This window comes from Streptomyces sp. NPDC048370, from assembly GCF_043200825.1.
GTDB lineage: Bacteria > Actinomycetota > Actinomycetes > Streptomycetales > Streptomycetaceae > Streptomyces.
In genome coordinates, this window is record NZ_JBICYI010000001.1 from 434,249 (window position 1) to 490,213 (window position 55,965).

Annotated in this window: 54 protein-coding genes and 1 pseudogene (2 of these 55 only partly in view); 27 read left to right on the forward strand and 28 right to left on the reverse strand. The window is 72.9% G+C overall.

Features of this window, described 5'->3' with window-relative positions; genetic code table 11:
* The 3 genes from ACGFYP_RS01850 to ACGFYP_RS01860 form a co-directional block, all read left to right on the forward strand.
* Positions 1–437, forward strand: partial view of a hypothetical protein gene (locus tag ACGFYP_RS01850; protein WP_393485307.1) — the 3' portion only. The gene continues 118 nt to the left of window position 1, outside the view; 437 of the gene's 555 nt are visible here — the last part of the coding sequence; its start codon lies off the left edge, out of view; its stop codon occupies positions 435–437.
* Between the two features lie 20 nt (positions 438–457).
* Positions 458–1,222 (forward strand): hypothetical protein, encoded by a 765-nt coding sequence (locus ACGFYP_RS01855; RefSeq protein WP_393485308.1) that lies wholly within the window; start codon positions 458–460, stop codon positions 1,220–1,222.
* 193 nt (positions 1,223–1,415) lie between these two features.
* Complete coding sequence (locus ACGFYP_RS01860) at positions 1,416–1,976, forward strand: hypothetical protein (protein WP_393485309.1); 561 nt, start codon at positions 1,416–1,418, stop codon at positions 1,974–1,976.
* A gap of 143 nt (positions 1,977–2,119) precedes the next feature.
* Here ACGFYP_RS01860 and ACGFYP_RS01865 read toward each other — a convergent pair whose 3' ends face one another.
* Positions 2,120–2,605 (reverse strand): hypothetical protein, encoded by a 486-nt coding sequence (locus ACGFYP_RS01865; RefSeq protein WP_361965322.1) that lies wholly within the window; start codon positions 2,603–2,605, stop codon positions 2,120–2,122.
* Between the two features lie 392 nt (positions 2,606–2,997).
* On the opposite strand from ACGFYP_RS01865, the gene ACGFYP_RS01870 reads away from it, so the two are divergent.
* On the forward strand, positions 2,998–3,657 hold the full coding sequence (locus tag ACGFYP_RS01870) for a class F sortase (protein WP_393485310.1): 660 nt from the start codon (positions 2,998–3,000) through the stop codon (positions 3,655–3,657).
* A 76-nt stretch (positions 3,658–3,733) separates the two neighbouring features.
* On the opposite strand, the gene ACGFYP_RS01875 is transcribed toward ACGFYP_RS01870, so the two are convergent.
* The gene (locus tag ACGFYP_RS01875) at positions 3,734–4,615 is read right to left on the reverse strand and encodes a polysaccharide deacetylase family protein (protein WP_393485311.1); all 882 of its coding nucleotides are present in this window, start codon (positions 4,613–4,615) and stop codon (positions 3,734–3,736) included.
* Positions 4,616–4,708: 93 nt separating this feature from the next.
* The gene (locus ACGFYP_RS01880) at positions 4,709–5,905 is read right to left on the reverse strand and encodes a CapA family protein (protein WP_393485312.1); all 1,197 of its coding nucleotides are present in this window, start codon (positions 5,903–5,905) and stop codon (positions 4,709–4,711) included.
* A 261-nt stretch (positions 5,906–6,166) separates the two neighbouring features.
* Here ACGFYP_RS01880 and ACGFYP_RS01885 point away from each other — a divergent pair, with 261 nt between their 5' ends.
* The 3 genes from ACGFYP_RS01885 to ACGFYP_RS01895 all read left to right on the forward strand — a co-directional run bounded on the left by ACGFYP_RS01885 (position 6,167) and on the right by ACGFYP_RS01895 (position 7,867).
* Positions 6,167–6,742: a sigma-70 family RNA polymerase sigma factor gene (locus ACGFYP_RS01885; RefSeq protein ID WP_361965314.1), complete on the forward strand. Its 576-nt coding sequence runs from the start codon at positions 6,167–6,169 to the stop codon at positions 6,740–6,742.
* Between the two features lie 4 nt (positions 6,743–6,746).
* Entirely contained in the window at positions 6,747–7,160 is a 414-nt protein-coding gene (locus ACGFYP_RS01890; RefSeq protein ID WP_393485313.1) for a PaaI family thioesterase, read from the forward strand.
* Between the two features lie 206 nt (positions 7,161–7,366).
* Positions 7,367–7,867, forward strand: a complete 501-nt coding sequence (locus ACGFYP_RS01895; protein WP_393485314.1) for a hypothetical protein — start codon at positions 7,367–7,369, stop codon at positions 7,865–7,867.
* Between the two features lie 7 nt (positions 7,868–7,874).
* Here ACGFYP_RS01895 and ACGFYP_RS01900 read toward each other — a convergent pair whose 3' ends face one another.
* The 8 genes from ACGFYP_RS01900 to ACGFYP_RS01935 form a co-directional block, all read right to left on the reverse strand.
* A complete protein-coding gene (locus ACGFYP_RS01900) occupies positions 7,875–9,083 on the reverse strand; it encodes a histidine kinase (protein WP_361965308.1) in 1,209 nt (402 codons plus the stop codon).
* On the reverse strand, positions 9,080–10,918 hold the full coding sequence (locus tag ACGFYP_RS01905) for a cation acetate symporter (RefSeq protein WP_393485315.1): 1,839 nt from the start codon (positions 10,916–10,918) through the stop codon (positions 9,080–9,082). Before ACGFYP_RS01905 ends, ACGFYP_RS01900 begins: the two co-directional genes overlap by 4 nt.
* Positions 10,919–10,933: 15 nt before the next feature.
* Complete coding sequence (locus ACGFYP_RS01910; RefSeq protein WP_393485316.1) at positions 10,934–11,335, reverse strand: hypothetical protein; 402 nt, start codon at positions 11,333–11,335, stop codon at positions 10,934–10,936.
* An 83-nt stretch (positions 11,336–11,418) separates the two neighbouring features.
* The gene (locus tag ACGFYP_RS01915) at positions 11,419–12,189 is read right to left on the reverse strand and encodes a LytR/AlgR family response regulator transcription factor (protein ID WP_393485317.1); all 771 of its coding nucleotides are present in this window, start codon (positions 12,187–12,189) and stop codon (positions 11,419–11,421) included.
* 32 nt (positions 12,190–12,221) lie between these two features.
* Positions 12,222–13,094: an Fpg/Nei family DNA glycosylase gene (locus ACGFYP_RS01920; RefSeq protein WP_393485318.1), complete on the reverse strand. Its 873-nt coding sequence runs from the start codon at positions 13,092–13,094 to the stop codon at positions 12,222–12,224.
* A gap of 37 nt (positions 13,095–13,131) precedes the next feature.
* Positions 13,132–14,499 carry a wax ester/triacylglycerol synthase family O-acyltransferase gene (locus ACGFYP_RS01925; protein ID WP_393485319.1) on the reverse strand — a complete coding sequence of 456 codons (1,368 nt, stop codon included), beginning with the start codon at positions 14,497–14,499 and terminating at the stop codon, positions 13,132–13,134.
* A 76-nt stretch (positions 14,500–14,575) separates the two neighbouring features.
* A complete protein-coding gene (locus ACGFYP_RS01930; protein WP_393485320.1) occupies positions 14,576–16,681 on the reverse strand; it encodes a SpoIIE family protein phosphatase in 2,106 nt (701 codons plus the stop codon).
* Between the two features lie 105 nt (positions 16,682–16,786).
* On the reverse strand, positions 16,787–17,896 hold the full coding sequence (locus ACGFYP_RS01935; RefSeq protein WP_393485321.1) for a DUF6777 domain-containing protein: 1,110 nt from the start codon (positions 17,894–17,896) through the stop codon (positions 16,787–16,789).
* Between the two features lie 200 nt (positions 17,897–18,096).
* Between ACGFYP_RS01935 and ACGFYP_RS01940 the strand changes: the two genes are divergently transcribed.
* From ACGFYP_RS01940 to ACGFYP_RS01955, 4 genes are all read left to right on the forward strand, one after another.
* On the forward strand, positions 18,097–18,993 hold the full coding sequence (locus ACGFYP_RS01940) for a YndJ family protein (protein WP_393485322.1): 897 nt from the start codon (positions 18,097–18,099) through the stop codon (positions 18,991–18,993).
* Positions 18,981–19,526: a DUF1990 family protein gene (locus ACGFYP_RS01945; protein ID WP_393485323.1), complete on the forward strand. Its 546-nt coding sequence runs from the start codon at positions 18,981–18,983 to the stop codon at positions 19,524–19,526. The genes ACGFYP_RS01940 and ACGFYP_RS01945 overlap by 13 nt, the downstream gene beginning before the upstream one ends.
* A gap of 88 nt (positions 19,527–19,614) precedes the next feature.
* Positions 19,615–19,785: a hypothetical protein gene (locus tag ACGFYP_RS01950; RefSeq protein WP_361965334.1), complete on the forward strand. Its 171-nt coding sequence runs from the start codon at positions 19,615–19,617 to the stop codon at positions 19,783–19,785.
* A 33-nt stretch (positions 19,786–19,818) separates the two neighbouring features.
* Positions 19,819–21,291, forward strand: a complete 1,473-nt coding sequence (locus ACGFYP_RS01955; RefSeq protein WP_393485324.1) for a lipase maturation factor family protein — start codon at positions 19,819–19,821, stop codon at positions 21,289–21,291.
* 52 nt (positions 21,292–21,343) lie between these two features.
* On the opposite strand, the gene ACGFYP_RS01960 is transcribed toward ACGFYP_RS01955, so the two are convergent.
* The 3 genes from ACGFYP_RS01960 to ACGFYP_RS01970 form a co-directional block, all read right to left on the reverse strand.
* Positions 21,344–21,514, reverse strand: a complete 171-nt coding sequence (locus ACGFYP_RS01960) for a hypothetical protein (RefSeq protein ID WP_361965288.1) — start codon at positions 21,512–21,514, stop codon at positions 21,344–21,346.
* Positions 21,515–21,772: 258 nt separating this feature from the next.
* Positions 21,773–23,248, reverse strand: a complete 1,476-nt coding sequence (locus ACGFYP_RS01965; protein ID WP_393485325.1) for an SDR family NAD(P)-dependent oxidoreductase — start codon at positions 23,246–23,248, stop codon at positions 21,773–21,775.
* Between the two features lie 64 nt (positions 23,249–23,312).
* On the reverse strand, positions 23,313–24,056 hold the full coding sequence (locus ACGFYP_RS01970; RefSeq protein ID WP_393486005.1) for an IucA/IucC family C-terminal-domain containing protein: 744 nt from the start codon (positions 24,054–24,056) through the stop codon (positions 23,313–23,315).
* 289 nt (positions 24,057–24,345) lie between these two features.
* Between ACGFYP_RS01970 and ACGFYP_RS01975 the strand changes: the two genes are divergently transcribed.
* On the forward strand, positions 24,346–25,371 hold the full coding sequence (locus tag ACGFYP_RS01975; RefSeq protein ID WP_393485326.1) for a DMT family transporter: 1,026 nt from the start codon (positions 24,346–24,348) through the stop codon (positions 25,369–25,371).
* Here the strand turns inward: ACGFYP_RS01975 and ACGFYP_RS01980 are convergent.
* From ACGFYP_RS01980 to ACGFYP_RS02015, 8 genes are all read right to left on the reverse strand, one after another.
* On the reverse strand, positions 25,252–26,532 hold the full coding sequence (locus ACGFYP_RS01980; RefSeq protein ID WP_393485327.1) for a transglycosylase family protein: 1,281 nt from the start codon (positions 26,530–26,532) through the stop codon (positions 25,252–25,254). The genes ACGFYP_RS01975 and ACGFYP_RS01980 overlap by 120 nt on opposite strands.
* 384 nt (positions 26,533–26,916) lie before the next feature.
* Entirely contained in the window at positions 26,917–27,558 is a 642-nt protein-coding gene (locus ACGFYP_RS01985; RefSeq protein WP_393485328.1) for an aspartate/glutamate racemase family protein, read from the reverse strand.
* Positions 27,555–27,899 (reverse strand): GNAT family N-acetyltransferase, encoded by a 345-nt coding sequence (locus ACGFYP_RS01990; RefSeq protein ID WP_361965276.1) that lies wholly within the window; start codon positions 27,897–27,899, stop codon positions 27,555–27,557. The genes ACGFYP_RS01985 and ACGFYP_RS01990 overlap by 4 nt, the downstream gene beginning before the upstream one ends.
* 54 nt (positions 27,900–27,953) lie before the next feature.
* Complete coding sequence (gene panD, locus ACGFYP_RS01995) at positions 27,954–28,379, reverse strand: aspartate 1-decarboxylase (RefSeq protein ID WP_393485329.1); 426 nt, start codon at positions 28,377–28,379, stop codon at positions 27,954–27,956.
* Positions 28,380–28,521: 142 nt separating this feature from the next.
* Positions 28,522–30,072 (reverse strand): fused MFS/spermidine synthase, encoded by a 1,551-nt coding sequence (locus ACGFYP_RS02000; RefSeq protein WP_393485330.1) that lies wholly within the window; start codon positions 30,070–30,072, stop codon positions 28,522–28,524.
* Positions 30,073–30,172: 100 nt separating this feature from the next.
* On the reverse strand, positions 30,173–31,552 hold the full coding sequence (locus tag ACGFYP_RS02005; protein ID WP_393485331.1) for a tetratricopeptide repeat protein: 1,380 nt from the start codon (positions 31,550–31,552) through the stop codon (positions 30,173–30,175).
* Positions 31,553–32,489: 937 nt separating this feature from the next.
* The gene (locus ACGFYP_RS02010) at positions 32,490–33,497 is read right to left on the reverse strand and encodes a LacI family DNA-binding transcriptional regulator (protein ID WP_393485332.1); all 1,008 of its coding nucleotides are present in this window, start codon (positions 33,495–33,497) and stop codon (positions 32,490–32,492) included.
* A gap of 306 nt (positions 33,498–33,803) precedes the next feature.
* Positions 33,804–34,433, reverse strand: coding sequence for a phosphatase PAP2 family protein (locus ACGFYP_RS02015; RefSeq protein WP_393485334.1), 630 nt, complete (start codon positions 34,431–34,433; stop codon positions 33,804–33,806).
* A gap of 629 nt (positions 34,434–35,062) precedes the next feature.
* Here ACGFYP_RS02015 and ACGFYP_RS02020 point away from each other — a divergent pair.
* The 5 genes from ACGFYP_RS02020 to ACGFYP_RS02040 all read left to right on the forward strand — a co-directional run bounded on the left by ACGFYP_RS02020 (position 35,063) and on the right by ACGFYP_RS02040 (position 41,586).
* Positions 35,063–36,325 carry an MFS transporter gene (locus ACGFYP_RS02020; protein WP_393485337.1) on the forward strand — a complete coding sequence of 421 codons (1,263 nt, stop codon included), beginning with the start codon at positions 35,063–35,065 and terminating at the stop codon, positions 36,323–36,325.
* A gap of 193 nt (positions 36,326–36,518) precedes the next feature.
* Complete coding sequence (gene surE / locus ACGFYP_RS02025) at positions 36,519–37,433, forward strand: 5'/3'-nucleotidase SurE (RefSeq protein WP_393485339.1); 915 nt, start codon at positions 36,519–36,521, stop codon at positions 37,431–37,433.
* A gap of 157 nt (positions 37,434–37,590) precedes the next feature.
* On the forward strand, positions 37,591–39,198 hold the full coding sequence (locus tag ACGFYP_RS02030) for a carboxylesterase/lipase family protein (protein ID WP_393485342.1): 1,608 nt from the start codon (positions 37,591–37,593) through the stop codon (positions 39,196–39,198).
* Positions 39,199–39,421: 223 nt separating this feature from the next.
* A complete protein-coding gene (locus ACGFYP_RS02035; RefSeq protein ID WP_393485344.1) occupies positions 39,422–40,480 on the forward strand; it encodes a hypothetical protein in 1,059 nt (352 codons plus the stop codon).
* Positions 40,477–41,586, forward strand: a complete 1,110-nt coding sequence (locus ACGFYP_RS02040; RefSeq protein ID WP_393485346.1) for a hypothetical protein — start codon at positions 40,477–40,479, stop codon at positions 41,584–41,586. The genes ACGFYP_RS02035 and ACGFYP_RS02040 overlap by 4 nt, the downstream gene beginning before the upstream one ends.
* Positions 41,587–41,621: 35 nt before the next feature.
* On the opposite strand, the pseudogene ACGFYP_RS02045 reads toward ACGFYP_RS02040, so the two are convergent.
* Positions 41,622–42,002, reverse strand: a pseudogene (locus ACGFYP_RS02045) (alpha/beta hydrolase); the annotation flags it as partial.
* 83 nt (positions 42,003–42,085) lie between these two features.
* Positions 42,086–43,021: an RNA polymerase sigma factor SigJ gene (sigJ, locus tag ACGFYP_RS02050; RefSeq protein WP_393485348.1), complete on the reverse strand. Its 936-nt coding sequence runs from the start codon at positions 43,019–43,021 to the stop codon at positions 42,086–42,088.
* A gap of 120 nt (positions 43,022–43,141) precedes the next feature.
* On the opposite strand from sigJ, the gene ACGFYP_RS02055 reads away from it, so the two are divergent.
* The 6 genes from ACGFYP_RS02055 to ACGFYP_RS02080 all read left to right on the forward strand — a co-directional run bounded on the left by ACGFYP_RS02055 (position 43,142) and on the right by ACGFYP_RS02080 (position 48,180).
* Complete coding sequence (locus tag ACGFYP_RS02055) at positions 43,142–43,555, forward strand: hypothetical protein (protein WP_393485350.1); 414 nt, start codon at positions 43,142–43,144, stop codon at positions 43,553–43,555.
* A gap of 123 nt (positions 43,556–43,678) precedes the next feature.
* Positions 43,679–44,161, forward strand: a complete 483-nt coding sequence (locus ACGFYP_RS02060; RefSeq protein ID WP_393485352.1) for a hypothetical protein — start codon at positions 43,679–43,681, stop codon at positions 44,159–44,161.
* 31 nt (positions 44,162–44,192) lie between these two features.
* Positions 44,193–44,912 carry a GntR family transcriptional regulator gene (locus tag ACGFYP_RS02065; RefSeq protein WP_393486007.1) on the forward strand — a complete coding sequence of 240 codons (720 nt, stop codon included), beginning with the start codon at positions 44,193–44,195 and terminating at the stop codon, positions 44,910–44,912.
* Between the two features lie 137 nt (positions 44,913–45,049).
* Complete coding sequence (locus ACGFYP_RS02070) at positions 45,050–46,339, forward strand: amidohydrolase family protein (protein ID WP_393485354.1); 1,290 nt, start codon at positions 45,050–45,052, stop codon at positions 46,337–46,339.
* A gap of 206 nt (positions 46,340–46,545) precedes the next feature.
* The gene (locus ACGFYP_RS02075) at positions 46,546–47,871 is read left to right on the forward strand and encodes an amidohydrolase family protein (RefSeq protein WP_393485357.1); all 1,326 of its coding nucleotides are present in this window, start codon (positions 46,546–46,548) and stop codon (positions 47,869–47,871) included.
* 75 nt (positions 47,872–47,946) lie between these two features.
* On the forward strand, positions 47,947–48,180 hold the full coding sequence (locus ACGFYP_RS02080) for a hypothetical protein (RefSeq protein WP_393485359.1): 234 nt from the start codon (positions 47,947–47,949) through the stop codon (positions 48,178–48,180).
* A 10-nt stretch (positions 48,181–48,190) separates the two neighbouring features.
* On the opposite strand, the gene ACGFYP_RS02085 is transcribed toward ACGFYP_RS02080, so the two are convergent.
* Positions 48,191–48,763 (reverse strand): DoxX family membrane protein, encoded by a 573-nt coding sequence (locus ACGFYP_RS02085; protein WP_393485361.1) that lies wholly within the window; start codon positions 48,761–48,763, stop codon positions 48,191–48,193.
* 275 nt (positions 48,764–49,038) lie between these two features.
* Between ACGFYP_RS02085 and ACGFYP_RS02090 the strand changes: the two genes are divergently transcribed.
* From ACGFYP_RS02090 to ACGFYP_RS02100, 3 genes are all read left to right on the forward strand, one after another.
* Positions 49,039–50,364, forward strand: a complete 1,326-nt coding sequence (locus ACGFYP_RS02090; protein ID WP_393486009.1) for a dipeptidase — start codon at positions 49,039–49,041, stop codon at positions 50,362–50,364.
* Between the two features lie 18 nt (positions 50,365–50,382).
* Positions 50,383–51,012: an HdeD family acid-resistance protein gene (locus tag ACGFYP_RS02095; protein WP_393485363.1), complete on the forward strand. Its 630-nt coding sequence runs from the start codon at positions 50,383–50,385 to the stop codon at positions 51,010–51,012.
* 132 nt (positions 51,013–51,144) lie between these two features.
* Positions 51,145–51,567, forward strand: coding sequence for a DUF350 domain-containing protein (locus ACGFYP_RS02100; protein ID WP_361965231.1), 423 nt, complete (start codon positions 51,145–51,147; stop codon positions 51,565–51,567).
* A gap of 64 nt (positions 51,568–51,631) precedes the next feature.
* Here ACGFYP_RS02100 and ACGFYP_RS02105 read toward each other — a convergent pair whose 3' ends face one another.
* The 3 genes from ACGFYP_RS02105 to ACGFYP_RS02115 all read right to left on the reverse strand — a co-directional run bounded on the left by ACGFYP_RS02105 (position 51,632) and on the right by ACGFYP_RS02115 (position 54,819).
* A complete protein-coding gene (locus tag ACGFYP_RS02105; RefSeq protein WP_393485366.1) occupies positions 51,632–52,117 on the reverse strand; it encodes a hypothetical protein in 486 nt (161 codons plus the stop codon).
* Between the two features lie 54 nt (positions 52,118–52,171).
* Positions 52,172–53,704 carry a glycoside hydrolase family 71 protein gene (locus ACGFYP_RS02110; protein WP_393485368.1) on the reverse strand — a complete coding sequence of 511 codons (1,533 nt, stop codon included), beginning with the start codon at positions 53,702–53,704 and terminating at the stop codon, positions 52,172–52,174.
* 137 nt (positions 53,705–53,841) lie between these two features.
* Positions 53,842–54,819: an LCP family protein gene (locus tag ACGFYP_RS02115; protein ID WP_393485370.1), complete on the reverse strand. Its 978-nt coding sequence runs from the start codon at positions 54,817–54,819 to the stop codon at positions 53,842–53,844.
* A gap of 336 nt (positions 54,820–55,155) precedes the next feature.
* On the opposite strand from ACGFYP_RS02115, the gene ACGFYP_RS02120 reads away from it, so the two are divergent.
* Positions 55,156–55,965, forward strand: partial view of a sugar transferase gene (locus tag ACGFYP_RS02120; protein ID WP_393485372.1) — the 5' portion only. It continues 666 nt past the right edge of the window; only the first 810 of its 1,476 coding nucleotides appear in the window; it begins with the start codon at positions 55,156–55,158; its stop codon lies off the right edge, out of view.

Sequence of the window (55,965 nt, forward strand, 5' to 3'; positions counted from 1 at the left end):
GCGGCTCGAACACCTCGGTCGCGGTCATCGGGCCGGGCGCGTGCTCGCCCACCCCGGTGCCTCCCCGGCCGCCGCGTCCGGCGCCCACCCCGGAACCCGAGCCGCCGAAGCCCGCCCCACCGCCGCCTCCTCCCGTACGGGCGGACCCACCGCCCCCGCCCCGGCCGGCCCCACCCGGGCCGCGGCCGGCGCCGCCGGCGAAGCCCGTACCCGCGCCGCCCGCGCCCGAGGCGCCCACTCCCCCACCCCCGTCTCCACCGTCCCCTGCGCCGTCGTTGCGCGCCCGGCCACCGGCCGCCGGCCCCGTCGCCCTGCCCTCCTACCGCCGCACCGCTCGGCCGCAGCCCACGGACGGCACCTCGCCCGTGACGATGATGCTGCTGGTCACCGCCCCGGCAGTGCTCGCGACCGCGATCCTGCGCCCCCGTTCCCGCTGAGCCCCGCCGAAGGAATCACCATGTCCGAATGGCTCGTCCTGACCATCGCGATGGCCGCCGCCTGCGCGGTCGTCCTCACCATCGTCGTCATCAACAACCGCCGGGTACCGGACGACGACGACCCCACCGAGACGCCCGACGTCATGGAGTACATGACGATGATGATCGGCGTGATCTACGCGATCGTGCTCGGCCTCGCCATCGCCGGCGTCTGGGAGGCGCGTGGCGCCGCCGAGGAGACCGTGCGCCAGGAGGCCCAGGCACTGCACGAGATCTCGGCGCGCGTCGAGGTGTACCCGGCGGACGTACGGACCCGGATCCGCGCCGATGTCGACGCGTACGTCTCGTACGTGGTCGACGAGGAGTGGCGCCACATGTCCGAGCACGGCGAGCTCAGCGAGGAGGGCACCCGGCTCCTGGATCAGGTGCGCCGGTCGGTGACCGACTACCAGCCGGCCACCGACCACGAGGGGCAGGCGTACCAGCCGCTCGTGGACCAGGTGGCGGTGGTGGACGACGCACGGGGCGCACGCGGCCAGGGCGCGGGGGCGACGATGCCCGGGGTGGTGTGGTTCGGCCTGATCACCGGAGCCCTTGTGACGGTCGGGCTGATCTTCACCCTGCAGATCCGGCGTACGGGCAGGGAGCTGCTGCTCGCGGGTCTGTTCAGCGCGCTCATCGCCTTCCTGCTCTTCCTGATCTGGGACTTCGACGCGCCGTTCGGGCGCGGGATCTCGGCGACGGCGACACCGTTCACCGACCTCTTCCCGCACCTGACCAGCTAGGCCCCTCTCCGGCGCATGGCCTGGCGGCCGCGCGACGCGCGTGTGGGCCGCACGGGGGACAACCGTGCCCCATTCGCCCGTCTGGGATCGCGGTTGTGGTAGTGCGCTCCTAGCGTCTCGGGTATCGAGGTGCACGCCCTGTCCTTGTGCGGAAACCGCTTCCGCTGCTGCTCCTCGGGGACCGGAGGAATCCATGCGCGCGATACGTGCCGCATCCACTGCCCTGTTGGGGGCGGCCACCATCGCCCTGGCCGCCCCCGTCGCCGTCGCGGCGGACGGTGCCCCCGCACCGAACCCGCGGGCGGCCAAGGCAAAGGCACCGGGCGATTTCGTCGTGACGCCCTCGCTGGTGGCACCGGGCGGGCGGGTGACGCTCACCGCTCCCGGCTGCCGCAGCACGGCGACCGCCTCCGCGGGCGTCTTCGACACGGTCACGATCGCCCCCGGGTCCTCGGCCACCGCACTGGTGGACCTCGACGCCCGGCGGGGCGCCGTCTACACGGTCACGTTCAACTGCACGGGCGGGATCACCGACACCGTGAACCTGACCATCAGCGGCACCACCGCGACCCCGACGACCAGCTCCACCGTCCTCACCACCCCGCGCGGGGTGCAGGGCGGCCTCGGCGGCTCGGTCGAAGGGGTGGGTACCGCAACGCTGGCGGCCGGGGCCGGTCTGGTGGTCGCCGCGGCCGCGGGCACCGTCTTCGTCGTACGACGCAGGTCGCAGCTCGACCGCGGCCGTCGTCACTGACGGCGGGGACGGTGTCCCCGCCGAGGGCTCCGGCCCGAAGGCGTGCACCGGGCCCGCAGGCCCTCGCAACGCCCGTCGCCCCCGAATCCTGGTCAGGATTCGGGGGCGACGGGCGTTGCGGCCGGACCGGGAGGTTCGGCCGGTCAGACCTTGGCGCCTGCCATACGGCGCCGGCGGGCGATGAACAGACCGCCGCCGAGCGCGGCCGCGGCGACGAGCGAACCGCCGACGGCCATTTCCGTGGAGCTGGGAGCGAGCGAGCCACCGATACCACCGAGTGCACCCCTCGCCTCGAGGACGGTGAACTGGCGGGTGACCACGTTCGAGTTGTCGCTGCACTTGACGGCGAGGTTGTAGGTCCCGGGCGTGGCGTGGTTGTAGACCCGGCCGATCGCGCTGGAGATCCCGTTGGAGTTCACCGAGAGGTTGGTCGTCGGGAAGGCGTTGGACGTCACCTTGCCGCCGTGGCCGCAGCCCTTGACGGTGATGGTGATGGTCGAGCCCTGGTGCACGGCCGAGGGGTTGATCGTGACATCGCTGGGCCCGTTGGTGGCTACGGCGAGTGGGGCCGCGAGCCCGACCGCCGCGATCGCGGTGGCGGTCACCGCCAGAGTGCGTGCAGCACGCATGGTTGAACCTCCATTGGAAGGCGCCCCAAAGCGGTGCTCCGGGAAGTTCGACGAGTACGCCTTCCATGACGAACCCTCACAACTCGCAGCAATCCTCGCATTTCGGCACTGGTCCACCCCGGTGAGCCGACACGCCGAGGAAAAGCCCCTGAATCTGACGGAGCCGCAGGTCACCGACCGTCACACCGCTTATCTGACGATTACTCGGATGGGTCATCGTCCCCGTCACCCGGCTGCACCTCGGGTACCACAGAGCCCGGGCACCTCGTCCGTGCCCGGGCTCGTTGCACGGGTCCGTGCCGGCTCGCCCCCGCACCACCCGTTCGCCCCGCTCTGATCGCCGGTTCGCCCGGTCGCCCTTACCGTTCTGACGACGCCACGAAGGGAGAACCATGGGACCCAAGGACTTCAGCGTCCTTGAGCCGAGGAGACGCGCCCCCTGGGGCGTTCTCGCTCTCGTCATGCTGTCCGGCCTGGCGATGATGCGCAACGGGGTCGACGTGGAGCTCGGCCCGCCGCAGCCGGCGGCCGCCGCACGACCCGACACCCGCCCGATCGGGCCGCCGCCCACCGCGCCCGACGGCCTGGAGACCCTGCCGCACGCCCCGGCCTCACGGGTGAAGATCCCGGCGATCCGGGTATCGGCACCGATCATGGACGTCGGCCTCGACCCGGACGGCTGGATCTCCGCCCCGCCCCCTCAGGACCCCAACCTGGCCGGCTGGTACCAGAACGGCATCGCGCCCGGGCAGCGCGGCACGTCCGTCCTGGTGGGCCACGTCGACAACGCGGCGGGCCCCGCGGTCTTCTACGGCCTCGGCTCGCTGGAGAAGGGCCAGCACATCGAGGTCGAGCGGTACGACGGCCGGGTGGCCATCTTCGAGATCTACGGCGTCGAGGTGTACTCCAAGAACGATTTCCCCGGTGTCCAGGTCTACTCCGACACCGGGATGCCCGAACTGCGGGTCATCACCTGCGGCGGCGGCTACTCCCGGGCGCACGGCTACGACGGCAACGTCGTCGTCTACGCCCACATGGTCGGCTCGCGCTGACCTCCCGTCCCCTACGTCCTACGCGCGGAAGGCCCCCGGAGGAGTCCGGGGGCCTTCCGCACGCGCGGGGGTGGGCTCAACGCCGGGGGACGGTGATGCTGTAGCCGGCGTCGAGGAGTTCGGGCAGGTACCGCCCCAGCGCCGCGACGCTCTGCGAGCGGTTGCCGCCCGCGTCGTGCGAGAGCACGACCACCCCGGGCCCCGCCCCGTCGAGGACCCGGCGCACGATGCTGCCGGTGCCGGGTTCCTTCCAGTCGAGGGTGTCGACGGTCCAGGCCAGGGGCTCCATGCCGAGCTCGGCCCCGATCTCGAAGGAGTGCCGGTTCCAGGCCCCGAAGGGAGCGCGGTACCAGAGCGGCGCGGAGCCGAGGATGGACTCGACGAGGTCACTGGTGGAGCCGAGTTCGTCGCGGATCCGGGAGGGCCGCAGCTTGGGGATGAGCGGGTGCGACCAGGAGTGGTTGCCGACCACGTGCCCGTCCGCCGCCATCTCCCGTACCAGGTCCTGGTGGGCGGCCGCCATCTCGCCGCAGACGAAGAACATCGCCCGGCAGCCGTAGTGCCGCAGGGTGGCGAGGATCTCGGGCGTGTAGCGGGGGTCGGGTCCGTCGTCGAACGTCAGCACCATCGAGCGGCCGACACCGGACATCTGGAGGAACGGCCGCTGCCGGACGGGCGGGACCGCCCGGCGGAAGGCCGGGGGCGCGTACGCCGTCATCGGCTGGAGCCGGTACGTCGAGGGCCGCAGCCGGGCGCTCGCGGGCGGACCCGCGGCGGGGCCGGCGCCGGGGGCTCCGGGAGCGGGGCCTCCGGCGGCTTCGGGCGCGAGGGTCGGCGGGGCGCCCGGCGGGGCGCCGAAGCGGTCGGCGGCGAGGGCTCCGACCGTGACGGTGGCCCCGAGGGCGGCGGCGATGCGCAGGACCGTCCGGCGCCCGGTAGGCATCTGATCCTTTTTCATGACTAATGGCTCGCATGGCCGAAGGCCCGCACCCCTCATCCACACCGGTCGGGTGCCCGAAAACACCCGTTGAGCCGATATCCCCGCCGAGCCCTACTCCCCCATCACGAGCCCGTCCTTCGCCGCGCCCCGGCCGAGCACCACGTCGCGGATGGTGTCGCGTACGGCGGTGAGGGGTTCGCCCTCCTTGATGGCGGCGTTGAGGTCGACGACCCGGCCACGGGAGGTGTCGAACCACTGCGGGAGGAACTCCGCCTTGGCGACCTCCCACCGCGCGCCGGGCGTCGTGGGCGGGGTGAAGGTGAAGCGCCCCAGGCTGGACTGGTTGCCCCGGGGGTCGAAGGAGCCGGCGTGGTTGATCATGTCGCCGGCGATCTGGTCGCCCATGCCGTAGATCACCCAGGTGCCGTTGACCTTCTCGTACGCCTGCGGGACGTGCGCGTGGGTGCCGAGGATCAGGTCGATGTCCGGCCTGCCGTCGGTATGCGAGGCCGTGAGGGAGCGGCCGAGGGTGAGCTGGCGGTTGTCGGGGGCGGTCTGCCACTCGGTACCCCAGTGGATACTGACCACGACGACATCCGCGCCGGCCCGCCGGGCGGCCCGGGCGTCGGCGATGATCTTCCCCTCGTCGATCAGGTTGACGGCCCAGGGCTTCCCCTCGGGCAGTGGGTAGCCGTTCGTGTCGTAGGTGTAGGCGAGCTGGGCGACGGTCGCGTCGCCCGCCTTGAGCAGGGTGGGACGGGCCGCCTCCTCGGCAGTACGGGCCGAACCGGCGTGCCGGACGCCCGCCTTGTCGAGGGCGTCGAGGGTCCGGGTGAGGCCCGCGTCGCCGTCGTCGAGGGTGTGGTTGGAGGCGGTGGAGCAGGAGTCGTACCCGGTCGCCTTGAGGGCGGGGGCGATCTCGGGCGGGGACTTGAAGGCGGGGTAGCCGGTGTAGGGCCCGCCCTCCTGTCCGTACACGGTCTCCATGTGGCAGATCGCCAGGTCGGCCGCGGAGACGACACCCTTGACCCCGGAGAGCATCGGGCGGAAGTCGTATCCCTGGCCGTTCGCGTCGGCGGCGGCCTTGCGGATGATCGAGTCGTGCGGCAGGACGTCGCCCGAGGCGACGAGAGTGAAGCCGGTCCTGGCCGAGGCGCCCCCGGGGGCGGCCGACGGGGCGCCGGGGCTCACCGGGTCCTGGCGCGCGGATGGGGCGTCGGGCGTGCCGGCGCCTCCGGCACAACCGGTCGCCGCCGTGAGCAGGACGGCCGCGAAAGCCACCGCCCCCTGTCTCGAACGCTGGGTCATCTGCCGACTCCGCCTGATTCATAGGACGAACATCTGTCCTGATGAATTGACAGGGGATGAATGCCCTAGTCAAGAGTCAAAGCCGCACTGGCCTACAAACCCCGCCGAAACGGATGAAGCGCGTCCGCCTGACCGCTCATCGCACCATTCGCCGCTCGGTGCGACCGCTCGTCGCAGACAATCGCTCGCTCCCTGTCCCTTGTCGCCCGTATGCGTTCGTATACGCCCCGGGACGAAGAGCCGGCAGGAGAGGTGCGAAGCATGACGACGGCGACCGCGACGAGAACGGCGACCACGGACGAGCGGGCCCTCGCGGAGCTGCAGCGGGACCACGGTCCGGCGCTCCTCGGCTTCCTGCTCGGCCTGACCAACGGCGACCGGCAGCGAGCCGAGGACCTGGCCCAGGAGACGCTGGTACGGGCCTGGCTCCACCCGGAGGCCTTCGACGGGCCGTACGAGTCGATGCGCCCCTGGATCTTCACCGTGGCCCGCCGCCTCGCCATCGACGCCCGGCGCTCGCGGCTCGCCCGCCCGACCGAGATCGGCGACGGGATGCTCGCCGCCACCCCCGACCCGGCCGACGCCACCGAGTCCGCGGTCGCCGCCCTCGACGTCCGCGCCGCCGTCCGGGGCCTGAGCCCGGAGCACCGCGCGGTCCTGGTCCGGCTCTACTTCCACGGCCTGACCGTCAACGAGGCCGCGGCCGACCTCGGCATCCCCGCCGGGACCGTCAAGTCGCGCTCGCACTACGCGCTCCGCCAGCTCGGCCACCAGCTGCCCGGCTACCGGCCGCGGCACCGCACCGTTGCCCGCCCCCGCACCGTGGCCGCACAATGACCGGGTGACGCTGACTCCCGCCGCCGCGGACAAGGTACTCGCCGACAACTTCGCCCCCTGGGTGCTCGATCTGGGGCTCACGGTGGTCTCGGTCGACGGCCAGGAGGCGGTGCTCCGCCTACCCTGGTCGGACCGGCTCGCCCGCGAGGGCGGGGGGCTCTCCGGCCAGGCGCTGATGGCCGCCGCCGACACGGCGACGGTGATCGCGGTCACGGCCGCCCGTGGCGGCTACGTGCCGATGACGACGGTGCAGCAGTCCATCAGCTTCCAGCGCCCGGTGCTCGGCACGGACGTCCTGGTACGGGCGCGGCTGACCAAGACGGGCAAGCGGATGGCCTTCGCGGACATCACGATGACGGCCGAGGGCACGGAGGAGACGGCCGCGCACGCGACGGCGGTGTACGCGCTCCTCGGCTGAGGCTCCACGCGAACACCTCGCTCCCGTCGCCCCGACCGTCTCGGGCGCCCCCGCTCCCTTCCGCTGCCCCAGGGGCACCGATCCGACGGGGAAACGTATCCGAAACCACACCGGCGAGTTGAGTAAAGGGCGGCCCGCGCGCGTCTTCCTCGGTGGAGGCTCGTGTCGGGATCGCCGACCGACATGTCCGGGAGAAGGTGGGAGCGTTGCTGCCCGAGAGTACGAACGGCACCAGCGGGGGCGGACTCGCCGTCCCGATGGCCTGGCTGTGTGCCGAGTTCATAGCTGACGATCTACTGCGCGCGGGCTGCCTCGTCGAGCCGGGGACGCTGGAGTACCGGGCCGGCCGGCAGACGCTCGCGCTCACCATCCATCTCTGCGAGGGCTCGGACGCCCACGGCGGGGCACGGACCGCGGGCCGCCTCGACGAGTGGCTCTCCCGGACCTCCTACGACCACCCGTGGCCGGAGTGGGTACGGGCACGGCTCGCCGAGCGGGCCCGCGCGGGCGAGGACGGGCCGGACCTCGCCATGGCCCGGGAGACCTGGCGGCTCCTGGAGGCGACCAGCCTCTGGGCGGCCGACCTGGGCGGCCTGCCGCCCGCCGGTTTCGGTTTCGGTTTCGCGGTGGACGAGAGCGACCACGTGTGGATGCCCGCCTGGCAGTTGGGGCTACCGCTCGGCCATCTGGCCCTGCATCTCTACTGATCGGGCGCTAGGGAGCCGTCGGGTGCACTCCTGGGCGGTACTTGGGGATCCGTACCGTCACCTTCATCCCCGCGTCGATCCCGGTCTCGATGACGAGGCCGTGCTCGGGGCCGTACACCTGCCGCAGCCGCTCGTCGACGTTGGACAGACCGATGCCGGAGCCGGTGGGCCGCTCCCCGAGCAGGACCGCGCGCAGCACCTCCGGGTCCATGCCCACACCGTCGTCCTCGATCACGACGACGGCCTCGGCGCCCGCGTCGCGGGCGGAGATGGTGACCCGGCAGGCGTGCACGCTGTCCTCTAGGCCGTGCTTGACGGCGTTCTCCACCAGCGGCTGGAGGCAGAGGAAGGGCAGGGTCACCGGCAGCACCTCGGGCGCGATCTGGAGCGTGACCTTGAGGCGTTCGCCGAAGCGGGCCCCGGCGAGCGCCAAGTACTGCTCGATGGCGCGCAGTTCGTCGGCGAGCTGGGCGAACTCACCGTGCCGGCGGAAGGAGTAGCGGGTGAAGTCGGCGAACTCCAGGAGGAGTTCCCGCGCCCGTTCGGGGTCGGTGCGGACGAACGAGGCGATCGCGGCGAGGGAGTTGAAGATGAAGTGCGGGGAGATCTGGGCGCGCAGCGCCCGGATCTCGGCCTCCACGATCCTGGTCCGCGAGCGGTCCAGCTCGGCCAGCTCGAGCTGGACGGAGACCCAGCGGGCGACCTCGGTCGCGGCCCGGACGAGGACGGCCGACTCCCGCGAACCGTAGGCGACGAGCGCGCCGAGCACCCCGTCCTCACCGGTCAGCGGGGCGATCACGACCCAGCGCAACGGGCAGGTGACGTCGGCGCAGTCGGTGTGCGCGGACAGGCTGCGACCGGAGTCGAGGATGGGCGTGACCCGCTCCATGACGTGGTCGCGGTGGTGGCTCTCGCCCGGCCCGTCCCAGGCGAGGACGGCGGACCGGTCGGTCAGACAGAGCGCCTCCGTGCCGAGGAGCGAGCGGAGCCGCCGTACCGCCTTGCGCGCGGTGTCCTCGGTGAGTCCGGCGCGCAGCGGCGGGGCGGCGAGCGAGGCGGTGTGCAGGGTGTGGAAGGTGGCACGCTCGACGGGCGTGCCGAGGTCGAGGTCGGCCGCCTTGTCCCCGCGGCGCGTGGCGAGCCGCCCGAGGACGAAGCCGAGCGCGAGGAGCACGGCCCCGACGGCGGCGGATGCGGCGAGCTCGATCCCGGTCACCCCTCGCCCCCCTTCGCCTCGACGCGCCCCGGCTCGTCCCGCGCCGACTCGACGCGCCCCGTCTCCGTACGACCCGGCTCGGTGCGTACCGGTCCCGGACGGCCCGGCTCGGTGCGTACCGGTCCGGGGCGGCCCGTGAACTCCTCCGGGAGGTGAAGGCGGGCGAGGAGCGCCGGGGTGCCGGCCGGGATGTGCCGAGGGGTGGCGAGCGACACAACGATCATCGTGAGGAAGCCCAGCGGCACCGACCAGACCGCAGGCCAGGCCATCAGCGTGTGCGGCCAGCCCTCCCCCGGCAGCCCCGCGCGGGTCGCCATCACGGCCGTGAGCGCGGAGCCGCCGCCGAGCAGCAGCCCGGCCATCGCCCCCGGCGGGGTGAGCCGGCGCCACCAGATGCCGAGGACGAGCAGCGGGCAGAAGGAGGAGGCGGAGACCGCGAACGCGAGGCCGACGGCGTCGGCGACCGGCACCTTCGAGGCGAAGACCCCGGCGGTCAGCGGTACGGCCGTGGCCAGCAGGCTCGCGAGCCGGAAGTGCCGTACGCCGCGGGAGGGCAGCACGTCCTGGGTGAGGACACCGGCGACCGCCATCGTCAGCCCGGAGGCGGTGGAGAGGAAGGCGGCGAAGGCCCCGCCGGCCAGGAGCGCGCCCAGCAGATCGCCGAGCACCCCGCCGAGCATCCGCTCGGGCAGGACAAGGACGGCGGCGTCGGCGGCTCCGGTGAGCGCGAGCTCGGGGGCGTAGATCCGGCCGAGCGCCCCGTAGATCGGCGGCAGCAGGTAGAAGGCGCCGACGAGCCCGAGGACGACCAGGGTCGTGCGGCGCGCTGCGCGGCCGTGGGGGCTGGTGTAGAAGCGGACGGCCACGTGCGGCAGGCCCATGGTGCCGAGGAAGGTGGCGAGGATAAGACCGTACGTGGCGTAGAGCTGGTGCCCGTCGCGCCCGCCGGCCAACGGCTGGGACCAGCCGAGGGGGTCGGCGCCCGTGGAGGCCCGGGCGGGGACGGGCGCGCCCTCGGGGAAGGCGAGCGAGGTGCCGCCCTCGACCCGGTGGGAGCCCTCGTCCAGGGTGACGGTCCTCCCCTCGTACGGCAGGGAGTCGACGCGGCCGGAGACGGTGAGCGTGAGCGGGGCGTCGAGTTCGATCCGTACGGTGTCGGCGACCTTGACGACCGTGTGCTCGCGGAAGACGGCGGGGGCGTCGAAACGGACGCGGGGCGCGTCGTCGCCGAACCAGGCGGCGGTCAGGAAGAGGGCGGGCACGAGCAGGGCGGTGAGTTTCAGCCAGTACTGGAAGGCCTGCACGAAGGTGATGCTGCGCATGCCGCCGGCCGCGACGATGCCGGTGACGACCAGGGCGACGAGGAGTCCGCCGACCCAGTCGGGCGCCCCGGTGAGGATCTCCAGGGTGAGGCCCGCGCCCTGGAGTTGCGGCAGCAGGTAGAGCCAGCCGATGCCGACGACGAAGAGGCTGGCGAGCCGGCGGACGGTCGCGGATTCGAGCCGGGCCTCGGCGAAGTCGGAGAGGGTGTACGCCCCCGAGCGGCGCAGTGGGGCGGCGACGAGGACGAGCAGGACGAGATAGCCGGCGGTGTACCCGACGGGGTACCAGAGCATGTCCGGGCCCTGGACGAGGACGAGGCCCGCGATGCCGAGGAAGGAGGCGGCGGAGAGGTACTCGCCGCTGATGGCGGCGGCGTTGAGGCCGGGCCGCACGGTGCGGGAGGCGACGTAGAAGTCGGAGGTCGTCCGGGATATCCGCAGGCCGAGCGCGCCGATGAGCACGGTCGCCAGGACGACGGCGGTGACGGCGGTCACCGCGTAGGTGTGGTTCACGTCCGACCCCCGCGCTCAGCGGCCCTCGACGAGACGGGTGAAGTCGCGTTCGTTGCGCTCGGCTCGGCGGACGTACCAGTGGGCGACGGCCCAGATGACCGGGTACACGCCGACGCCGAGCGCGATCCAGACGACGGCCTCGGGCGCGGGGAGCGCGAGCAGCAGCGGCAGCGGCCCGACGAACAGGGCGAGCGCGCCGAGCGCGGTGAGGGCGGCCCGCAGCTGGCTCCGCATCAGGGAGCGGACGTAGGTGTGGCCGAGGGTGGTCTGCTCGCTGATCTCGGAGCGGGCGGGGGGATGGCCGGGGAATCGCCGCGCGGGCAGGCCGCCGGCACGGAGCGCCGAGGCGCGCGTGACGGTCTCGCGCCGGGGCCGGCGCGGCGTGGGTTCCTCGGACGTCGGTGTCCGCTCCGGCATCGGGCGACCTCGCAGGGGTGGGAGAGTGTCCGGAGTCTACGCAGCGGTGTTCACGCACGGTAGGGGCTCCGGCGACCTCCTCCTCACCTGCCCGCGCGGCGCATCAGGAGGTCTCTCAGCTGGCGTGCGTGGCGGCGGCTCACGGCGAGCTCGGTGGTGCCGAGGCGGACGGAGGTGGCGCCGCCGTCGAGCCGGAGTTCGTCGATGCGGGCGAGGGCGACGAGATGGCTGCGGTGGATGCGGACGAAGCCGCGGGCGGCCCAGCGCTCCTCCAGGGTGGAGAGCGGGATGCGGACGAGATGGCTGCCCTCGTCGGTGTGCAGGCGCGCGTAGTCGCCCTGGGCCTCGACGTAGGCGATGTCGTCGACGGCGACGAAGCGCGTGATCCCGCCGAGTTCGACCGGTATGTGCTCGGGCGTCGCGACGGGGCCCGCGGGGGCGGGGGTCACGGGTGCGGCGGTGGCGTGCACCAGTTCGCGGACCCGGCGGACGGCCTCGGCGAGCCGTTCGCGGCGCACCGGCTTCAGGACGTAGTCCACGGCCTTGAGGTCGAAGGCCTGCACGGCGAAGCCCTCGTGCGCGGTGACGAAGACGATCAGCGGCGGCCGGGCGAAGCCCGCGAGCAGCCGGGCGAGGTCGAGCCCGGTGAGCCCGGCCATGTGGATGTCGAGGAAGACGACGTCGATGGCCTCGTCCCCGTCGGGCCCCGCCTCCAGGGCGCGGCCGATCCTGCGCAGGGCCTCGGTGGCGTCGGTGGCACCCTCGGCGCTGCGGATCCGGGGATCGGCACGGAGGAGGTAGAGCAGTTCCCCGAGGGCCGGTGCCTCGTCGTCGACGGCCAGTACGCGCAGCATGCGGCGGAGTCTAAGGGAGGGCCCGGAGGGGGCTACTTCAGGAACTTGGACGTGCGGCGGTCGGCGAGTGGCTTGCCGCCGGTCTGGCAGGTGGGGCAGTACTGGAGGGAGGAGTCGTGGAACGACACCTCCCGGACGGTGTCCCCGCAGACCGGGCAGGGTTCGCCGGTGCGGCCGTGGACGCGCAGGCCGCTCTTCTTCTCGGCCTTGAGCCTGCCCGCCGCGAGGCCGTGGGAGCGTTCGACCGCCTCGCCGAGGGTGGTGCGCATGGCCTCGTAGAGGAGCGTGGTCTCGGCCTCCGTCAGGTTCTGGGTCGGTTTGAAGGGGGACGTCTTCGCCGCGTGGAGGATCTCGTCGCTGTACGCGTTGCCGATGCCCGCGATCAGGCTCTGGTCGCGCAGGGCGCCCTTGATCTGCCGCCGCTCGCCGGCGAGCAGGGCGCGGAAGGCGGCCAGGTCGAAGTCGTCGGCGAGCGGGTCGGGGCCGAGGCGGGCGACGCCGGGCACGTCCCGCGGGTCGTGGACCAGGTGGACGGCGAGGCGCTTGGTGGTGCCGGCCTCGGTGAGGTCGAAGCCGTCGCCGCCGGTGAGCGCGGTCCGCAGGGCCAGCGGCCCCTTGCCGGGGCGCGGCGGCCCCGAGGGCAGCGGGTCCTTCCACTGGAGCCAGCCCGCGCGGGCCAGATGGACCAGGAGGTGGAGGCGGCCCGCCGGTCCTTCGGTGGCGATGTCGAGGAACTTGCCGTGCCGGGCGACATCGGTGACGGTGGCGCCCTCGACGGCGCTCAGGGGCGGGTCGTACGTCTTGAGCACGCTGATCGCGACGGGCAGCGCGCGGGCGATCTCCTTGCCCACGAGATGCTCGTCGAGGAACTCGCGGAGCGCTTCCACCTCGGGCAGTTCGGGCATGGCACCACCCTGCCGCAGCCGTCGTCCGGGCGCGCGCTCAACCGGCCCCGTCGAGGAGGTCGAGTTCGTCGGCGAGGGCGGCGGCCAGCGCGTCGAGGTCGGGGACGGCCTTGCCGTCGGCGACCAGGCCGACGTGGACCTGGCCGCCGTACGGGGACATGGCGACGGCGAGGGACTGGCCCCGGGCGAGCGGGGCCATCGGGAAGAGGGTGCGCAGCGGGGCCCCGCCGAGGGAGAGGGCCGAGCGGGGCAGCGGAACGTTGGTGACCAGGACGTCGAAGAGGAGCCGGGCGGCGCCCCCGGCCAGCGGGGCACCGAAGCGGTGGGCGAGCGGGGGAAGTTGGTCGGCGAGGACGGCGACGGCTCCGGCGCCCCGCAGCGGCCCGTCCGCCTTGTTGCGGTCCATGTCCCGGCGGACGGCGGCGAGCCGGGCGGTGGGGTCGGGCTCGGTGACGGGGAGCGCGAGGAGGTAGGCGGAGAGGCTGTTGCCGGTACCGGCCGGGGCGCCGGGCCGCCGACGTGAGACGGGGACGAGGGCGCGCGGGTCGACGCCGGGGAGCGGTGCGCCGCGCCCGTCGAGCCAGCGGCGCAGGGCCCCTGCGACGACGGCGAGCAGGACGTCGTTGGCGGTGCCGCCCGCGTCGCGGCGGACCCGGTGGACGCGGTCGAGGTCGAGCACGGCCGTGGCGACCCGGCGGGTCCCGCTGGAGTCGGCGGCGAGGGCGGCCGTCGTGGGCCCGTCGAGCCGGCCGGCCCGGGCGACGGAGGCGCCGACCACGGAGGCCCCGACCTCGACGGCCCGGCCGAGGTCGCCGATCCGCTCGCGGGCGGCGCCCATGATCCGGCCGGGGCCGGGGAGCCAGGAGCGCGGCGGTACGGAGCGGGTTCTGCGGCCGCCCGCCGTGCGGCCCGCCCGGCGGGTGACGGCGGCGATCTCGTCGAAGATCCCGGCGCCGATGGCGACGGCCCGCATGCCGTCGGCGAGTGCGTGGTGGAGCTTGACGAGGACGGCGAACGAGCCGTCGGGCGCGCCGGTGAGCAGGTACATCTCCCAGGGCGGCAGCCCGCGTTCGACCGGCCGCTCCATGAGTTCGCCGGCCAGGCGGGCGGTCTCGGCGCCGAAGTCGGCGCCGGGGAGCGCGATCTCCCGCACGTGCCGTCGTACGTCGAACTGCTTGTCCGTGCTCCAGGCGGCGCCGCCCACGGGCAGCAGGACGTCACGGACCCGCATCCGCAGCCGGGGGATCGCGGCGGCGCGGCTTCCGAGGAGCTCCAGGACGGCGGACGGGTCGCCGCCGTCGGGGAGCGGGCCGAAGTGGGCGAGGGCGCCCAGATGCATGGGGTGGTCGGTGGACTCGAGGTGCCAGAAGGCCAGGTCGAGAGGTGCCAGAAGCTCGCTGCTCAAAGGGTCCCCATCAACGGGTGTGGAGCGGGAATCGGGTGGCCGGAAACCGCAGTCAATCGCGTACAATCGGTTACGGTCAAGTACGGTCTGTATACGCGGGGTTAACAATGAACTCGCACCAGACACACTTGCCGCTGCCGCGCGATTCGACGCCCCAGACGTCCGAGAGCCGGTCCACGAGCATCAGGCCCCGGCCCGAGACGCCCGCCTCCCCCGCCTCACGGCGCCGCGGCAGCGCGCTGGAACGGTCCTCCACCTCCACCCGCAGCCGCCGTTCCGGGCCCGCCAGCATCCGCAGGGTCACGATCGCCCCGGCGTCGGTGTGCATCAGCGCGTTGGTGATCAGCTCGTCGGCGACCAGCTCGATCTCGTCGGAGCGCTCCCCCGCGCCCCAGGCCCGTACGGCGGCGCGGATCATGTGCCGCGCGGAGCTGAGCGCCTCCGGGTCGCTCTGTGCCACGTGCTGCTGGAGCCGGCCGCCGGACTGCGGGAAGTACTCGCCCTGCCGCCGCAGCAGCAGGATGGCCACGTCGTCCTCGCCGCCGCGCTCGTCCACGACGTCGCAGAGGTGGTCGGCGAGCTGCTGGAGGTCGCGCGGGCCGCGCCGTACCAGCGAGGAGAGCCACCGCAGCCCCTCGTCGAGGTCCGAGCCCGGCTTCTCCACCAGCCCGTCGGTGTACAGCAGGAGGGTCTGTCCCGGGGACAGCTCCAGCGTGGTCGTGGGGTAGTCGAGGCGGTCGAACTCGGCCGAGAGGCCCAGCGGCAGGCCTCCCTCCACCGGCAGGCGGCGGCAGCTGCCGTCGGTGTCCTGGAGCAGCGGGTCGACGTGCCCGGCGCGGACCACGTGCAGGGCGCCCGTCGTCAGGTCGGCCTCGACGTAGGTGCAGGTGGCGAAGCGCTCGGTGTCGAGTTCATGGAGGAACACGGAGGCCCGGGCCATGACCGTGGCGGGGCTGTGCCCCTCGGCGGCGTAGGCGCGCAGCACGATCCGCAGCTGTCCCATCACCGCCGCCGCGTGGGTGTCGTGGCCCTGTACGTCCCCGATGACGGCGCCGACCCGTCCGCCGGGCAGCGGGATGATGTCGTACCAGTCGCCGCCGATGTCCCGGCCGAGGCGTGCCGAGCGGTACCGGACGGCTATCTGGGCGCCGGGCACGTCGGGGATGCGGCGCGGCAGCATCGCCTGCTGGAGCCCCTCGGCGAGGTCGTGCTCCTGCTCGTAGAGCATGGCGCGCTTGAGGCTCTGCGCGATGCTGCTCCCGAGCGCGACCAGCAGATTGCGCTCGTCGGCGCTGAAGCCGGTCCTGTCGCTGTAGAGCAGGCCGAGCGCGCCGATCGGCCGGGCCTGGGCGATCAGCGGGAGGTAGGCCGCGGAGGTGATGCCGAGGCCGCTGATGTGGGGCCACAGGATCGGGTACGACTCGGCGAAGTCCTTCGGCGACTCGATGAACCGGGGCGTGAGGGTCCGGATCACCTCACCCATCGGGTACGGCTCGTCCACCCGGGTGAATCGCGTGCCGGGGACGAACGCCCCGTCGGGCCCCTCGGCGACGAGGTGGATCCTGCCCGACTCCAGGAGCCCCATGACCAGGCTGGTGGCGCCGAAGTACTCCAGGCCGTGCGAGTCGTTGAGGAGGTCGATGACGTCCTGGACGGTCCGGGCGTGGGCGAGGGCGGCCGTGGTGCTCTCCACGACGCTGGTGCGTTTGCGCCGCCCCTCGTCCAGGCCGAGCCTGGCTGCCTGCTCGGTCACCTCCTCCGAGGCGTCCCTGATGATGCCGATGATGCGGAAGGGGCGGCCGGTGTCGTCGCGCTCGATCCGGCCCTGGGTGTGCGTCCAGCGCGGTGTGCCGTCCCGCAGTCGGACGCGGAAGTACGCGCCGTAGTGGTCGCTGCCGTCCTTCAGCGCGTGGCTGACGAGCGTGTCGAGCCGCCGGCCCTCGTCGGGCGTGACGCGGGTGCCGAGGGTCGTGGGGTCGCCGTCGTACTCCTCGGGGTCCATGTCGAAGACCCGGAGGGCGCCCTCGTCCATGACCATCACTCCGGTGAGCAGGTCCCAGTCGAAGCTGCCCATCCGGAACGCCCGGCCGTAGTCCCGGAGGAAGCAGCACGTCAGGCCCCCTGGACCCGATCCGCAGCGGCAGGGCTCCGCCACCTGGCCTCCCCCGCTTCCCGCGCTCATGGGGCCACGCTAGGCGCAGCCCCGACGGAGCGCACGGCGGAGATCATCGCCCGGAGACCTGCCTCTCGTTCGGATCGTGCCGGGCTCGCGGGCCGAGGAAGGGCCTCAGCCCTCGAAGGTCTCCGGCTGCTCGGGAGCGGTGTCGCTGGGGAAGAGGTCCTCGAAGTCGGGCACGTCCGACTCGGGTGCCGGCTCGGGTGCCGACTCGGGTGCCGGTTCGATCTCCGGCTGGGGTTCGACCGGGGGTTCCGGGGAGGGCGGGGAGGGCGGCTCGCTCCAGGCCGGGGGCGGCGGCGAGCTGTCGCTCTCCGGGGGCGTGGGTGCGGTGGAGTCGCCCGACGGGGGCGAGCTGTCGGGGACCGAGGGGGACGGTACGGGGGTCGGCGTACCGGTGAGGTCGCACGCGGCCGGGTCGCAGGGCGGGATCACGGAGGGACGGGTGTCCCGCTCGCCGTCGGTGCCGGTCTTCCGCTCGATCCAGGTGTTGTCGACGACGTTCACGATGACCAGGCTGGTGACGACCGTGGTCGTCGGCCTGATGACCACGACGCGGTCGGGGTGGTAGCCGCCCCAGGGCTTTCCCTTGTGGGCGGCTCCCTGGACGGTGACCGGTGAGCGCAGCGGGTTCCCGCAGGCGCAGCGGACGCGGGGCGCGCCGTACTGGTCGACGAGGACGGCCGTCCCCGTCTGGAGGACGGACTGGAACGTGGTGGCGCCGCCGTCGCGGTAGCCGTGGCCGGTCGCCCGGGTGTCGGCGCGCAGGACGACGGGGGTGAGGCCGCGCAGCCAGCCGGCGAGGGAGGTCTCGGGGACGCCGGCCGCCTCGGCGAAGGCGCGGGCCTTGGCCCGGTCTCCGGCGAAGAAGGCGACCTGTTGCTCGACGTCGCAGCTGGCGACGGAGCGGGTGCCGCCGTAGAGGCCGGGGGTGGAGCCGGTGACCTCGCGGACGGTCCCCGCGGTGGCGCCGGGCGCGGGGGTCTCGGGCGGGGTGGAGGCGGGCGGGGCGGTCGCCTTGGCGGTGGAGGCGGTGAACGGGTCGGGCCCCTGCGAGGCGACCGGCTGGAGGACGACTTCCTTGGCGGCGGGCGCGGTGGTGGCCCGGTCCGCGCCGTAGTCGCCGCCCCCTTCACCCGACGAGCAGCCCGCCAGCAGCAGCACCGAGGTCAGCGCAACGGCGGCGAGCGCGGTGACGTGGGGCCGTGGTGACCGGGGCATGGGTGAGCGCACGTGGTTCTCCCGCCTCTTCTCCGCCCCGAGTTCCACCCCGAGGCATTCCTTCATGTCTGTCGCACCGCACGAGCCCCCGCAAGCGGGGCGGGGCCGACCGGGCGAGAAAGAGACTTGAACACGTTCAAGGAAGGCCCTACTCTCGGAACCAGCCAGTTTGAACGCGTTCAATCAGAGGGTGGGTGGACATGTCCGCGCTCGTCGCAGCCATCGTGATGCTGGGGATGTTCGTCGTCGTCCCGCTCGGTCTGAGCCTGATCGACGGCCCCCGGCCGCGCGCCCTGCACACGCTCCACCGGCTCTGGCCGCTGTTCGCCCTGCCAGGCGCCGTCAGCCTCTGGCTCCCCCGCTCCCCCACCGCCGCCGCGCTCGCCGCCGTCTACGCGCTCGCCACCCTCGCGCTGGCGCTCTGCGCCCCGGCGCGCCTCGCGGCGCGGCTCCGCCACCGCCCCGCCGAGGGAACCGGACCCCCGGTCCACCCCCTCGCCCCCTCCGAGATCGCCGTGCTCACCGCACTCGCGACCCCGTCGGTGGCCGGCCTCGCCCTCGTCGCCGAACGCGCGGGACACCAGCTCCTCGGCTTCGACCTCGGCATCCTCGCCCTGACCGTCCCGCACTTCCACTTCGCGGGCTTCGCCGCCGCCCTGGTGGCCGGTCTGGTCTGCTGTACGTCCGACGGACCGGGCACCCGCTTCGCCGCGCTCAGCGTCCCGCTCGGCACCCTGCTCGTCCTGCTCGGCTACTTCGTCGACGACTGGGCCGAGCTCGCCGGAGCGGTCGTCCTCACCGCCGGGATGTGGGCCGTCGCCCTGGCGACCTGGCGTGACCTGCGGCCCGACGTGTCGCGGGACCGCGTCACCCGCGCCCTCCTCGCCGTCTCGGCCGTCGTCCTGGTGGCGACCATGCTGCTCGCGCTCAGCTGGGCGCTCGGCGAGGCCACGGGCCTGCCTCACCCGAACCTGACCTGGATGACCGCGACCCACGGTCTCGGCAACGCCCTCGGCTTCGCGCTCTGCTCGCTCCTCGCCCTGCGCCGTCTGCGGGCGACCGCCCCCTCGAAGGAGACCGCACCATGGCCCGTCTGATCCGCGACCTCGCCACCCCCGCCGCCCCCGCGCCGCTGAACTACCGCGAGGTCGGCGCCACCGCCCGCGACCTCCTCCCGGCCGGCTACCACCACCTCCACCACACCGTCCGGGTCGGCCGGGGCCGGGAGACCTTCGAGACCGCGGGGGCGGCCGTCACGACCTGGCGGATGCACCGCTCCTCGGGCGCCCAGCTCCGCAGCCGGGCCGTCCGCGCCGAACCCGGCGCCTTCGTCGAGGTCTCGATGGGCCTCGGCCCCGTCCGCTTCGCCGCGCCCTGCGAGGTGATCTGGACGGCGTACGAGAAGGACCGCACCGGCTTCGCGTACGGCACCCGCGCCGGGCATCCGGAGCGCGGCGAGGAGTCCTTCGTCGTCGACCTCCACCCCGACGGCTCGGTCTGGTTCACGGTCACCGCCTTCAGCCGCCCCGCCCGCTGGTACACGCGACTCGCCGGGCCGCTCGTCCCCGTCCTCCAGCGCGCCTACGCACGCCACCTGGGCCGTACGCTGCGACGCGTCGTCGCGGGATGACGTCCGGGGCGCGTCCGGGACCGCACCCCGGACGACGCCCGGGGTTACGCTCCTTCTGTAGGCAAACGTTCCGACCCAGGAGGCGGCCGTGAGCCAGTCCCAGTACGACATGTACAGCACTCCCTCGCAGGCCGAGGGAGAGCGGCTCGAAGAGGACATGGACGCGCTGCAGCGGGACCATCGGCACCCCGCCACCGAGCGCACCACCCCCTCCCAGGCCGAGGGCCAGCGCGCCCTGGACGAGGACGACAAGGGCTGACGCCCGGTCCGGACGGCGCCGGCACTCGAAGCGATGGAGTGGTTCACCGCACCGGACTACTGGCTGAGCCGGATCGTCTTCCAGCGGGGTCTCGCCGGGCTCTACCTCGTGGCCTTCCTCTCGGCCGCTCTCCAGTTCCGGGCCCTGATCGGCGAGCGCGGCATGCTCCCCGTACCGGAGTATCTGCGCCGGGTGGAGCCGCGCCGGGCCCCCAGCCTCTTCCACTGGCACTACTCGGACCGGCTGTTCGCGACGGTCTCCTGGAGCGGCGCCGCACTGGCGCTCGCCCTGGTGGCGGGCGCGGGGGACGCGGTGCCGCTCGCGGTCTCGATGGTGTGGTGGGCGGTGCTCTGGGCGCTGTACCTGTCGATCGTGAACGTCGGGCAGACCTGGTACGGATTCGGCTGGGAGTCGCTGCTCCTGGAGGCCGGTTTCCTCGCGGTCTTCCTCGGCAACGACGACACCGCGCCGCCCGTCCTCGTCCTGTGGCTGCTGCGCTGGCTGCTCTTCCGGGTCGAGTTCGGTGCCGGGCTCATCAAGATCCGCGGTGACCGCTGCTGGCGGAACCTGACCTGCCTCTACTTCCACCACGAGACCCAGCCGATGCCCGGCCCGCTCAGCTGGTTCTTCCACCGTCTGCCGCGCCCGCTGCACCGGGTCGAGGTGGCGGCCAACCACGTCGTCCAACTCCTGGTCCCGGTGCTCCTGTTCACTCCGCAGCCGGTGGCGACGGTGGCCGCGGGTCTGATGGTCGCGACCCAGCTCTGGCTGGTGCTCTCGGGGAACTTCGCCTGGCTGAACTGGCTGACGATCGTCCTCGCGCTCTCCGCCATGGACGGCTCGCTCGTCGTCGGCGAGCACCCGCAGCCCGACCCGCCGCTCTGGTTCGTGGTCGTGGTCGTCGCCGTGACGGCCCTGGTCCTGTTCCGCAGCTACCGACCGGTCCGCAACCTGCTCTCGCGGCGCCAGGCGATGAACCGCTCGTACGACCCGTTCCACCTGGTCAACACGTACGGCGCGTTCGGCACGGTCGGCCGGATCCGGGACGAGATCGTGGTCGAGGGCACCGACGACCCGGTCCCGCACGCGGACTCGGTGTGGAAGGAGTACGGCTTCAAGGGCAAGCCCGGCGATCCGCGCCGGCTTCCGCGCCAGTTCGCCCCGTACCATCTGCGGCTGGACTGGCTGATGTGGTTCGCGGCGCTCTCCCCCGCGTACGCGCGCGACTGGTTCGGGCCGTTCGTCGAGCGGCTGCTCGAAGGCGACCGGGACACCCTGCGGCTGCTGCGCCACAACCCCTTCCCCGACGCGCCCCCGGCCCTCGTCCGGGCCCGCCTCTACCGCTACCGGTACACGACCTGGCGCGAGCTGCGGGAGACGGGGGCGTGGTGGCATCGGACGCTGGTACGGGAGTACCTGCCGCCGGTCGGCCTGGGTGCCCCTGGGCGGACGGCCTCCGGACATACCCGTGCCCCCGGGCGCGGGGGCGGCCGGGGGCACGGGTGAAGCGGTACGACTCGTACCTGGGAAGACCTGAGGTCGGTCGATACCCGGAAGGTCAGTCGATACCCGGCAGGATGTGGGGCTCCGCGAGGTCGTCCTCGTAGCCCGCCAGCCGGATCGGAGCCGCATGGGCCCACACGTCCAGGCTTCCCAGCTCGCCGGAGCGGTGGGGCCGCTCCGGACGTTCGGCCGGTCGCTGTTCCTGCTTCGTCAGTTCTGGTGTCACCGCGCACTCCCTTGTGTCGCGTACCTATGAGACATGGCCGTTCGGTCGCGGTGGCGCCGTTCTTCGGGCGGGACCGCGGCCTTGGTGGCAGGCCAGTCCCCAGGCCGTCCGTGAGGGTTTGGTGAAACCCTGGTGGCCGACCGTGGACATCAGACTAACCAAATGAGCGCGCCAGCGCTCTATGGGGCTCGGAAGTGTGACGCGATCGAGTGAATTTCGGACACGCGAGCGGTTTTGACCGGGCGATCCGCGGGGCGACTACCAGTTGCCGGGCTTGTAGTCCTTGAGGAAGCAGCCGTACAGGTCCTCGCCCGCCTCGCCGCGCACGACGGGGTCGTAGACGCGGGCCGCGCCGTCGACCAGGTCGAGCGGGGCGTGGAAGCCCTCCTCCGCCAGGCGCAGCTTGTCGAAGTGGGGACGCTCGTCGGTGATCCAGCCGGTGTCGACCGAGGTCATCAGGATGCCGTCGGCCTGGAACATCTCCTGGGCGCTGGTCCGCGTCACCATGTTCATCGCCGCCTTCGCGGCGTTGGTGTTCGGGTGTCCCGCGCCCTTGTAGCCCCGGCCGAAGACGCCCTCCATCGCCGAGACGTTGACGATGTAGGCCCGCCCGCTGGACGCCTTCTTCGCGGCGTCGGCCATCACCGGCCGCAGCGCGCTGATCAGGATGAACGGCGAGGTGTAGTTGCACAGCTGGGTCTCGAGCAGCTCCACCGGGGAGATCTGGTCGATCGTCTGCACCCAGGTGTTGCTCTCGACGACGTCGGGGACGAGCCCGCCCGCGTCGATGGCGCTGCCGTCACGGTGGCGCTCGACGCTGGCGTTGCCCGCGACCAGGGCGAGGTCGGCGACCTTCTGCGCGTCCAGGCCGCTCACGCCGACGGGCAGCGCCGCCAGACCGTCGACCGCGCCGGAGTTGAAGGCACCGATGACGTGGTGCGCGGGGAGCTCGCCCGCGGGCAGCGGCGCACTCTCGCCCTCGACGAGGGCGGCGTACGCGGAGGGCAGCCGGCGCACGGTCTGCGTCGCGTTGTTGATGAGGATGTCCAGCGGGCCGCGCTCGGCGACCTGCTCGGCCAGGGCGACCGCCTGCGCGGGGTCGCGCAGGTCGATGCCGACGACCTCGAGACGGTGCATCCAGTCCGCCGAGTCCTCCATCGCCTTGAAGCGGCGGATGGCGTCCTTGGGGAAGCGGGTGGTGATCGTGGTGTGGGCACCGTCGCGCAGCAGCCGCAGCGCGATGTACATACCGATCTTGGCCCGGCCGCCGGTGAGCAGCGCACGCTTGCCGGTGAGGTCGGCGCGGACGTCGCGCCGGAAGCGGTTCTCGGCGGCGCACGGCTGGCAGAGCTGGTGGTAGAAGTAGTCGACCTCGACGTACCGCGTCTTGCAGATGTAGCAGGACCGGGGGCGCTGGAGTATCCCGGCGATCCGGCCGGCCTCGGTGACCGACGAGGGCAGGAGGCCCTCGGTCTCGTCGTCGATGCGCTGCGCGGAGCCGGTGGCGGTCGACTCGGTGACCGCCTTGTCGTTCGCCGTCTTCGCGGCCCGGCGCTCCTGGCGGCGGCGCTGCTTCACCGTGCGGTAGACACCGGCGGTGGCGCGTCGGACGAGGATCGCGTCGGGGTGGTCGACGTCGAGCTTGTCGAGTTCGTCGAGCACGCTCAGGCAGACGGCCAGGCGATCGGGGTCGATACCCGGCCCGTACCCCTGGGTTTCTTCGGTCACCGTCATGGCCTCTGCCGTCCTCGATCGCTGGTCGTCGTCCGGCCGTTCCGGTCGCCCCAAAAGGAGAAGTTTACGGAGCGGGACGTCGTGTCTCCAAACCCGTGGGCCGTGCGCTCGCGGGCGGGTGGTCGAAGACACAGTCACCGCACAGTCCGCCGCTCGGGCAGCGGTAGTAGAGGCAGCAGCTGGTACGGCGGAGGGCGGGGCCCTCCACGGTGCGGGCGAGGTCGGGGTGGGCGAAGAGCCCTGAGACCAGTTCGGCGGCGCGGGCGGCGACCTCGGGCCGGTCCTGCGCCCGGGCCCAGCGGGTGAGCTCGCGCAGCGCTCCGGCGAGGGCCGAGCCGGCGTTCCCCCACAGCAGCCGGGGTGAGATCCGCCCGTCGCGGCGGAAGGCCTCGTGCAGCGGGACGAGGTGGGCGACCTGGACGGCCTCGCGGAGGTCGTCCACGGTGGCGGGGCGGGTCGCCGAGCCCGCCCACCACAGGTCGTCGGGCGAGCTCAGTGCGCCGTCCCAGTACAGGTCGGCCGGGTCGAGATCGGGGAACCGGCCGAAGAGCGCGGCCGGGCCGAGCGCGATCGACCAGAGCCGGGCCGCGAGTCCGAGGTGCGCGATCGAGGCGGCGACCCGCCGCTCGGGCGCACCGAGGCGGTCCCCGACCCGGTCGACGCGGGCGGTGAGGGGCGCGAGACCGCCGCGCCCGCTCTCCACCGCGTAGAGGTGTGCGAGCGGCAGGTGTGCGCCGATCGTCTCCGACGGCGCGGCCGTCCGCAGGGCGAAGAACCCGCCCACGGAACCGCTCTTCACGAGATCCACGAGATCCATCGCCTCCTCTTCCTTCTGGATGATCACCGTAACGCTCCGCACACCGGGCCAATGTGGCCCGGACAGGGCGGCGACTGGCTCGGGATCGAACGTACGTCGGGGCCCGATCATGGCCGCCCGCTTCGACCCGGATACCGGAAAAGTTCGCATTACACCCCTCCTGACCTGCGCGGCCGTACATCCTGAGGCGTACGGCACGGTCCCGTACTGCGGCGGCAGTACGTCCGAAGGCGACCCAGGTACGACGACGTGAACGGCCGGAAGAGAGATCGTTGTAGGTATGAGCCCCCTCCTGCTGTCCGTGCTCCTGTCACTGGTCTCGGCGGTCGCCTACGCGGCCGCGGCGATCGTGCAGGAGCGGGTCGCGGCCTCCGCCGCCGGACTCACGTACGCACCGATGCACAGCCCGGCCTGGTGGGGGTCCGTGCTGCTCAACGGTCTCGGGGCGGCGCTGCACGTGGCCGCGCTCGCCTACGGCCCGCTCAGCCTGGTCCAGCCGCTGGGTGCGCTCACCATCGTCTTCGCGCTGCCCATGGCGGCCCTCTTCGTCGGCCGCAAGGCCGGCCGCACGGCCTGGCGCGGCGCGCTGATGGCCACGGTGGGCCTCGCCGGGCTGCTCAGCCTGACGGGCGGCGCCGACACGCAGTCCCTGGCGGACGCGGAGCGCTGGCTGCTCGCAGCGGGAACGTTCGGTCTGGTGGCGGTGCTCTTCGTGGCCTCGCACCTGGTGGGCCGCCCGGTGCTGCGCAGCATCGGCCTGGCGGCAGCGGCGGGCGTCGCCTTCGGGATCGCCTCGGTCTTCACCAAGACCGTGGCGGTGGAGTGGACGGCGAGTGCCCCGCTCGCCCAGTGGCCGAGCCTGCTGGTCCTCTCGGCCCTCGCCGTGACCGGGCTCCTGCTCTCCCAGGCCTCCTACCGGGGCGCGGGCCTCGCGGCCCCGCTGGCGACGGTCACGGTCGTCAACCCGGTGGTGGCCGCGACGGTCGGTCTCACCCTGTTCGGCGAGACCTTCCGCTACGGCGCGGCCGGCACCGTCGCGGCGCTGATCTGCGGCGCGGTGGCGGCCCTCGGCATCGTCCAGCTCACGGTGGAGCGGCTGACGGGCCCGTCGGACGCGCTGTCGGTGTCAGATACGGCGGTGCCCGATGCGTCGGCCCTCGATACGTCCGTGCCCGATGCGTCGGTGTCAGATCGAGACGCCTCGCGCACGCAGGTAGGCGAGGGGGTCGATGTCGGAGCCGTATCCGGGCCCCGTGCGCACCTCGAAGTGCAGGTGCGGCCCCGAGCTGTTGCCGGTCGATCCTGAACGGGCGATGCGCTGCCCGCCGTTGACCCGCTGTCCCTCACGCACGGTGAGCGCGGAGAGGTGCGCGTACTGGCTGTAGCGCCCGTCGTCGTGCCGGATGACGACCTCGTAGCCGTACGCCCCACCCCACCCGGCGGAGACGACCTTGCCGGGGGCGACGGCCTTGACGGACGTACCGGTGGGCACCGGGAAGTCGACGCCCGTGTGGTAGCCGCTGGACCAGGAGGAGCCGGAGACGCGGTAGCGGGTGCCGATCGAGGCGGAGACGGGGGCGGAGAAGCTGTCGGAGCGGGCCTCGGGCTTGGCGGCGGGCTTGGTGACGGGCTTGGTGACGGGCTTCGTCCTGGTGGCCGGGGCCTTGGTGGCGGGGGCTTTCGGAGCCGGAGCCTTGGTCGCGGGGGCCTTCGTGACCGGGGCCTTGGTGACCGGGGGTTTCGTGGCCGGAGCCTTCGTGGCCGGGGGCTTCGTCTTGGGGGTGGTCGTGCTCGGAGGAGTGGTGGTCGCCGAGGGCTTCTTCGGGGCGGCGATCCGGAGGGTCAGCTTCTGGCCCGGGCGGATCAGGTCGGGGTCGTCACCGACGACGGTGCGGTTCGCCTCGTACAGCCGCTGCCAGCCGCCCTTCACCCGCTCCTCGCGGGCGATGCGGGAGAGCGAGTCGCCCGGGGTGACCGTGTACATCTCGCGGACCTGCGGCACGGTGGTCGGTGTCGCCTGGCCGGCCGGGGTCTGGGTGGGGGCGGACCGCTGCCGGGGCAGGGAGGCGGGCGCGACGCCCGTGTTGCCCTGCTGGGTGAGCCCGGCACGCTTCGAGCAGGTCGGCCAGGCTTCCGGGCCCTGACCCTTGAGGACCTTCTCCGCGACGGCGATCTGCTGGTCCTTGGAGGCGAGGTCGGCGCGCGGCGCGTAGTGCGTACCCCCGTACCGCTCCCAGGTGGACTGGCTGAACTGGAGCCCGCCGAAGTAGCCGTTGCCGGTGTTGATGCGCCAGTTGGAGGAGGACTCGCAGGCCGCGACCTTCTCCCAGACGTCGAGGGAGGCGGCTTGGGCCGCCCCGGCGCCGACGAGCGGAAGTGCGATACCGGCGCCGCCCGCCGTCACGGTGAGCGAGGCCCGGTTGATCCGGCTCGGCTGGTAGCGGCGGTGTCGTCCCCGTAAGGCCATGGCCCCCCCTTGAGCGCGTGCGCTGAACGCATCAGCAGTCGCCCAAGGTAGGGGAAGGTCACAGGCGGTGACAAGGGTTCAGGGTGCGTTCGGGGGCGCGTTCGGGGCTCGTTCAGCGCCCTGCGGGCCCGGGTTGGGGCTGGGGCTCGGGGTCCGGGAGCGGCGCGGGGGCCGGCGGCTCGGGCACCGGGTTGGGCGGCGGTACGGGAGGCGGTTCGGGCACCGGCGCCGGCGGGGCGGGCGGCGGTCCAGGCGCCGGGATCGGCCCGGGCGGTACGGGATCGGGGAACGGGTGGGTCATGGCGGGTCGGGCCTCTCGGTCGACGACGGTGCCGTACGGCTACAGGCTCTCCCGGAGCGTCTGCCCGCGCCCGCCGGGGCCATTCATCCGTGGCCGCGCACCGCGCTCGCGGCGGCCCCTAGCCCGAGGCGGGGGCTGGAGAGGACGGGCAGCGGGGTGGTGGCCCGTTCGGCGGCGTCCGCCATGGACGCCTGGGCCAGGACGACGACACCGCCCGCGGTGGGGTCGATGCCGTCCACGGCCGCGGCGACGGCGTCCAGATAGCCGTCGTGGTCGCATGCGAGGAAGCGGTCCCAGGCGCCGTCCACGACCAAGGTGGTGACGGTCGGGGCCCGCTCCCCCGACTCTTCCCGGAGCAGGTCGAGCGTGGGCGCGAGGGTGGACTCGACGGTCGCGACGACCACGATCCTCTCGGCGCGGACGGCCTCGGCCGCCATCGGCCGGTCGACCCGAACGACAGGCACGCGCAGCTCGGCGGCGTGGCGTTCGGCGACGGCGCCGATGGTCGAGCAGGTGCAGAGGACAGCGGTGGCGCCGTCCGCGACGACCTCGGCGAGGAGGTCACGGACGGCGTCGGCCACGGCTTCCGGGCCCTCGGCCCGTGCCCGTACGAGCAGGTCCTCGGCGACGACGTGCCGCAGGTCGAGACCGGGGTGGTGGCGGTCGCGGAGCCCGTCGAAGACGGGCACGTGGACCGCGGAGGTGTGCAGGAGACCGAGGCTCACCACAGCTCGGGGGTGGCCTTGAGCTGGAGCTTGGCCGCGCGGACGACGTCCTCGGGCGGGACGGGCGCCTCGTCGGGGTGCTTCTCGGCCCACTTGGCGGCGTAGGGGCAGAGGGGCACGACGGGGACGCCTTCGCGGGCGGCGATGGCGTAGAACTCCCGTACGAGGGACCCGGCGATGCCCTTTCCTTCGTTGCCCTCCTCGACGACCGTGTGCACGGCCACGAGGGCGTGGGGCTCGGCGTCGAGGGCGAAGTAGACGACGACACCGACGTAGCGGCCGTCCTCGAACGCCTCCAGACGCCCCTTCTCCCGGTCGTCGCGGATCTCAAGGTCGGCCATGCGGAACCTCTCCCTCGGTACGGTCGTCGGTCGGTCGGCCGGTGAGTCGGTCGGTCAGGCGCCCGCGGCCACGGCGTGCGGGGCACGCAGGGTGTCGGTCCCGGGCACGGGCGCGGAGGCGTCGTCCCCGAGTTCGACGATCCGGTTGTCCGCGTCCACATGCACCACGCGCGGCACGAGCGCCCGGGCCTCGGCGTCCTCGACCTGGGCGTAACTGATGAGAATCACCAGGTCCCCGGGGTGCACCAGATGCGCGGCGGCACCGTTGATCCCGATCACCCCGGAGCCCCGCTCCCCCTCGATGACGTACGTCTCGAGCCGGGCGCCGTTGTCGATGTCGACGATGTGCACCAGCTCCCCGGGCAGCAGATCGGCCGCCTCCATGAGGTCGGCGTCGACGGTCACGGATCCGACGTAGTGCAGATCGGCCTGGGTGACGGTGGCACGGTGGATCTTGGACTTCATGAGAGTGCGCAGCACTTTGGACTCCTGGAAGACGGCTCCCCGCCGGCTTTTTGCAGGTCAGGGGCGGCCTTCACTGTACATCGGGACGCCTTCGAATCGAAGACCTGTCTGCGTCCACCCGCGGCGCATGCCGGGTCGCAGGGTGTCGGAGGGGTGTCTATCGCTTGCCGCTGCGAGGGGTGTAGGGCTGGAGGAGCTGGTCGACGGGGGCGTAGTCGTCCGTGAGTCGTCGAGCGTCGCCGACCCAGGAGGTCAGGTCGTCGCCGGTGGCGATCTTCCAGCCGGTCTGCCGGGCGTCCAACCCTTCCTGGGTCGCGCGCAGGTCGACCGGTCGGTCGGAGGCGAGCACGATCAGATTGCCGCCCTTGGAGGTGGCGGTCGGGTCGAGGCCGATGTCGGCGGGTTTGCCGACGACGGCGACGTGCTCGAAGGTCGCGCTGAGGGTGGCCACTTCGGCACGTGCGAAGGCCAGAGCGCCGTGATCGATGAGGTTGGCGACGTACAGCCCGTCCTCGTCGAGGACCCGCCGTACCTCAGCCATCGCTTCCGCCGTGGTGAGGTGCCACGGCACGCTGACGCCCCCGAAGGCGTCGCCGACGACGAGGTCTCGGCTGGCGGCGTCCAGTCGCCGCAGTCCGAGCCTGCCGTCCTCGACCCGTACGTCGATGCCGCCTTGTGGTTTCAACCCCAGGTCGTCGCGGTCGATGCCCACGACCCCGCCGTCGATCTCGGACACCAGGCTGTGCGTTCCGGGCCGCGTAGCCGCGAGGTACCGGGGAAAGGTGAGCCCACCGCCGCCCACGTGGTGGGCGGAGAGCGGCTCACCTTCCGGGAAGGCGGAATCGACGACCGCCGCGATGGCGCGCACGTACTCGAACTCGAGGTGGGTCGGGTCCCCCATGTCGACATACGAGTGCAACACGCCGTCCAGCACGAGTGTCCGGCCGCCGCTCCGATCGGGGTCCGCGACGACCCGTGCGCAGTGGTACCTGGTCTCCGTGTCACAGCCACCGGGCGCGACCGTGGTGGCGAGGCCGCCGGCCACGACCGCGAGGGCCAGGGCAGGCGTGCCCTTCCAGCCGCGCGTACGCCACTCGACCAGCGCCGCGCCCACGACCAGGAGCGTTCCCAGGCCGATCAGGATGCCGCTGACCGGCAACCGCGCGACGAGGACGAAGCCGGTGAGGACCGTACCGACGATGGCGCCGAGGGTGCCGACGCCTGAGAGTCGACCGACGACCGTCCCGGTCTGAGCGAGGCTGGTCAGACGCAGCTTGGTCACGATCGGCGTCACGGCCGAGAGGAGCCCGCCGGGCACGAGGATGGTCAGCATCGCGGTCAACAGGAGCAGCGTCGGCGACCATTCCGCAGTGGTGCGCAGCGCGGCGGGGGTGAGCGCGACGACCACTCCCGACACCCCGAGCGAGGGGCCGATGAGCCTGCGCGGATCGATCTGGTCGGCGAAATGTCCACCCAGCCAGGAGCCGGCGGCGATGGCGGTGAGGGCGATACCGATCACCAAGGTGCTGGTCTCGAGGGTGAGGCCGAGGTAGGGAGCCAGGAGCCGCAGAGCGACGATCTCCACGACCAGGACCGCGGCGGACGTCCCGAACACGAGCACGGCAGCGGTACGGGGGCCCATGCCGTGGGAGGCGCGAGGGGTGCCGTCGGCGACGGGCTCGGAGGACAGTTCAGTCACGATCGACATCCTGGCACAGGGTTCAACTGCCGCTTCGGCCAGACCGGATGGAACGACCCCTTGGACGCCCTCGGAAGATCGTGCTCACCGTTCCCTTCCCCGACAGGGTTCATGCCGACCGCACGACGGCGGACTCCGCCGCGTCGCCCAGGGCGGCGGTGAGGCGGGACTGGCTCAGGCGGTTGTACGGGCTCTCCGGTCGCAGTCCGATGCGTTCGCTGATCAGGAGGCGGGCCAGGTCGTGCCGTCCGGCGCTCAACGACGATTCGAGGAGGGTCTTCTGGACGGCGTCACGCTGGGCGTGGCTGCCTCCGAACTCGTGGAGTCGTCGACGCAGGGGCCAGAGCAGGTCCACGACGGCGGCGTGGTCGCCGCGCGCGTGGGCGACCAGTGCCCGGCAGACGGGAAGGCCGATCTCCGCGGTCATCGCGTCGTTGGTCAGGATGCCCGCACGGGGTTGTTCCAGCCATCGCTGCCGGTCGGCGATGAGTCGCTCGGCCTCGGCCGGACGGTGGGCGCCGACGTAGGACATGACGGCGTGCACGTCGTTGAAGGCGTAGAACGGCGGGTCGGCCCGCGCCGCCCACGAGTCGGCGAGCGCCTCCCACCGCGGGGTCTGGTCGAGACCCGCCAGGTGGACGCGCCACAACAGGGCGGCCGCGTCCAGGAGTTCCATGGCGAGGCCGAGGGACGCCTCGTTGTGCAGGGTCTCGTCGTAGACGCGCAGCGCGGTGCTTGTGTCGCCCGCCTCCAGCGCGAACAGCGCGTAGTGCCACCAGTTGTGCACCGCGAGGAAGTTGCCGCCCGACCAGTCCCCGGTCCGCGTGTCGAAGTAGGCGATGCCGTCGGTGTACCGGCCCCGCATCTCGTACGTGTGCACGACGGCGTGGATGGCCCAGACGTCGCCGGGATGACGTTCGACCGCAGCCCTGCCGACCTCCTCGGCCCGGTCGTAGTGTCCCGACTCCTCAAGGCCGAAGGCGTACATGCCCATCAGCGGCCCGAGGTGGGGATCGTCCCGGCCCCAGGCGGACAGCGCGCCGCCGACCCGGTCGCGCAGGCGCACGGCGTCGCCGGTCAGGAAGTCGAGCTGGTGCCCCACGAAGAGAGCCAGCGCGTCCCGTGGGTACGCGAGGGTGAGCTGCTCCAGGACGCCGCCGGCGCGCAACAGGTCACCGGCGAGGAGGCTTTCGGCGGCTGCCGTGTGCAGGCGCTCGCGCGGCGGGAGCGCCGTACGGTCCAGACCCGAGGCGTACGCGGTGAACCGGCGCCGCGCGGCCGCGGCGTCGGCCGGCTCGGTGCCCAGTACTCCCAGGTAGGCCGCGAAGGCCTGTCCCACCGGCGAGGCCGGGTCGGCCGCGAGCAGGCCCTCGACGGCCGGGGTCACCTCGGGACGGAAGAACAGCAGGGATTCCACGGCCCGGTCCAGGTACGCCGCCCCCTCCACCGTCCCCTCGTACAGGACGTGGCCGTACCTGTCGGTCGCCATCCAGGATCACCTCACGCGAAGCCTCGGGAGAACACGGGCGCCGCCACATGCGGGGCACCCGGCCCCATGAAAGCCAGCTCCGGGCCGTCGCGCACAGTCCCCGAACAGGTGAAACCCGGGCACGGCGATGGGCTGTTGTGGACGACCCCGATGCCGCTCCGGACCTCGGCGTACGGGGAGAACCTGGTCGCCACGGTTCGGGTGACCATCGTGGCCGAACAGGCGCGTGGCACCGTGGAGACAGCCCCTCGTGACGGTGTGGCCGTCGCCCTGCGGGCCGACTCGGTGATGCTGACCGATCCGGTGATCCGTGGCCGGGACGAGGAGTTGCCCGTCGTCGACGGCCCGCGCGGCCAACCGGCCATGGATGGCTGCGAGATGAGCGGCGCCGCGTGGACCGCGGTGCTCGCCCGGGGCTCGGGTCGGTCGCGATACAGGACAGCCGGGGTCAGCAACCCGGCCGGTGCGGGCGTCGTCGTCACCTCGCCCAAGGAGTGTTCCGTCGCCTCCTCCGTCCTCGAACACCTCGGCACCACCGGCATCGTGGCGGACGAGCGACGTCAAGGACTTGGGCACGACGGCCGGCACCCGTCTCCGGCTCTGGGAGTGCGGCGGCACGGACAACCAGAAGTGGAGCACGCGCAGTTGACCCATCGGGGTGGAGGGCGCCGACCACATCTTCCTCGGCGCGCCGGACGTGACGCCGATCGTCACCGAGAGCGTCGACTTCCTCGCCCGCCGGCTGGGCGCCTGACACCGTCGCCGAACACCCCGCGTGGGGCGCCGTCATGACGGCGCCCCACGCTCCGTACACGAGTCCGGGCGGGCCGGCGACGCGGCCGGACTGCCGGATCAGGCGGAGTAGCGACTCAGGCGGAGTACCGGCTCAGGCGGGCCGCCGACCCAGGCGGAGTACCGGCTCAGGCGGGCCGCCGAGTCACGAGGACTGACGGTGCACCAGTACGGGTTCCATGCCCGGCACCTGCGGCGACGCGCCGCGGTCCACCAGGTCGTGCAGGGCGTCGGCCACCTGCGCGGGCGTGGGCAGGTCCAGCCGTACGGAGGTCAACGGCGGCTGCTGCATGGCCGACAGGACCAGGTCGTCACAGCCGACGACGGCGACGTCCTCCGGGACGGCGACGCCCTCGACGCGCAGGGCGTGCAGCAGCAGCGCGGCGTACTCGTCGTTGTAGGCGAACACCCCGTCCAGGCCCAACTCCCGCCAGCGCCCGGCGAGTTCGGCGGCGGATTCGTGCGTGTAGGACAGCTCCACCGGGGTGATCGTCGCCGTGCTGCGGGCGGCCACGCCCTCCGCGCCGACGAGACGCGGCCGGGCGAAGGTCTCCAGGCCGCGCTCCTGCGGCATGACCACGCCGATCCTCCGGCGCCCCTGTACCACCAGGTGTTCGACGGCGAGCGCGCCGATGCGCGACTGGTCGAGGTCGATGACGTGGGCGCCGGGCACCTCCCGGGACGCGAAGGCCAGCACGCCGCGCACCCCCGCCCGGCTGAGCACCTCAACGGCCTGCCCCGACAGACTGTCACCGTCCAGGGCGACCACCGCCGCGGGACGGAGTTCGGCCCAGGCGCGGGCGGAGCTCACCGCGTCGGGGAACCGCCCTGCGTGCAGCACGAGGACGTACCCATGGCGTTCCAACTCGCTCTCCAGGTCGTCGACCCAGACGCTGACGAGGCGTCCGGCGGCCGAGACCGACGCGGGGATGAGCACGAGGTTGCTGCGGCCGGCCCTGAGCGACCGGGCGGCGGCGTGCGGTACGTAGCCGAGTTGCTCGGCCGCCGCCAGCACACGGGCACGCGTGGTCTCACCGACCCGGTGCGCCTGCGTGTTGTTGAGGACGAAGGACACCGTCGCCCGCGACACTCCCGCCAGGCGCGCCACGTCGGCGCTCGTGACGGCCGCCCCCGCGGTCGGCTTCCTGCCCATGACGTCCCCCTGCCGGGTCTCCTCGTCGGCCGATCGACCACCGTCCAGGTTACACGCGTTAGCGGCGGGGGGTCCGATCCGGCCGCACAGCGGACCGGCCGGCCGCCGGTCGCCGGTCGCAGGTCGACGGACGACGGACGACGGACGACGAAGGGAGCCGCCTCCTCTCGTATGTCAGCCCTGCCTGCCCTCCTTGGTCCATCGTTCGCCGGGTGCATCCGCGCCACCACCGGGCCGGACAACGAGACCATGTAGCCCTAATGACGATCGTCAATCGTTCGCCACACGTGAGCTCAGGATGCACCCTCAGTCCCAGAGGCGGCCTGACGCCGCACGAGCAGCTTCCTCCTCCAAGAGGCGGGCGAACACGGACCACACCAGCAGCGAGACACCCACCCCCATGACGGCACCGGCAACGGCGTCACTGAGCCACTGGGTGTGCAGCCAGGTGCGGCTCCAGATCGTGGCGGCCACCAGGGCGGCGGCGAACAGCCACCACCAGCGCCGAGCGGTCGGCGGGAAGAGCACCACGCCGGCCGTCACCACGAGCACCGTCACCACGAAGACCTGGCCGGACGGGAAGGAGCCGCCACCCACCAGGACCCACGACCCCGGCGGGCGCGGGCGGTCGATGAACTGCTTCACGGGGAGGACCACCGCGATGTTGGCCACCACGCAGCCGGCGAAGACGAACGCCCCGGATCTCCAGCGCCCGTAGACGGCGAGACATCCCGCAAGGACCAGCGGCACGACCACGCCGAGGGGCCCGCCGAGGACGTCGAGAGCGCGCGCGAGCCCTGTCACCGCGTCGCCCGGCGAGCCGCGCATCGCGCTCATCCAGAGGTCGTCGACGCCCTGGAAGAACGGTGCGCCCCCGCCGAGAGTGGCGAGGCCGACCGCCAGGCCCGCGACCGTCAGCGACGATCCGGCCGGCACGGCCCGTCGGGGCGGTGCGGCCGGGACAGGGTGCCGCGCCGGCTCACGAGGAGGGGGTGGCGGCGGCGGGACGGGAACGGCAGGCGACAGGGACATGGCTGACCTCCGGGAAGTGCGGGGAACCGCGACGCCGACGAGGCGGCGGCGAAAGGAGATACGAGCGGGAGCGTGCGGCGACGCGGCCGCGAGAGCGGGGCCGCGCAGGGCGGTCCCGCCGTGCGCGGCGATCGCCCCGCACGACACATTCAGGCCAAGGCTGGACCTTCGCGACGGTCGACACAAGAGCGACCCCGCGAGTAGCTACACGTGTTAGCAACGGGGATCGGCCACGAGCGGTCACAGTCGCCATTCAAATCCCTCGAACCCCTACCCAAGGGCGTTCACGAGTGCTACACAATGCTGCAAGCCGGGATTAACACGTGTAACCAGGTGTGACAGAACCGCGGCCATCCGCAGTCGCCGTAGCGCGAGAGCCACAGCGCGAAACCCGTCCTCCCCAGCGGTCATCCCCTCATCGCTCCAGCTCGTAGCTCAGCGCTCACCGCTCAGCTCCGTCCCCCGAGGAGTCGCCATGTACGCCCCGATCCCCCGCCGCGCCTACGACGCGCCCGCATCCCCCGGTGGTCACCGTGACAGCCGATGAACTGATCCAGCCGGACGCGTCATCAGACGCGCAGGAGCAGGCGCCCGCGCCGCGTCAGCGCGGCCTCATGCTGCTCCTCCTGCTGGCGAACGCCTCCATGCTCGCCGTGTACATGGGCGTCGGCTCGGTACTGCTGCCGACGCACATCGCCACCCTCGATCCGGCGAACAAGGTCGCCGTCCTCGGCGTCGTGGGTGGAGTGAGCGCGGTGTTCGCCACCGCGTTCAACCCGATCGCCGGCGCCCTGTCGGACCGGACCGGGCGCCGCAACCCGTGGATCCTCGGTGGCGCGCTCGCCTCCCTCGCCGGCCTCGCACTCCTCGGCAGCGTCCAGACGGTGCTGATGGTCGGCATCGCATGGTGCCTGGTGCAGGCGACCATGAACGTCTACCAGGCCGCCGTCACGGCCATCGTGCCCGACCGCGTCCCCGCTGCCCGCCGGGGCACGGCCTCCGCCCTGGTCGGCCTTGCGCTGCCCGTCGGCGGCACCGCCGGCGTGATGATCGCCTCGCAGACGGCGGCCCGGCCGACGATCGGCTACCTGGTGCTCGGAGCGCTGGCGGCCGGTGCGGCCCTGCTGCTCACGACGTTCTGCCGTGACGTACCGCGGCGCGAAGCGGCACCCTCTCCCTCCGTCCCGAAGCGCGAACGCCTGGGCGCCTTCCTGTCCGCCCTGTCCCACCACGACTTCCGGTGGGCCTTCATCGGCCGCGCGTTGATGGTGCTCGGCTACTTCTCCGTCATCGGCTACCAGCTGTACATCCTCGACGACCACATCGCGCTGCCCGAGGGGCTGACTCCGCCCGAGGCGATGGCGATCCTCACGCCGGTGTCGATGGCGGCGATGGCACTGTCGACGGTCGTCGGAGGTCTGCTGTCCGACCGCTGGGACCGGCGGAAGATCTTCGTCGGGGTGTCCGCCGCGCTCGCCGGGGCCGCGATGGCGATCCCCGCGATCAGCCCGACCTGGACCGGCATGTTGGTGTTCAGCGCCCTCAACGGCCTGGGCTTCGGCTGCTTCATGGCCGTGGACACCGCGGTGGTGACCCTGGTCCTGCCCCGCGCGGAGGACGCCGCCCGGGACATGGGCGTCCTGAACGTGGCCAACGCGGGGCCGCAGATCGTCGCCCCGTTCGTCGCCTCCGCCATCGTGACCGCGCTCGGCGGCTACACCCCGCTGTTCATCATCGGCGGCGCCCTGTCCTTGCTGGGCGCGCTGTCCGTGGTTCTCATCCGCGGGGTGCGCTGACCGGCCGTACCAGCCGTACCCGCCGTACCAGCCATACCGGTCGCACCGGCTGTACGGGTCCTGGTCCTACCACCCGTACCGCCGCACCAAGCCCGCCGGGCGCATGTCGAGGGGGCGTGCGCCCGGCGATCCCACCCCTCCCCCTCTTCCTCCCTCCTCCCGCCTTCTCCTCCCGCATCGAAGGAGCAATTCCGTGAGACGCAAGCGCGCTCTGCCCCTGGCCGCCCTGCTGCTGTGCACGCCCGCCCTGGCCGGCACGGCGCCGACGAGCGCCGCCGCTGCGGCCGGCCCAGCCGGCCAGGCCGGCCCGCTGCGCATCCTGCTGACCAACGACGACGGCTACAACGCTCCCGGCATCCGCCTGATGTTCCAGCGGCTCACCGCCGCGGGGCACGACGTCACCATCGTCGCCCCGCTCACCAACCAGAGCGGCGCCGGGACGAAGCTGATGAGCGGCAGCACCGTCAAGGTCGAGCATCCCGAGCCCCGGGTGTGGGCCGTGGACGGCACGCCCGGCGACTCGGTGTCCTTCGGTCTCGCCGCGGTGTTCGCCGACCGCGCCCCTGACCTCGTGGTCTCCGGCACGAACTTCGGGCCCAACGTGGCCGCCCTTGCGACCCATTCCGGCACGGTCGGCGGTGCGATCGCCGCTCTGGAGCGCGGCGTGCCCGCCATCGCGGTGAGCACCGGCGAGCTCGCGGTCCCGGTTCCCGAGCAGATCTTCAACGCGATGCGGCCCACCAACGACTTCACCGTGAAGCTCATCGACCGGCTGCGCGCGCAGGCGAGGAACGGCCGGCTGCTGCCGGAGGGTGTGGGCCTGAACGTGAACCACCCCGTGGTCGGTGCGGACGGCACGGGAACCGCACGGGGCGCCTCCGTCACCACCCAGGATCCGCAGCCCGGCCTCGCGGCTGAGTACACCGACAACGGTGACGGGACCTGGAAGGTCGGCGTCGGCCTGGTGGAGGCGCCCGACCGGAAGGGCGGCGACGTGGAGGCGGTCCGCGCGGACAAGGTGTCCGTCGCTCCCATCTCCCCCGACTGGAACACAGGCACCGTGGAGTTCGCCAAGGTCGCGACGCTCCTGGGCGGCCTGCGTCCGTAGACGGGCCCGGCACGCCCCCTTACGCCGCCTCACGCCCCCTCACGCCCGCTCACGCCCGCTCCCCGTCCCGGCGGCACCGCGTCCGCCGGGACGGGCCCTGTGCACCACCTTCCGACTGTCATGTGGTCGACACCCTCATGGAGGAGAGTTGACAAGGATGACGCGCTCGATCGTTCCCTCGCTGGCGCTGGCTCTGCTGCTCGCCGTCGCCGCCCTGTTCACGCACCCGGCGGTCGCCGCACCGGCGCGGCAGAGTGTGACCAAGGTGCGCCCTGTCGTCGCCACGGAGCGCCCTGTCGTCACCACGGACCAGGGCCGACTCGCCGGCCAGGTCAACGGCCGCGCCGAGGAGTTCCTGGGCGTCCCGTACGCCGCACCACCCGTGGAGGACCTCCGGTTCCGTCCGCCCCGGCCGGCCGCACGGTGGTCCGGGACTCGGGAGGCCACCCGGCAGGCTCCCGCGTGCGTGCAGTTCCTGCCCGTCGGGCTGAGCGACCCGGAGTACGTCAGCGAGGACTGCCTCTACCTGGACGTGTACCGGCCTCGCCACGCCCGCCCGGGTGACCGGCTGCCGGTACTGCTCTGGGTCCACGGCGGCGCCTTCGTCCTGGGCACCGGAACCCAGTTCGGCGGCCGGACCATGGCGGACCTCACCGACAGCGTGGTGGTGAGCGTCAACTACCGCCTGGGGCAGCTCGGTTACCTCGCCGCGCCCGAACTCGCCCGGGAGAACGGCCTCGGCTCCGGATCGTACGGACTCATGGACCAGATCGCGGCACTGAACTGGACCCGCGGCAACATCACCTCCTTCGGCGGGAACCCCGCCAACATCACCCTCTGGGGACAGTCAGCGGGCAGCGCCTCGGTCTGCGCCATGCTCAGCTCCCCGCGTACTGCCGGGCTGTTCTCCCGCGCCGTCCTGCAGAGCGGACCGTGCACCCTGCTCCGCGCGCCCGGCGCCGCCCAGGCCGCCGCGGCGGCGGGCGACTTCGCGGTCGCGGCGGGCTGTCCCGACCCGGCCACCCGCGCCGCCTGCCTGCGTACGGTTCCGGCGGCCGACCTGATCTCCGCCGGCCGCACCCGTCCCGCGGCGGGGCCCGCCTTCGGTGACGGACTGCTCCCCACCCAGCCGTCCGAGGCGATCGCCTCCGGCAGGTGGAACAAGGTGCCGGTCCTGATCGGCAGCACCAGGGCCGAGGCCAAGTTATTCCTGGCCGGTACCCAGCCGTACCTCACGGCGCGGGAGTACACCGACCGGATCGACGCCACGTACGGACCCGCGGCGCCGCAGGTCCTCGCACGCTATCCCGTGGCGGACCACCCCACTCCGTTCGACGCGATGTCGGCGGTCCTCACCGACTCCACCTTCGCCTGCCACACGCTCGAAACGGCGCGCACCTTCGCCTCCCAAGTACCGACCTACGTATACGAGTTCGACGATCCCCGGTCCCCCACGCTCTTCGGAGCGCAGCCGCCTGGGGTGGACATGGCCAACGCACACAGTGCCGAACTCGCCTACATACACGACTTCAGCCTGACCGACCGCCCGCTCACCGCCGAACAGCTCGCCTTCGCGAACGACTTGAAGCGCCGCTGGGGAGCGTTCGCCCGCACCGGTGACCCCAACGTCCCCGGTGCGACCCGCTGGCCATCGGCCCTCGGCCGGCACACGGTCCTGACCTTGAACCCCGAGCGCACCCGCACGTCCACGACGTTCGCGGCCGACCACCAGTGCGACTTCTGGGCCGGCCAGCGGAAGAGCTGAAGGAGGCGCCCTCATGGTCCCGCGTCCGCGCATGTCCTGATCACGATGGTTCGGGCAAGGCGGTCGCCCCGGTGGGATAGCGTGCCGTGGCCGGTTCGCACGTGCGATGCCCGGCGGTGTACGGCTGGGGTCGGGTGCATGGACGGGGACATGGACGGGGGCGGCGATGGGTGAGTCGGTGTGGACGCGGTTCCGGCGGCATCGGTGGTTACCGCAGGCCTCGGTGACCCTGCTGCTCGCCGCGTCGGTCGGGGGCTTCGTCCTCGTACGGGGTGAGCAGCGCGACCGGGACAACCAGGACGTGCTGGCCCGGGCGTGCGAGGGGGCGCTGCCGCGAGCGGACGCCGCCGAGTTGCTGGCCGACGACTCGTCGTGGACGCTGCGGACCGGCCCGGGGCCGAGGGGGCTGGTGTCCTGCACCGTCGGCGGATCGGGCGACGACGAACCGGGGTTCACCGTGACGGCGGAGCCGATCCTGGACCCGCCGCTGAAGAGCGTGCGGGTGGAGCACGTCCTGTACCCGTCGCCGTACGAGGAGGCGCCGGACTGGGCCGGGGAACACAAGCGGGCGGACGAGCTCGTCACGGTCCCCTGCGCCAACGGCCTGCCCGGGTACCCCAGGCCCGTCACGTCCTTCCGGGTGTACGCCTCGGCGTACGACCCGACGGACCACGTGGCGGACGACGCGGCACGGGAGCGGCTCGGTGCGCTCGTCGCCGCCCTCGCCGAGGACGTGCGGGCGACCCGTCGCTGCGGCGGGGTTCCGGTCCGGGAGACGGACGTACGGCCCGTGTCTCCGTCCCGGCCGAAGGAGGACACGGACGCGTCTCCGGCCGAGTGCGCCTGGTTCCGCCCCGCGCTGCTCGGCCCCGCGGCGAAGGGTGCCGAGCAGTCCGCCGACGGGGCCACCCACGCGTGGGCCCGGGCCTGTTCCGTAAGCTTCCGGAAGCCCGGGAGCGTGGTGACGGTGAGCTCCGCGAGCTGGTGGGGCGAGGTACTGCCGGAGGTTCGTACCGAGTACGGAAGTGAGCTCGCCCGGGTGGGGCACGGCTCCTCGCCCGACGCGCGGCCCGACACCCGGCCCGAGACGCGGCGGAAGGTCCCTTCGCTCGTCGTCTGGGCCGAGTCCCGGTGCGCCGGCGGCCGGACCCTGCACCGGGTGGATCTGACGGGAGCGGACCGTGAACTGCTCCTCGCCCGCACCGACTCGCTCCTCACGCACTACCTCGACGCGTCCGGCGACTGCGACGACACGAAGGTCCTCGGAAAGGTGTGGCGATGAGCGACGACACGACCAGGTGGTCGACGTTCGACCGGCTCCGCCGCCACCGGCGGATCCGGCTCGCGGCGGGCCTGACGGCCGGTACGGTACTGGTGACCGGTGGCCTGTTCTGGCTGTCGGGCGGCTGGGACGCCTGGCAGCACGACCGGGCTCTGGATTCCGCCTGCGGGGGCACGCTCGCCGCCGACCCGGTCCGGGAGTTGGTCGCCGGGGCGGAGGTCGAGGCGGAGATCAGGACGGGCCGCGACTGGTGGCAGTGCCGGGTGAGCGAGGTCGACGACGAGGAACACGGCCGGATCGACGTACGCGTGACGGTGAGCGACAGGCGGAGCCCCATCGTCTCCCTGGACGCGGAATGGAAGGACGCGCCCCTGGGCCACGGGTGGACCGGCGGCTTCTCGTTCGACCCCGACGCCGAGGATCGGGGTGAGGCATCCGCCTCGGTACGGCTCGCATGCGCCGATCGGACGTCGGCGGAGCCGGCCGCCCCGGTCGTCGCCATGGTGCGCGCCAGGATCGACCGCGCCGACTTCGGCCGCGCCGACGTCCGATCGGCGCTCACCTCCGTCCTGACCGGCACGACGACGGCCTACGCACGCCAGTTCTCCTGCCGGGTCACCGAGGGCGAGCCGGTGCGCCAGGTCGGCGTCTCCGTGAACGCCTGGGACTACAAGCCCTTCGCGTCCGTGTCGGGCAGCTGCGCCGGAATCGTGGACGGAAGGACCGCCGCCCGCTGGGGCGTCCGTACGGCGGTGGAGACCGCACCGGGGCCGAAGGCGGTAGAGGGCTGCACGCTGGGCGGCATGCGGGGCGCGCCGCTGTACACGTTCAGCGCGTCGTACGGCGAGGCCCTGGAGTGGCTCGAGCGCGAACGCCTGGAGGACCTGGCCCATGAGCCGCCGGGCGATGCCCCGGACGGCCACTACGCCCTGTGGGCCGACTGCCCCGGCAGGGAGGCCGGGGCCGCCTACACCGTGGCCCCGCAGGGCAACCGTCAGTCGGAAGCCTCCGACCTCGCCCTCGACCACCCCGGCCTCCGGGCAGCCCTACGGTCCTTCGCCGAACGCTCGGCGAAGGCGCACGGCTGCCACATCAAGGCCGGCTAGGCGCTTCGCGTCCGCTCCCGTTTCTACGTGTTCGGCTCCGCCGAGCAGGCGACGTCCTCGGCCGGGCGCTGTCCGTCGGCCGCGCTGTGCGCGTACGGCGGGAAGTTGCCGCGTGCCTGCTGCTGCGGTGTCAGGTCGCAGGTGACCGGCGTGCTGCGGCCGACGCCGCGCGGGTCGAAGCCGATCACGTCGTAGGAGTCGAGGACGTCCTTCGGCAGACCGACGTCGGCGAGGAGAGCCGGGTGGTCGAGGCCGGAGACACCGGGGCCGCCCGGGTTGGTCAGCAGCACACCGCGGCGCTTCGCGGGGTCCTTGCTCGCCAGGCGGGAGACGGCGATCTCGATCTGCCGGCCCCCGGGATCGCGGTGGTCCAGCGGGACTCGGAATTGAGCCGCGTGCCGCTTGGCCGCTGCGGCTTCCGCGCCTTGTCCCGCCGGTGTTCACGCCAACGAGGAAATGGCGCCCAGGGCCTATCCGACCCTGACCCGCCGGACAGACCCTAGCCCTCCTTGAGCCGGCCGCCGGGCGCGTTCCACGACTGGAGCTTCTCCGGGTTGCGGACCGCCCAGATGCGGGTGATGCGGGTGTCGGTGACGTCGAACGCCGCCACGGTGACCGTGACGTCGGTGTGTTGGGCGACGAGGCCGGGGCGGCCGTTGACCGTGCGTTCCAGGAGGGTGAGGCCGGGGGCGAGGGCGGCGATCTCGATCAGGTACTGGGCGATGCGCTCGGCGCCTTCGACCGGGCGGAGGACCGTGCCGACCTTGCCGCCGCCGTCGGCGATCATCGCGGCGTCGGGGTCGAGGAGGCCGACGAGGGCCTCGATGTCCCGGGCCTCCCACGCCTCCTTGAAGTCCCGTACGAGCCCGGCCTGTCCGGCCACCGGTGGAGACGGATCCTTCGCGGCGCGCATGCGCCGGCGGGCCGAGGAGGCCAGCTGCCGGCAGGCCGCGGGCGTCCGGCCGACGATCTCGGCGATGTCGGCGAAGGGGTACTGGAAGACGTCGTGCAGCACGAACGCCACGCGTTCGGCGGGCGTCATCGACTCCAGGACCACCAGGAAGGCCATGCTGACCGACTCGTCCAGCGTGATCCGGTCGGCGGGGTCCGCCCCGGTGTCCGACGGGCGTCCGCCGCCCCACTCCGTACGGTCGGGCAGCGGCTCGGGTATCCACGCGCCGACGTAGCGCTCGCGCCGCGCCCGCGCCGAACCGAGCACGTCCAGGCAGACCCGGCCCGCCACCGTCGTCAGCCACGCGCCGGGCGACTCGACGGCCTCGCGCTTCTGCGGCGACATCGCGTACCAGCGCGTGTACGTCTCCTGCACGGCGTCCTCCGCCTCGGCCAGCGAACCGAGCAGCCGGTAGGCGAGGTTCGTCAGCTGCCGCCGCTCCGCGACGATCGCGCCGAGGCCCGGCTCGGTCAGGTTGTCCATGGTCGTGCTGCTCCGCTCCCCTAGTACGTCTCTCGTCCGCCTCCGCCGCCGCCTCACATTTCGCGGGCCTGCGTCGTCGGACTTCCGAGACAGTACCGACAGAGAGAAGAGGACCACGTCATGGCCGCCCAGACGACGGACGTACGCGACACCACCACGTTCCTGCGGGTCGCGATCGTCCTGCAGACAACCGCCCTCTTCTTTCAGGCGGTCACCGCCGGAATGCTGCTGTCCTCGTCGCTCGGCGCACTGCTGCACGATGTCGGATCACGCGTGATGTACGGAGCGTCGATGCTGTACGTCCTCGCCGCGATCCTGGCGTGGCGGCCGGGCGGCGGTTCGCCCCGCCCCATCCTGCACGCGACGGGCTTCCTCGCCCTCGCCTCCGTGCAGGTGATCCTGGGCATCGCGCACGTGCCGTCGCTCCATGTCCCCCTGGGAATACTGATGTTCGGGCTGAGCCTGCTGGCGCTCGCTCAGGTGGCGGCCCGTCGGTCCGGTCGGTCGTGGGTGCGGGTCGGCACGGGGGCGTAGGGGCGTCTGGCGTCGCGGCTTCGGGGCGTCGGGACGTCGGGGCGGGCAGTCGCGTTCACTCGTCATGGTGGCCGCGTGCCGTGCGCACGGCTTCCGGGGCCGGGTTCGGGCAACGTGAGCCGCATGGACCGCCGAACGACTCTCGTCCTGCTCGCCGCGCTGCTCACGAGCGGCTGCGTCGCCGTCCCGCATCCCTCCGCCCCGGGTCCGTCGGCCCGGGGCGGTGAGGTCTCGCCGGCTGCCGTACGGCCTCCCTCGCCGCTGCCCGCGTGGCCGGCGCCGCGGGAGGCCGAGCCCCGGGAGACGCTCGCCGCCACGGGGCCGGAGGGTCCGGGCGGGGCTGACCCCGAACGGACGCGGGCGAAGGTGGAGGCCAAGGGGAGGGCGCCGGCGCCCGTCTCGTCCTACCGGCCGAAGGGCACCCAGCCACCACCCTCTCGCCGACAGGCGAAGAAGCCCGGGCAACCCACGAAGCCAGGAAAGACCGCGAAGCCGGCTCGCACCGAGTCGCCGACCGGGTTGCGTGCCCTGTGCCGGCAGGCCGAGGGGTCAGGCGCCGTCCCTTCCGGCGTCGTCGAGCTCTGCCGGAACACGTACGGCCGCTGACGTGGAAGCGCGACGTATTCTCGCCACGGGCATGGGCCCGTGGCGATGGACGGAAGAGGGCGGCGAAGTGGCAGAGCGCGGCAGCAGGGGCTCGGCGGGGGGAACGGCCTCGCTCAGTGCTCAGGCTCGGGAGGCCGTCCTGCAGCGCATCGTCGACCGGCGGTACGCGCAGGGGGCCCGCCTCGTCGAGCGTGAGGTCGCCGAGGAGCTGAGCATGTCCCGCGTGCCCGTACGGGAGGCGCTGCGGGCCCTGGTCGCCGAGGGGCTGCTCGAACTGCTGCCGAACAGCGGTGTCCGCGTACGACGCCTTGAGCGCGCCGATGTGGAGCACCTGTACGAGGTGTGGGAGCCGCTGACTGTCCAGGCGTCGCGGCTCGCGGCGCGGGCCGTGGCGGCGGGCGGCGGCAAAGGACCCGCCGGTCTTGCCGCCCTGGAAGCGACGCTGCGTCGGGCCGAGTCGGCGGCCGCGGCCGACGAGGGGACGCAGGAGGTGGCCGCGCACACGGCGTTCCACGAGGGCGTCGTGGCCATGGCGGGCAACCCGCTGCTCGCGCGCACCATGGAGCAGCTGAGCTGGCAGCTGCGGCTGCTCTTCGGCCTGCGCGAGGAACCCTCGCACATGCGGGCCCAACACGCCGAGATGTACCGGCACATCGCCGCCGGGGACGCGGAGGCCGCGGCGGCGAGCACGCTGCTGCACGTGCGGGACAGCAGGGCGGTGGCCCTTCGCTCGCTCTTCGGCCCCGAGTGAGGTCTTTGTATACCAGGAGAGAGGTCACGCCCACCTCTACCTAGGATTTTCCCACTCTTTCCGCGCCACCCTTGCTGACGCTTCTCCGCTTGGTATACAAAACGGAGTGCCACTGTCCCCTTTCCCAGGGAGCCCCCATGTGCGTCGAAGCCACGCCGCCGCCCTCCAGCAGGCTGACCCGTCGCGGTGTCCTCGCCGGTGCGGCCGCGCTCGCCGGGACCATGGCCGCCACCACCGCCACCGGGCCCGCGGCGGCCGCCACCGCCACGACCGCCTCCACCGTCGACACCCGGCGGCCGGGCGGAAGCCTCCTGATCCGGGGAGGCACCCTCCTCGACCCGGCCACCGGCGCGGTCGTCGAGGACGCCGTGGTCCTGATCGTGGACGGGACCGTGCGCGCGGCCGGCCCTCAGGGCAGCGTCACCGTCCCTCGGGGCGTCGAGGTGCTCGACGCGCACGGCCGCTGGATCCTGCCCGGCCTGATCGACGCGCACATCCACCTCAGCACCGCCGCCGAGGCCCGCGACGCCGTACGCCAGGGCGTGACCGGCGCGCGCAGCGGATCGACCTCGTTCTACCAGGACATCGCCGTTCGCGAACTCGCCCGCCACAGCCCCACCCTGGCGCCCCGGCTGACGGCCGCCGGGGTCTTCGTCACCCCCGATCTCGGCGACACCGTGCTCGCCGACCCCGACCTCACCCCGCTCGCCCGGCTCAAGGACGGCGTCCGCTCGGCCGAGGCCCTGCGCCGGGTCGTCGAGGTCAACCTCGCCCGCGGCGCGGACGTGATCAAGACACGGGTCAACGAGCGCGCCGGCCTCCCGGAGCAGGACCCGCTCACCCAGGTGTACTCGCACGAGCAGCTCTCGGAGATCGTCGCCGCGGCCCGGCGGCGCGGCAAGGGCGTCCTGTGCCACAGCTACAGCGAGCAGGGCTGCCACGACGCCGTCACGGCCGGCATCCGCTCCTTGGAGCACGGTGCGTTCGTCGGCGAGCGCACCCTGCACGAGATGCGCCGCAGGGGTACGTACTTCACCCCCACCCTCACCGCCATCGCCGGCCTTGCCGCGTCCCCCGACCCCGTACTCGCCGAGCGTGGGCGCACGTACCTGCCCGTGCTGAAGCGGGCGGTCCTCGCGGCGTACGAACTCGGCGTCCCGCTCGCCGCCGGGACCGACTCGTCCGGGGGCACCGTGCGCCCGATCGGCCAGGAGGTCGAACTGATGCGCGCGGCCGGGCTGCCGGCCCTCGACGCGATCCGCACCGCCACCACCGGCGCCGCCCGCCTCCTCGGCGTCGAGCGCACGGCGGGCCGTCTCGCGCGCGGCTTCGCGGGCGACGCGATCCTCGTCGACGGCGACCCGCTGGCCGACGTCTCTGTACTCAAGCAGCCGGTACGGGTCGTACGGGCGGGCATCGCCCTCTGACCTCGTCGGCCGACCTACCTCGGGTCCGAGTCCGACCCCGGGGGGTCCGACCCCGGGTCCGGGTCCAAGTCCAAGGCCCTAGGTCCGGCTTGCAGCGCCCTCCGACCTCGTCGACGGGCGCCGTACGACCACGCCCTCCCCCCGCCCCAGGCCGGCCAACTCCCTCCGCTCCCCACCCTCCCCTCCCGCCTCCCCAAGGAGTCCCCATGCAGCCGTCCGCCCCCTCCCCCAGCGCCCTCTCCCGCCGCACGATGCTGGCCGGCGCCGCCGCCCTCGCCGGGGCCACCGCCACGATGGGTGCCGCGGCGGCCCCCGCCGCAGCGGCGGCCTCCGGTCGGTCGGGGCGTCGGGGCACGGCCGTGGTCTTCCGTGACGTGCGTCCGTTCGGAGCCGCGAAGGCCACGGATCTCGTGGTCGTCGACGGCCGCGTCTCGGACGGTCCGGCGCCGCGCGGCGCGAAGGTCGTCGACGGTGGCGGCCGGATCGCGCTCCCGTCGCTCGTGGACGCCCACATCCACCCCGACAAGACGACCTGGGGCGGCTCCTGGGTCTCGCGGCGGCCGGCGAGCAGCATCGCCGACTACGTCGCCCAGGACGTGGAGTTGTACCGCAGCCAGCGCCGCCCCGTCGCGACGCGCGCGTACGGTCTCATGGCCCACGCGGTCACGCGCGGTACGCGGGCGATGCGCGCCCACGCCGATGTGGCCCCGGCCTACGGACTCGCGGGCGTCGAGGGTGTGGCGGAGGCCCGCGAGCGGCTGCGGCACGCCCTCGACGTCCAGATCGTGGCCTTCCCGCAGCACGGCGTCGTCCGCACCCCGGGCACGGCCGAGCTGCTGGAGGAGGCGGCGCGGTCGGGGGCCGTCGACATGATCGGCGGCATCGACCCGATCGGATTCGACAACGCCCTCGACGAGCAGCTCGACCTCGTCTTCGGCATCGCGGAGCGCCACGGCGTCGGCGTGGACATCCATCTGCACGACCGCGGTGAGCAGGGGGTCAAGGCCATGCGCGGCATCATCGAGCGGACGCGTGCCCTGTCCCTCGCGGGCAAGGTCACCGTCAGCCACGTCTTCTGCCTCCCGGGCCTGACGGACAAGGAACTCGGTTCCATCGCGGCCGACTTGGGCGAGCAGGACATCGCCCTCACCACGGTGGCTCCGTCCGACTCCCTCGTGCTGCCGATCGCCCGGCTGCGCGAGCACGGTGTCCGGGTCGGGCTCGGCTCCGACGGTGTGCGCGACTCCTGGAGCCCGTTCGGCAACGCCGACATGCTGCACCGCGCGCAGCTGCTCGGGTGGGTGACGGACGTGCGCCTCGACGAGGAGTTGACGAACTGTTACCGGGTCGCGGCCCACGGCGGCGCGGACGTGATGGGCCTCGCCCACGCCGACCTCGCGCCCGGTTCCCCGGCCGACTTCGTCCTCGTGGCGGGCGAGTGCCTGCCCCAGGTCGTGGTGGACATGCCCCGACGCGACCTGGTCGTCCACGGCGGTGTCGTCGTCGCCCGCGACGGGGAGTTCCTCGGCTGAGGCGCGCGTACGTCACCATGGTCCGAGGTGTGCGTGAACGGCGCGGCACCGGAAGACTGGTCAAGGGGACGGTAGTTGGCTTCGCTCGTCTATTTCCGCAAGGTCGCCGAGGCGGACGGTTCGGTCGAGTACGTCTTCGGTCCCGACCCGGCGGAGACATCCCGTCTCCTCATCATGGACACGGCCGTCCGCCGGGCCCGCCCGGCGGACGGCACGGTCGACCACGCGTTCCTCAAGGCCTCGCGCAAGATCAACGCGTTGTACGACGCGTCGGCGCGATGGCCCGAGCACGGTGTGAGCGCGAGCTGAACGTGTGACGTCAGGTGGTGCTTTCCTCCGCCGGCCCGTCCGCCTCCACCTCGTCGGCCTCCGCCTCGTGCGTCGCCTCCGCCCGGGCCTGGGCTCGGCGGCCCACGACGGCGGCGGCCGCGAGGGCGCTGCCGAGGAAGGCGGTGGCCACGACCCAGGGGCGGTCCAGGACGTGCCCCGTGGCGTGGTCGAGGGAGTAGCGGCCGGCGCCCGCGATGCCGATGGCGGCCGCCGAGAAGCCGAGGAAGGCCGGGTACTCGTAGCCGCCGCCCGCGGCGAAGAAGCCCGCCGGTGCGTGGACGGCGACCGCGCCCGCCATCGCCCCGGCCGCGGCGGCTCCGGCCGCCGGGGTGGCCAGGCCGAGGGCCAGCAGGACCCCGCCGCCCGCCTCGCCGAGGCCCGCGGCGATCGCGCTCTCCCGGGGCGGATGGAAGCCCATCGCCTCCATCCCCTTCGCCGTGGCCTCCACACCGCCGCCCCCGAACCAGCCGAAGAGCTTCTGTGTGCCGTGCGCGGCGAGGACGGCACCTGTGCCGACCCGGAGGACGAGAAGCCCGAGGTCGCGGCGGTTGAGGGTGGTCATCTGGGGTCTCCCTGGGCAGGGCCGAAGGCGTACGCCTTCCACTCTCGCCGCCGAGGGCGCCGAGGCCACGCTGTTGTTGCTCCACATGGGGATGTTTTGCGGCCTTTGTTCCCTGCTGCTTGAGTGGGAGGGCTTCTGCCGCTCGGGGGCAGGCCGCAAGGAAGTGGGTGCACATGTCCACCGAGTCCACCGGGACCACCGACGGGATCGCCGAGGCCGCCTCGCCCACGGAGTCGGCCGCGACCGCCGCGCTGCGCGAGAAGGTCCGGGCGCTGATGCCCCGGGCCAAGGAGGATCTGGCGGCGCTGGTGTCGATGCGCTCGGTCGCCGACCCCCGCCAGTTCCCGCCCGAGGAGTGCGCGAAGGCCGCCGACTTCCTGGTCCGCGCCTTCACGGAGGCGGGCCTCCAGGACATGCGCCGGGTGACCACCCCGGACGGCACCGACGCGGTCGTCGGCCACGCGCCCGGCCCCGAAGGCTCCCCCACCGTGCTCCTCTACTGCCACTACGACGTGCAGCCGCCGCTCGACGACGAGGCCTGGACCACCCCTCCGTTCGAGCTGACCGAGCGCGACGGCCGCTGGTACGGCCGCGGCACGGCGGACTGCAAGGGCAACATCGCCATGCACCTCACGGCGCTGCGGGCGCTGGGCGGCGGCTCGGGCGGGCGCGGCTTCCCGGTCTCGCTGAAGTTCGTGGCCGAGGGCTCGGAGGAACAGGGCACCGGCGGACTCGAACAGCTGGTGCCGATGCAGCCCGAACTCTTCGCCGCCGACTGTCTGTTGATCTGCGACACCGGCAACTTCGCGCTCGGTCTGCCGACCGCGACGACCTCGCTGCGGGGCCTGACCAATGTCGTCGTCACCGTCTCCACGCTCAAGGGCGCGATGCACTCCGGCATGTTCGGCGGCCCCGCCCCGGACGCGCTGGCCGCGCTGGTACGGATCCTCGACAGCCTCCGCGACGACCGGGGCAACACGACGATCAAGGGCCTGCCCGGCGACGGGGTGTGGGACGGGGTGGCATACCCGGTGGACCAGTTCCGTACCGACGTCGGGGCCCTGGACGGGGTCGCGCTCCTGGGCTCGGGATCGGTGGCGGACGAGCTGTGGGCCCGGCCCGCGGTCACGGTCCTCGGCATCGACTGCCCACCGGTGGTGGGCTCCTCGGCAGCCGTCCAGGCGCAGGTGCGGGCCCGGGTGAGCCTGCGGGTCCCACCCGGCATGGACACCGACGTCGCGCTGCGCGCGCTCACCGACCATCTGGCCTCGGCGGCGCCGTGGGGCGCGAAGGTCGAGGTGGAGGCGGAGAGCACCGGGCAACCCTTCCGGGCCCGTTCGGACGGACCGGCGTACCGGGCGCTGGGCGCGGCGATGCTCGAGGCCTACGGGAAGGACATGGTCGAGTCCGGGCAGGGCGGTTCGATCCCGCTCTGCAACGTCCTGGCCGGGCAGTTCCCGGAGGCGGAGATCGCGCTGATCGGGGTGGAGGAGCCGGGCTGCCTCATCCACGCCCCGAACGAGAGCGTGGACCCGCGCGAGATCGAGCACATGGCGCTGGCGGAGGCGCTCTTCCTCAGCACGTACGCGACACCGCTCTGAGCGGACGGGAGTTGTTCCATGACGCAGACCCATCAACGGCCGTCCGACGGTGACGACCCCTACGGGAGTGGGCGCCCTGATGTGCCTCCCGGGCCGCTCGGCGTGCTGGCGGGCGCAGCCTGGCAGGCGCTGCTCGTCGCCGGTCTCGCCTCGCTCGTCCTCGGCGTCCTGGTGCTGGTCTGGCCGGATGCCTCCCTGTTCGTGGCGGGTGTGCTGTTCGGCCTGTACCTGCTCTTCAGCGGTGTCATGCAGTTGGTGGCCGCCTTCGGCACGCACGCCTCGACCGCGCTGCGGGTGATGGCGTTCATCAGCGGCACGCTGTCGATCCTCCTCGGCCTGTTCTGCTTCAAGGGCGCGACGCAGTCGATCCTGCTGCTCGCGCTGTGGATCGGCATCGGCTGGCTGTTCCGAGGGGTGACGCAGACCGTGGCGGCCGCATCCGACCCCACGATGCCCGCCCGTGGCTGGCAGGTCTTCCTCGGGATCGTGAACGCCCTCGCCGGCGTCGTCCTGATCGTGTCGCCGCTCGAATCGGCGACCGTGCTCATGGTCCTGGGCGGAGTGTGGCTGCTCGTCGTGGGGGTCGTCGAGATCGGCACCGCCGTCCGGGTGCGCTCGCGGGCGAAGGACCTTCCGCCGGGCCTCTGAACCGTCCGGCCTGATGCAGACGGAAGCCCCGGGCCCCGGCCACCTGGTCGGGGCCCTCGACGCATGCGCTACATTTTGCCGGTCCTTGACCGCGATCACTCACGATCCCTCACATCTCGGAGCCGGCAACCCATGAGCGACATCGTCAACGGCCTCGGCCGGGCCTCCGCCTACGGCGCCCTCGGCGTGGTGCTGCTGATACTCGGCATCGTCCTGGTGGACGTGCTCACGCCGGGGAAGCTCGGGCGCCAGATCTGGGAGGAGCGCAACCGCAACGCCGCGACCCTCCTGAGCTCCGCGCTGCTCGGTATCGGCGGCATCGTCTTCACCTCCATCTGGACGACGTACGACGACTTCGGCAAGGGCCTCGCGTCGACGGCCGCCTTCGGTCTGCTCGGCCTGGTCATGATGGCCGTGGCCTTCCTGGTCGTGGACCTGGTCACCCCGGGCAAGCTGGGCGCCACCCTCGTCGACCCGCAGCCGCACCCGGCGGTCTGGGTGACGGCCTCCTGCAACATCGCGGTCTCCGCGATCGTCTCGGCCTCCATCGCCTGAGCGGAGCCGCACCGCGCGGCGCCGGACCGAGGGCGAGGCACCCGCGCCCCCGCATCCGCCCCCGCTACGTGCTCGGCGCTCCCCCCAGTGGTTCCACCTCCAGGAACCGTCGGCGGCGCGGCCCCCGGTAGAGCAGCGCCTCCCAGCCGAGCCGCTCCAGTGCGGGCACGCACGCGCCCAGGGCGGACTCCTCCTCCTGGGCGGCTCCGGAACCGGGTGGCCCCACCCACTCCACGACGGCCGTGCCGGGCCGCTCCCCTGCCGTGACCCGGTACCCCGTCGCCACCCGTGCGCCCGAGGCGTCGACGGCCGAGGGCCTGACGCCCGCCGCCTCCAGGGCGAGCGCGACCGCCCGGACGGGCCGTCTTCGCTCCCACTCGGCGGGCCGCCGCCGCGCGTCCCCCGTGCCCTCGCCGCCGGTCAGCCGCCGGATCTGGAGCAGCCCGTCGACGGCCGCCCGCACCTCACGCGATCGCTGCTCCACGTCTCCCTCCGGCAGCGGCGGGTCGTCTCCCGTCGCCGCTTCGAAGGTCCCCCGATTCGTCGTCATGTCCCCACGGTAGGACCGGCCACTGACAACCGCCGGACAGCCGCCGGACAGGCCCTAGCGCTGGGCCCGGCCGCTCGTCACCGCGTAGTACTGCAGGTCCTGGCGGTCGACCGGGCGGCGGGCCGGGTAGCGGCTGGTGACCGTGGTCGTGGTCGTCCCGCCGCGTACGACGGTCGCGGAGCTGTCTCCGGTGCGGAGCGGCAGCAGGTGTGCGTGGACGCCGGACGGCGCGCGGTGGCTGTCGCCGGCGGAACCGGTCCTGGTGCGGACGTCGGCCGGGGCGGTGAGGAAGGAGAGGACCTCGACGGTGTCGCGGGGTGTGGCGGTGCCCGGGCGGGGCCGTATCACCTGGGGTTGGCGCGTGGCCGGTGGGACGTCGTCGACGAACTGGACGCGCGCGGTGAGATAGAGCGTGTCGCGCAGGATCTTCGGCCAGGCGCCGGTCTTGAACCGGGTCAGGTAGTAGGAGGAGAGGTCCAGGTAGGCGTGGCCGTTGTGCAGTGAGGGCGCGACATGGCTGCCCTCGGAGTAGTCGTTCCAGGTGGTGAGCTGGACCCAGTCGGCGTCGGATTCGATGGCCGCCTCCCAACTCGCGCGTAGCGTCTCGGTGTTGCCCGCCTCGTCGAAGAGGCCCTGATTGGGGCGGGCGTCCTGGACGGAGACCGGGTGCATCCAGATCTTGCCGAGCCGGTGGGCCCGTCGGGCGTCGGCCACGGCTCCGGCCTGCCGGTCGGGGGTGCGGGCGCCCCACTCGGAGAGGCCGTGGCTGATCGCCGCGTAACTCTCCCGGTCCGGGGTGAAGTCGAGGAAGAGGGGGACGAGCGCGGTCCTGATGCCGTGCCGGCTCTCCAGTGCACGCATCATCGCCCGCCACCAGTCGGGGTCCTTCTCCTCGGCCTTGAACGGGGAGACGACGAGCCGGCCGTCGGGCAGCCGGTGCGCCGAGGGGTGGCGGGCGAGTTCCGCGAGCGATTCGGCGAGGGAGGCGGGGGTGGCCGCGGTGAGGGCCGTCATGTCCGGCATGAGCTGGATCCGGAAGCCCGGGTCCTCCTCGTGTGCGGCCGTGAGCAGCAGTTCGGCGCGGTCCCGGTTGCGTCCGCTCTCGGAGAGCAGGTCGAGGGTGAAGCCGTCGAGTCCCGCGTCGCGGGCGGTGCGGATCTCCTGGCGGAGGTGGGCGAGTTCCCAGTTCCCGGCTTCGGGTGCGGCCGGGAGCGGGCGGTCGCGGAGCAGTCCTCCGTAGGCGCGGTGCTTGCCCTTCTCGCCGTCCGGGGTCAGGTAGTTGCGCGTGTAGTAGTCGCGGTCGGCGGGCTCGTTGTCGAGGGAGAGGGGGTACGGGGTGAAGTAGTGGGCGAAGACGAGCTTGGCCGAGCGGCGCAGTTCGGCCGTCGGCGGCAGGTCGAAGGGGAGGGCGGTGCTGTACGCCTTCGGGGGCGCCGACCCCGCGTCGGCGGGGGCGTCGGCGCGCAGGGCTCCGGCCGTGCCGATACCGGCCCAGGCGCCGAGGAGCAGGACGCCGAGGGTGATCCCGGGGACGAGCCTGCGCCGTCCGGACGCCCGATGGGTCCGGCCTGAGGACCTGTCAGCCATGGGCGTCCTTAGGGTCGTTCGGGATAGCCGCCGGTCCCGCGAACGCGCAGGCGTCCGTGCGGGCCGGCTGTCAGTACAGCCGATGACCGGCGGTGGAACAACCACCGTCGGGCGTGTGGCGGACGGGTCCGGCCGGCCTACCGCGTACCGCTTCCGAGCCGGTCGGTGCGGTGAGCGGCGACGTACGCGGCCATGGTGTCGTTCCGCATCGCCGCCCAGAGCGTGCCGGATTCCTTCGCGTCGAGGAGGACGACGGACTGGCCCTTGACGGTGTCGGTGCCGGCGACGGGCGCGTTCATGAAGACCATGTCGCCGGGGCGTACCGACTTGTTGTCCCAGAGGAGTTCGCGCAGATCGCCGTCGCTGAGGCGGTCGTCGACGCTGACGCTCGCGGTGAGGTCGTCGAGCAGTTCGGCGGTCCTGACCGGGTTGGTCAGGTTGCGGGTGGTCATGGCCTTGGTGAGGACGGCGCGCAGGAAGTTCTGCTGGCGGTGGGTGCGGTCGAGGTCGCCGCGCGGCAGGTTCTTGCGCTCGCGTACGTAGACGAGGGCCTGCTCGCCGTTCATGTGCCGGACCGTGCCGTCGACGCGGAGGTCGACGCCTCCGACGGTGTCGGTGAGCTGCTTGAACCCCTCCCAGTCGATGATCGCGAGGTGGTCGACGCGGACGTCGGTGAGGCGTTGGACGGTGTCGATGAGCAGGGGCGGGCCGCCCCAGGAGAAGGCGGCGTTGAGCTTGGCCTTGCCGTGTCCGGGGACGTCGACCCAGGAGTCGCGGGGCAGCGAGACGACGTAGGCGCCGGAGTGGTCGGCCGGGAGGTGGACCAGCATCATCGTGTCGCTGCGCTGGGCTCCGTACGTCCAGGTCGGCGCCTTGGCGTCGCGTCCGGTGGTGGGCAGGTCGGAGCGGCTGTCGACGCCGACGAGGAGGAAGGTCTGTCCGCCCTTGGAGGGGGCGGGCTGTTCGGCGGGCGGGACGTGGGTGGGGAAGGCGCCGGGGATGCGGTCGACCTTGCCGGTGTAGTGCTCGACGGCCCACCAGCCGACGCCGCCGGCCAGCAGGATTCCGATGCCGAGGAGGGCGAGCGCGGCCAACAGGACGCGTTTCGGGCTCACTCGGCGCTTACGAGGCGTGACAGGGGGTGTGCTTTCCGCCACATCCGTGGCTCTCTCCCCCATGGCGACCTCGTCCCCCTCCGACACGTCCCCACCCCTTCCCCACACGGCCTCACGTGCGTCAACTCCCGTTGGACAGACGTATCATGCGCCCGGCCGTGTCCACACCGGTCGCGATGTCACGAGATGAATACGCCATCACCTTCTGAGGTCGTTCGCGTGAACTGCAGCGGACGTGCGCGCGTATGTCGTACTGTTCCGGCGTTGCGACGCTTGTTCGTCGATCAGGGGGTCGATGAACAAGATGGCGAACGTCAACACGTGCCTGGGGGGTACATGTGGCATGCCCGCACCACTGAGACCAACTCCGCTGGATCCGCGGCCGGTTCACCGCCGGTCGCGGCGCGTCCCCGCTCGAAGGCGGGCTGGTATCCGGTCGTCGCGCTGACCGTCGACGCCCTGGGGGTGGGCGCGCCGGTGGCTCTGATCCTCCGGGTCGAGCGCCAGCCGTACGCCTTTACCGGCGCCGCCGTCGCCGCCCTGTCCTGGGTCGCGGTGCGGGCGCTGCGCCGGAGGTACGCGCGGCGCGAGCTCGGGGAGTCGCGGGGCAGTCTGCCCGTCCTGCACGACTGGCTGATCCTGCTCGGAGTGCTCGCCGTCCTGCGGGCCGCCGCCGATCTGCACCATCCCGCGCTGCTCTGCCTCGCCGCGTTGCTTCCGGCACCCGTACTCACCTTGCTCTGCTCGAAATTGACGTGGCATCACCTTGTGGCTGCGCGCCGGGAGGCGCAGGTGGTCACCCGGGTCCTCGTCCTCGGCGAACCCGCGGCGGCCGGTGACGTCGCCGAGCACCTCGCGGGAAGGACCGAGCATCCGTACGTGGTGGTCGGCGTGGTCGCGATCGGCGAGGGCCCGGTCCGCACCGGCGCCCCGGTCGCGGCGCGTCTGGGGACCGGGACACCGGAGGCGGCGGACGGCGACACCTGCCATGTCCTCACCGCGGCGCGCGAGTTGGAGGCGGACATCGTTCTGGTCGCGGCCGGCCCCCTGATGGCGGGCGAGCGGCTGCGCCGCCTGTCCTGGGGGCTGCACGACGCGGGGACCGAACTCGCCCTGGCGCCGGGCCTGGTGGAGTGCGCGGTCAAG

Coding starts and splice junctions, on each gene's coding strand:
- ACGFYP_RS01855 (WP_393485308.1), top strand. CDS start 458: ATGTCCGAATGGCTCGTCCTGACCATCGCGATGGCCGCCGCCTGCGCG.
- ACGFYP_RS01860 (WP_393485309.1), top strand. CDS start 1,416: ATGCGCGCGATACGTGCCGCATCCACTGCCCTGTTGGGGGCGGCCACC.
- ACGFYP_RS01865 (WP_361965322.1), bottom strand. CDS start 2,605: ATGCGTGCTGCACGCACTCTGGCGGTGACCGCCACCGCGATCGCGGCG.
- ACGFYP_RS01870 (WP_393485310.1), top strand. CDS start 2,998: ATGGGACCCAAGGACTTCAGCGTCCTTGAGCCGAGGAGACGCGCCCCC.
- ACGFYP_RS01875 (WP_393485311.1), bottom strand. CDS start 4,615: ATGAAAAAGGATCAGATGCCTACCGGGCGCCGGACGGTCCTGCGCATC.
- ACGFYP_RS01880 (WP_393485312.1), bottom strand. CDS start 5,905: ATGACCCAGCGTTCGAGACAGGGGGCGGTGGCTTTCGCGGCCGTCCTG.
- ACGFYP_RS01885 (WP_361965314.1), top strand. CDS start 6,167: ATGACGACGGCGACCGCGACGAGAACGGCGACCACGGACGAGCGGGCC.
- ACGFYP_RS01910 (WP_393485316.1), bottom strand. CDS start 11,335: ATGCCGGAGCGGACACCGACGTCCGAGGAACCCACGCCGCGCCGGCCC.
- ACGFYP_RS01915 (WP_393485317.1), bottom strand. CDS start 12,189: ATGCTGCGCGTACTGGCCGTCGACGACGAGGCACCGGCCCTCGGGGAA.
- ACGFYP_RS01920 (WP_393485318.1), bottom strand. CDS start 13,094: ATGCCCGAACTGCCCGAGGTGGAAGCGCTCCGCGAGTTCCTCGACGAG.
- ACGFYP_RS01930 (WP_393485320.1), bottom strand. CDS start 16,681: ATGAGCGCGGGAAGCGGGGGAGGCCAGGTGGCGGAGCCCTGCCGCTGC.
- ACGFYP_RS01935 (WP_393485321.1), bottom strand. CDS start 17,896: ATGCCCCGGTCACCACGGCCCCACGTCACCGCGCTCGCCGCCGTTGCG.
- ACGFYP_RS01940 (WP_393485322.1), top strand. CDS start 18,097: ATGTCCGCGCTCGTCGCAGCCATCGTGATGCTGGGGATGTTCGTCGTC.
- ACGFYP_RS01945 (WP_393485323.1), top strand. CDS start 18,981: ATGGCCCGTCTGATCCGCGACCTCGCCACCCCCGCCGCCCCCGCGCCG.
- ACGFYP_RS01955 (WP_393485324.1), top strand. CDS start 19,819: ATGGAGTGGTTCACCGCACCGGACTACTGGCTGAGCCGGATCGTCTTC.
- ACGFYP_RS01965 (WP_393485325.1), bottom strand. CDS start 23,248: ATGACGGTGACCGAAGAAACCCAGGGGTACGGGCCGGGTATCGACCCC.
- ACGFYP_RS01975 (WP_393485326.1), top strand. CDS start 24,346: ATGAGCCCCCTCCTGCTGTCCGTGCTCCTGTCACTGGTCTCGGCGGTC.
- ACGFYP_RS01980 (WP_393485327.1), bottom strand. CDS start 26,532: ATGGCCTTACGGGGACGACACCGCCGCTACCAGCCGAGCCGGATCAAC.
- ACGFYP_RS01990 (WP_361965276.1), bottom strand. CDS start 27,899: ATGGCCGACCTTGAGATCCGCGACGACCGGGAGAAGGGGCGTCTGGAG.
- ACGFYP_RS02000 (WP_393485330.1), bottom strand. CDS start 30,072: ATGTCGATCGTGACTGAACTGTCCTCCGAGCCCGTCGCCGACGGCACC.
- ACGFYP_RS02005 (WP_393485331.1), bottom strand. CDS start 31,552: ATGGCGACCGACAGGTACGGCCACGTCCTGTACGAGGGGACGGTGGAG.
- ACGFYP_RS02010 (WP_393485332.1), bottom strand. CDS start 33,497: ATGGGCAGGAAGCCGACCGCGGGGGCGGCCGTCACGAGCGCCGACGTG.
- ACGFYP_RS02030 (WP_393485342.1), top strand. CDS start 37,591: ATGACGCGCTCGATCGTTCCCTCGCTGGCGCTGGCTCTGCTGCTCGCC.
- ACGFYP_RS02040 (WP_393485346.1), top strand. CDS start 40,477: ATGAGCGACGACACGACCAGGTGGTCGACGTTCGACCGGCTCCGCCGC.
- sigJ (WP_393485348.1), bottom strand. CDS start 43,021: ATGGACAACCTGACCGAGCCGGGCCTCGGCGCGATCGTCGCGGAGCGG.
- ACGFYP_RS02055 (WP_393485350.1), top strand. CDS start 43,142: ATGGCCGCCCAGACGACGGACGTACGCGACACCACCACGTTCCTGCGG.
- ACGFYP_RS02060 (WP_393485352.1), top strand. CDS start 43,679: ATGGACCGCCGAACGACTCTCGTCCTGCTCGCCGCGCTGCTCACGAGC.
- ACGFYP_RS02065 (WP_393486007.1), top strand. CDS start 44,193: ATGGGCCCGTGGCGATGGACGGAAGAGGGCGGCGAAGTGGCAGAGCGC.
- ACGFYP_RS02070 (WP_393485354.1), top strand. CDS start 45,050: ATGTGCGTCGAAGCCACGCCGCCGCCCTCCAGCAGGCTGACCCGTCGC.
- ACGFYP_RS02075 (WP_393485357.1), top strand. CDS start 46,546: ATGCAGCCGTCCGCCCCCTCCCCCAGCGCCCTCTCCCGCCGCACGATG.
- ACGFYP_RS02085 (WP_393485361.1), bottom strand. CDS start 48,763: ATGACCACCCTCAACCGCCGCGACCTCGGGCTTCTCGTCCTCCGGGTC.
- ACGFYP_RS02090 (WP_393486009.1), top strand. CDS start 49,039: ATGCCCCGGGCCAAGGAGGATCTGGCGGCGCTGGTGTCGATGCGCTCG.
- ACGFYP_RS02095 (WP_393485363.1), top strand. CDS start 50,383: ATGACGCAGACCCATCAACGGCCGTCCGACGGTGACGACCCCTACGGG.
- ACGFYP_RS02100 (WP_361965231.1), top strand. CDS start 51,145: ATGAGCGACATCGTCAACGGCCTCGGCCGGGCCTCCGCCTACGGCGCC.
- ACGFYP_RS02105 (WP_393485366.1), bottom strand. CDS start 52,117: ATGACGACGAATCGGGGGACCTTCGAAGCGGCGACGGGAGACGACCCG.
- ACGFYP_RS02110 (WP_393485368.1), bottom strand. CDS start 53,704: ATGGCTGACAGGTCCTCAGGCCGGACCCATCGGGCGTCCGGACGGCGC.